We start from the raw sequence: 57671 nt of genomic DNA on the forward strand, positions 1-57671 counted from the left end.
TGGGAGGCGTTCCTGGCGCCGGTCGATTGCTGCTGGGCGGCGGTCCGCAATCTGAAGGAAGCGTTTGACGATCCGTTCACGGCGGAACGGGGCATGGTGTTCACCGACGCCGATGGCAACCGCCATGTGGGCCCGCCGATCCGCTTTGCGAAGGAGCCGCCGCAACCCAATCCGAAGCTGGCGAGCTTTGGCGAGCATTCGGTGGAGATTGCGCGCGAAGCGGGGCTGAGCGCGGAGGAGGCGGCAGCGCTGAAGGCGCGGGGGGTTATTTGATCTGGCGTCATCCCGGAAGCCGCGAAGCGGGTGTCCGGGATCCAGAAATCCAAGATTGCGCATGTCTCCCTGGGTCCCGGTCTTTGCCTGCGGCAAAACCGGGATGACGGGGGAGAGATGGTGGTTAAAATGAGTACCAGGCTTCGCATTCAAGCAGATTATCGCTCATCCTGAGCGAAGTCGAAGGATGGCAAAGTCAGGCTAAGCCAAGCCCGGCTCGTCCTTCGACTTCGCTCAGGATGAGCCGTTCGAGAGGTGGGTTAAATCCGCCTACGCATCGCTTCCCATTCTTCGGCCAGCATGGGCCTGTGTTGCGGGTCTGCAATCGCGATCAGCGCCTCGGCGCGCGCGTCGATGCTTTTGCCGCGGAGGCGGGCGGTGCCGTATTCGGTGATGACGACATCCATGTCCGTGCGCATGACGGTGACGGCATCGGGCGGGAGGCGGGGGACGATGCGGCTGATCTCGCCGCCTTTGGCGGTGGCCATTAAGGCGGTGATGGCGAGGCCGCCTTCGGAGAGGGCGGCGCCGCGCAGGAAATCGTTGAGGCCGCCTTGCCCCGCCACCTGACGGCCATTGATGAACTCGGCATTCGCCTGACCGAAGAGATCCACTTCGATCACGGAGTTTATCGCCCGCAGGCGCGGCACGGCGGCCAGCGCACTGGCGAAATGGGTTTTCGAGACGGGGTGGAAGTGGACGCGGGATTCCGTCGCCAACCGGTCGTAGAGGGCCTTCGTGCCGGTGGCGACGCCGGTATCGACGCGCAGGGTGGGGTCAGCGTCGAGCATTCCCAGAACGGGGTCTGACACCATGCCGGAATAGATGCGCAGGCCGCGGCGGCCTTTCAGCGCGGAAAGGATGGCCTGCTGCACATTGCCGACGCCGAACTGAAGCGCGTCGCCTTCATCAATGAGGGAGGCAATATGGCCCGCGATGGTTTCAAAGGCGGGCGGGAGCGGGCCGCCGGGAAGCACCAGAATTGGGTGGTCATCCTCCGCCAGCTGAGCAAATTTCGACAGCGGGACTTTGGGTGAATTGGGCGGGGCGGGCATTTGCGGATTGATGATGCCGAGGAGGGGCACGCCGCTGCGCGCAAGCATAAGGGGCGAGAAATCCGGGCTGACGCCGAGGGAGACGTTGCCGTCAGCATCGGGCGGAGAGACGAGCAGGACGGCGCCATCAAGCGGGGTTTGCGCCATCCAGTGCCATGCCTGGCTATAGGAGAGAGGCAGGAAGCGGGTTCGGCCAGCCTCGAAAGAAGGGCGCTGGGCGGGGGGCAGGAAGATGGTTTCAGCGCTGGCCTCATGATGGAAGCCGGCCCAGTCGGTTACGTTGATGCCCGCGATCCAGGCGCCGAGGAAGGTGAGGCCGCTGGTGAGCTCCGGGTCTGCCTTGAAGAGGCGGGCGAGGCCGAGGGGCTCTCCACTGGCGCCGCCGATGAAGAGGCGGGCGCGCGCCGGAAGACGGTGGCGGAATTGCTCGAAGGCATCGGCGAGGCTGGGGAAGGGCAAGGCGTGTCTCCGGGCGGCGCCCTGCCGTGTTAGCCTTTAAGGCGGCCCAACAGAAGAGCCGCCGCAAGGACAGGCCTAACCGGCCGTTTCCTTCAGGCGGGCGCGGAGGGATTTGCGATCAAGCTTTCCGACAGCGGTTTTCGGAATCGCATCCGTGAAGATGACCTTGTGGGGCTTCTTGTAGGAGGCGATCTGGCCGGCGACATGGGCGATGAGATCGGCTTCGCCTGCCTGCTGACCGGGGCGGAGGATGACGAAGGCGGTGACGGCTTCGACCCATTTCTCATCCGGCGCGCCGACGACGGCGGCTTCGAGAACAGCCGTGTGGGACATCAGGGCGTCTTCGACCTCGCGGGGGTAGACGTTGTAACCGCCGGAGATGATCATGTCAGACGTGCGGTCTCGCAGGTGGAGGAAGCCGCGCGCATCGAAAAGGCCGACATCGCGGGTGTGGACCCAGCCATCGGGATCGAAAGACTGGGCAGTGAGGTCTGGCGCGTTGAAATAGCCCGCGGCGGCAGAGGGTGTCCGTACAAGGATTTCACCGGCTTCGCCTTTGGGCACATCGTTGCCTTGATCGTCAACCAGGCGGATTTCAACGTCCAGCGCCGGGCGGCCACAGGCGCCGAGCAGGTCGCCTTCATGGTCTTCCGGACGCAGCACAGCCAGGCAGAGAGGAGCTTCGGTCTGGCCGAAATATTGCCAGAACTTTTCCTGGCCGAACTTTTCAATTGCGCGGGTGATGACGGCGCGGGGCATGGGGGAGGCGCCATAGATGATGTGGCGCAGGCTGGAGAGATCATGCGCGTCGAGGCCGGGGTTTTCCAGCAGCATGTGGAGCATGGTGGGCACGAGGTTGATCGCGGTGACCCGGTGCTGGGCAATGGCAGAGAGGAAGGCATCGGGCGTGAAGGCGGGGAGGACGACCGAGCGGGCCCCGCGCAGCCAGAAGGGCAGGACGAAGGTGCCGCTGGCATGGATCAGCGAGGCGGCGTGGAGCATTGCGTCGTCCTGGCTGACAGGGAAGAGATTGAGCAGGATGTTGCGGCAGATGGCCGCGTAGGAGGCTTGCGTATGCTGGGCCGCCTTCAGCACGCCGGTGGTGCCGGAGGTATACAGGGTAAGGATGATGTCGTCAGGTTTGGCAGCAAGCGGGGGCAGGGTGTCTGGCTGGATGGCGGCGAGGCGGGAGAGGTCATCGCTGAGGCCGTGGATGGCGAGGCCGGGGGCAGCCTGCGCGAGGGCGGCGGCGCGATCGGCAAGGTCTGGGCCGTAGATGAGGATGCGGGCGTCTGCCTCGGCCAGCATGCGGGCGTGTTCTTCGACGGACAGGCGTGCGTTCAGAGGTACACGGTTGATGCCTGCCTTGACGCAGGCAAAGTCCAGCGGGACGGAGAACGGACCGTTGTTGACCAGCAGGCCGACGCGCGCGCCATGCCCGGCGCCGAGGCTGCGCAGGGCATGGGCGAGGCGGTTTGCCTCCGCATTGATTTCCGCGAAGGTCCAGGCCTGGTCGCCGAAGACGATGGCGGTGCGGGCAGCGTTGGCGGCGGCGCCGCGTTCGATCAGGTCAATGCAGAGGGGGCCGGATGAGGGCATGAGCGGGGTCTCCGAGGGTCAGTCTTCGGGCTGGGTGAACTTGCCGTGACGGCCTGCGCCGCCCACAAAGCGCTTTGCCCCCGCGCGGCCTTCGGCGGCAACGATGGGGGCGCTGAGGCGGCCTTCCTGACGGAGGGCTTCGCCCAGCGGCATATCCCATTGGGCGTAGGCGGAGTAACGGTCTGCCAGCATGCATTGCTGAGGGAAGGCGGCAATCTCCCGGGCGAGCGCCTCGGCGGCGTGACGGGCGTGACCGGCGGGGACGACACGGTTGGCCAGGCCCATGGCGAGAGCTTCCTGCGCATCGACCGGGCGGCCGGTGAGGATCATGTCCATCGCGCGGCCCATGCCGACGATACGGGGAAGGCGGACGGTGCCGCCATCAATCAGCGGCACGCCCCAGCGGCGGCAGAAGACGCCAAAGGTGGCGGTTTCCTCCACCACACGCATATCCGCCAGCAGGGCAAGTTCAAGGCCGCCCGCGACGGCATAGCCGGCGACGGCGGCGACGAGGGGCTTGGAGATGGCGAGGCGCGTGGGGCCCATCGGGCCGGAGCCGCTGCCATCGGGGGTGAGTTCATGGGCGCGGGCGGGATCTTCCAGGGCGGTAAGGTCTGCCCCGGCGCAGAAGTTTCCGTGGGCGCCCCAGAGGACGGCAACGCGCTGGGTATCGTCTGACTCAAACGCCTGAATGGCATCGCGCAGGGCAAAGGCCATGGGCCTGTCCACCGCATTGCGGCGGTCTGGCCGGTCCATGATGAGGGTGGTGACAGCGCCGTCGATCTCGACGCGCACATGGGCTGGTTCGCTGGCGCCCGTCATGATGGGTTCCCCTGTTTCATATATTTCAATATTTGACGAATAATGCCATTTGATGAAACTTGCAATCTTGCCTTGACGAGAACAGCCGGAGCCCCATGACCACACCCCTGCCTGCTGCGACGGATCTGGTGCTGGACTTTCTTTCGACCGCGAGGGGCGGGCGGATGTCTGCGCAGGATCTCTGCCGGGCGGGCGTCATCATGGGGCTGGCCGAGCCGGTGGTGCGCGTGGCGCTGACCCGGCTGGCGCGGCAGGAGAAGATTCGCAAGACGGAGCGGGGCGTGTACGCCTTTCACCCGGCCTACCGGCCACTCTATGAGGATGTGGGTCATTGGCGCGAGCGGCTGGGCTGGATGGCGCCATGGAAGGGCGGCTGGATCGGCGTGCAGGATGCCGGGCTGAGCGGCGGCGAGCGGACGATTGCGCGGCGGCATCAGCGCGCCCTGGCGCTGCGCGGTTTCCGGACGTGGAAGCCGGGGCTTCAGCTGAGGCCGGATAATCTGAAAGGCGGGGTGGCCGCAATGCGCGCGCAGCTTGCCGAACTTGGCCTGAGGACCGAGGCGGACGTGTTTGCCGTTTCCGGGCTGGACCGGGCGCAGGCACAAGCTGTGCAGGGCCTGTGGAACGCTGCGGCGCTGAAGGCTGGCTATGCGGCCGAATTGAAGCGGCTGACGGCGAGTGAGCGCCGGCTGGCGCGGCTTGGCCCGGAAGCGGCAGCGCGGGAGGGCCTGCTGGTGGGCCGCCAGGTGATCGCGCAGATCGTGCGCGATCCTCTGTTGCCGGAGGAAATTCTGGGCGGCAATGAGCGCGGCCGGCTGGTCGCGGCCATGACCGCCTACCAGACGCGCAGCCTCAAGGTGTGGGCATCGGTTCTGGGATCGCGCGATCTGATCGGTTGAGGCTGGGTCCGGCCCAGGGCGTAACCATGACCTTGCATTGATGCGTGCGGCTGCGCAGCGCCTCGAAGGCAGCGGGCGCATCTGCCAGCGAGACCGTATCGGTGATCATGGCGCGGGGGGAAACATGGCCAGCGTCCAGCGCATCAATGCAGGCCTGGAACTCAGCCACATCATAAACGACGGAGAAGCGCAGATCGGCTTCCTTGGCGAGGCCGGTGAGCGGCAGGAAGGTATCCGGCTGGAGGCAGACGCCGAGCACGACGACGCGGCCGCCAGTGCGCACGCAGGCGAGGGCGCGCTGGATCATGCCGGTCTGGCCCACGCATTCGAGGACAACATCTGCCGCGCCGCCAAGGGCTTCTTCGGAGGCGGCCGCCAGGGCGGCGTCATCGCTGGCGGCGATGAAGGCGGTGGCCCCCATCGCCTCCGCCAGTGGTTGGCGGCGGGTGGAGGGCGCCGAAACGGCGACCCGGCTGGCGCCTGCGAGCCTGGCCCAATAGGCCGCGGCAAGACCGATGGGGCCAGCGCCGATCACCAGCACGCGGTCTCCGGGTTGAACGCCGCCGCGCTTGACGCCGTGCAGGCCGACAGCCAGCGGCTCTACCAGCGCGCCATCATCAAGGGAGAGCGCGGCGGGCAGCGGCAGGCAGCTGCCCGCGCCGACCTTCACATATTCCGCATAGCCACCGGCGATGTCCTCGGTGCCGGTATTGAGGCGGGTAGGACAGTAGTGCGGATTACCTGCCAGGCAGGCCCGGCATTTGCCACAGCCGATATAGGGCAGCGCGGTGATGCGCATGCCCGTCTTCAGCCCTCCACGCCCTTGCCCAGGGCGACGATCTCTCCGGCAAATTCATGGCCCAGGACCACCGGAGGGCGGCAGGTCCAGATATTGTGCTCTGTGCGGTGAAGATCGGTGCCGCAGATGCCGCACCGGCCAACCTTGAGAACCACCTCGCCTTCGCCGGGGGTGGGATCGTCCAGGGTCTCAAGCTGCAGTGGCTGGCCGGCGCCGCGAAAGACAAGTGCGCGCATGAAACCTCTCCGTCGAAAAGATAGCTATCACTACCTTTGAGCGGGACGCAGGGAATGTCAATGCAGCGCAGAGGCAACACCTTGTTGTCGAGGGGCGCGGAATGTTTGAATGTCGGGACCAGAGGGGATCTGGCGGAGAACATACAGGGCGAGTGAACGGATGAGAGTGCTTCTGGTTGAGGATCATGCCAGCCTGGGGGAAAGCCTGCAGGCGGCGCTGGAGAGTAGCCGGTATGTCGTCGATTGGGTGCGCTCGATTGCCGGGGCGGAGACGGCGCTTGCGGCTACCCGCTATGATCTGATGCTGCTGGACCTGGGCCTGCCCGATGGCGACGGGGTGGATTTCCTGAAGAAATGCCGGCGCAGCGCGGTGGCCATTCCCATTCTGGTGTTGACGGCGCGGGGCGGGCTGAACGACCGGGTGGACGGGCTGGACGGCGGGGCCGACGATTATCTGGTGAAGCCGTTTGACCTGTCCGAGATGCTGTCGCGTTGCCGGGCGCTGCTGCGGCGGCCGGGACATATGGAAAACGATGTGATCGAGCTGGCGGATGTGAAGCTGGATCTTGGCTCTGGCGGCGTGCTGGTGCGCGGGCGGCCGGTGACGCTGCCGCGCCGGGAGCATCAACTGCTGGCGGCGCTGATGCGCAAGGCGGGGCGGGTAAGCTCGCGGCCCTATCTGGAGAATGCGCTTTACGATCAGAACACGCAGGCCGGGCCCAATGCGCTGGAAGCGGCGGTGTCGCGCCTGCGCTCGGTGCTGAAGGAGCAGGGGTCGGAAGTATCGCTGCGCACCATCCGGGGCGTGGGATATGTGCTGAGCGAGGGCGATGTTGACGCCTAGTTCCAAATGGTCGCTGGAGGCGCGCCTGCGGCGGCGGCTGCTGGGGGTGATCCTCGGCGTCGGCACGCTGACGGCGGCAATCGTAACCTTTCACTATGGCAGCGACGTGACCGACCTGCGCCAGCGGCAGGTGCTGGAGATGGCCGAGAAGCTGGCGGGGGAATTTCAGGGCGCGATTCAGCCGGGTGTGCCATTTGATCCGGGTGCGGCGCATAAGGACAGTATCTACGAGAAGTATCCGGAGGCCTATGGTTGGGCCTTGTCCGGACCGGATGGGCAAGCGTTGGCACAGTCGGCATTCGACTGGTCGGGCATCGAACGCCGGTCTGTCGCCGGGATTGATGAGTGGACCCTGCAGGCGGGCGATGACATCTGGCTGGCGGGGAAGGAATTTGACTGTGGCGGGCCGATGGCCTGCCGTGTCGAGACGATTGTGGCGAGCGACCCGGCCTACCGGTTTTACCGCATGATCTTCGCTGAAGTGGCGGTGCACGTGCTTATCCCGCTGGTGCCCTTTGCCGTTCTCAGCATCTGGGCGGTGACGGGATTTGTGCGCCAGACCCTGCGGCCGCTGCGCGAGATTGCCGAGCAGGCGCGCAGCGTTTCGGAATTCCGCGACATCCGCCCCCTGATCGTCGAGAACCCGCCGGACGAGGTGGTGGACCTGGTGCGGGCGTTGAATGGAAGCCTCGACCGGCTGGCTGCCGCGATGGAGCGGGAGCGCGCGTTTATCCTCGACGCTTCCCACACGCTGCGGACGCCTCTGGCGGCGCTGAAAGCGCGGTTGCAGCAGGATGGTGGCCATGCCGACCTTGCCAAGCTGCGCCAGGATACCGATGCGCTGATCCGGCTGAGCATGCAACTGCTGGCGCATGCCAATGCCGACCGGCTGAGCGTGCTGCCGGGGCAGTCCATAGATGTCAGTGATCTGATCATGGATATTGTGGTGCGGATGGAACCGCTGGCGCGGCAGGCCGGGGTTGATCTGGGCTGTGAGGGCTGTGACACGCCGGTCAGGGCGGTGGCCGATCCCGACGCGCTGTCGATTGCGGTGATCAATTTGATCGAAAACGCCATCCAGCATTCGGCGGAGGGCGCCCCGATCACAGTGGCGCTGCAGCAGGGGCCGCTGAGCATTTCGGTGATCGATCAGGGCGCGGGCATTCCGGAAGGCAAGCTGGCGGAGGTAACCAAACGCTTTGCGCGCGGCAGCGACGGGCGCAGCCAGGGCGCGGGGCTGGGCCTGTCCATCGTGGAGCAGATCATGCGGGCGCATGGCGGGCGGCTGGAGCTGCGCCGCAATGCCGGCGCGGGGCTGACAGCAACGCTGCACTTTACAGCCGCGGCCTGACGCGGCGGGGCGTTTACATCTGCAGCCACGCCTGAAACACTCGGCCGGATATCAGCATTGGAGGAAAGCGGCATGTTTGAAGGCAAGGTATGGTGGATCACGGGGGCCTCCTCTGGCATCGGCGCGGCGCTGGCACAGGCGTTGTCCGGCGCGGGGGCGAAGCTGATCCTGTCTGGCCGCAATGTGGGCGCGCTGGAAGAGGTGAAGGCGCAGCTGAAGACCGATGCGCTGGTGCTGCCGTTCGAGGCGACCGATTATGCTGCCCTGCCGGGCGCGGTGGAGACGGCCTGGACCTGGGCCGGGCGCGTGGATGGCCTGGTCAACAATGCCGGCATCTCGCAGCGCTCGATGGCGGTGGATACGGTGTTTGATGTGTATCAGAAGATCATCGCCATCGACCTGCTGGCGCCGATTGCGCTGACGCAGGCGCTGCTGCCGAAGATGGTGGGCGCGGGCGGCGGGCAGATCGTGGCGATCTCCAGCGTGGCGGGTATTGCCGGGCCGCCGCTGCGCAGCGCTTACAGCGCGGCCAAGGCCGGCCTCATCGGATACAATGACAGCCTGCGGGCGGAGACGGCGCATCAGGGGATGAAGGTTCTGGTGGTGGCGCCGGGCTCTGTGAAGACGAATGTGTCGAAGAATGCGCTGGATGGGTCTGCCAATGCGCGCGGCTTCAGCGATACGGCCATCGACAATGGTATGCCTGCGGAGGAAGCGGCACGGCGGATTCTGGAGGCGCTGAAAGGCGGCGTGCGCGAACTGGTGCTGGCCGAGGGCATGGAGGCGGAAATCGCCCGCCTGCGCCGGGCTGACCCGGACAAGCTGTTCGACCTGATGGCCCAGATGGTGGCGCAGGGCTATGCGCAGCAGATGGGCGTGAAGGACAAGAGCTAGGCCCGCAGTTTCCCGCGCCTTTTAAAATTAGGTCAATTGTCCTATTGCGTGATTAGGGCGATTGTCCTAATCAAGGTCGGAGGCTGGGCTGCAGGGCCTGGCGAAAACTTCTGGCCTTGGGGGCGTATTTGGGCGCGCGGGAGACACGCGAAGAGATCGTGGCGGCGGCCGACGACCTGTTTTACCGGCAGGGCTTTGACCACACGTCCTTTGCCGACATTGCCGGGGCGGTGAAGCTCTCGCGCGGCAATTTCTATTACCATTTCCGCACCAAGGATGAGATCCTCGACGCGGTGATCGACCGGCGCCTTGAGGCGACGCGCGCGATGCTGGCGGGTTGGGCGGCGGAAGGCGCCTCGCCTGTGGCGCGCATAGAGTGCTTTGTCCGTATCCTGATCATGAACCAGATCAGGATCATGGCCTATGGCTGCCCTGTGGGGACGTTGTGCCAGGAGTTGGCAAAGCTGGACCATGCGGCCAGGGCACGGGCGGCGGATGTGTTCGCGCTGTTCCGGGACTGGCTGACGGCAGAGTTTGAAGCGCTGGGCGCAGGCGATGAGGCTGGCGCGCTGGCGCTGCATGTGCTGGGTTGGTCTCAGGGCACGGCGGCGCTGGCCAATGCATTCAAGGATGAGGTGTTTGTCAGGCGTGAGGTGGACGGCATGTGCGCCTGGCTGGCGGCGCAGGCAAGGCGCCTTGCCAGGGCGCGGCGCTGATTGTTTCAGGAGGGAGAGGCAGATGTATTTCGTTCAGCTTAAATTTGCGGCCAACAAGGCAGCGGCGCCCCAATTCATGGCGGCGCACAATGCCTGGATCGGCGAGGGGTTTGCCGATGGTGTGTTCCTGATGACGGGCAGCCTGGCGCCCGGCCTGGGCGGCGCCGTGCTGGCGTACAACACCACCCGCGAATCGCTGGAAGCGCGCGTGGCGGCCGACCCGTTCGTCGCGGAAGGCATTGTCAGTGCCGAGATCAGTGAAGTGAAGCCGGGGCGCGTGGATGCGCGGCTGGAATTTCTGAAAGCCTGAGGCGGCAGACAGGCGAAGGGCCCGCCTGCCGCTCTGGGCATCCTCAGGCGCTTCTGTATGTATTTTGACGGTCCAGCATCCAGCCGGGATATTCTTCCGGCAGGCGGGAAACGTCGTTCAGGCGGGCAAGGTCTTCCGGGCTGAGGCTGACCTTTGTGGCGCCGATATTGTCCGCAAGCTGGTCTGGCCGTTTGGCGCCGATGATGACGCTGGTGACGGCTTTCTGATGCAGCAGCCAGGCAAGCGCGATCTGGGCGACGCTGGCGCCCTTGGCGGCGGCGATTTCCCGCATCGCCTCAATGGCGGCGTAACCGCGATCCATGTTGACGGGAGGGAAATTGAAGGTGGCCCGGCGGCCATCATTGCCACGGCCTTCTCGGTCATACTTGCCGGAGAGATAGCCGCCGGCGAGCGGGCTCCAAACCATCAGGCCAACCTTCTCGGCCGTCAGCATTGGGATGACTTCGCGCTCAAGATCGCGCCCGGCGAGGGTGTAGTAAGCCTGCAGCGAGATGATGGGGGCAAGCTGGCGCAGCTGGGTGAGGCCGATGGCTTTCATCACCTGCCAGGCCGCCCAATTGGAGAGCCCCAGATACCGAACGGCGCCCTTTTGCACGAGGGAGTTCAGCGCTTCGAGGGTTTCTTCCAATGGCACGGCGGGATCGAAGCCGTGGATCTGGTAGAGGTCTATATGATCGAGACCGAGGCGTTTGAGGCTGGCTTCGGCCTGGTAGAGGATGTGGCCGCGTGAGGCGCCGCGATTGTTCTGGCCTTCTGCCATGGGGCCGAGGACTTTTGTGGCGATCACGACTTCGTGCCGGGGCACACCGAGATTGCGCAGCGACTGGCCGAGAATTTCCTCACTCCTGCCGAGGGCGTAGATATTGGCCGTGTCGATGAAATTGATGCCAGCGTCCAGCGAGGCTTTGACGAGGCCGTCGGCCTCTTCCTGCTGGAGCTGGCCGATCATGCCCCACATGCCTTCGCTGCCGCCGAAGGTCATGGTGCCAAGGCACAGTTCGGAAACGAAAAGGCCGGAATTGCCGAGTTGTCGCATACGCATGGGGAAGGCTCCGTTCTGAGGGATTGGAATGCCCCTGATTTAAGCCCTGCAGGCAGTGCTGTCCGGTGACGATCCTCTCAAAGTCTTGCCCATTTCTCTCAAATGCCTGTGAGGGGCATCGCCCCGCGCGGAAGAATGTGGTTCAGTCATTTCATGACCGATGATCTCAAGACCCTTGCGGACCTGCTGGACCGGCACGCCCGCCGTTATGGCCGGGAGACGCCGGTGGATGGTCTGAACCTTACCCGGACCGAAACGCCGATGGAGATCCGCTCGGTTTACCGGCCATCTTTCTGCGCCGTGCTGCAGGGGGGAAAGGTTTCGATGCTGGGCGAGCGGGCGTTCCGCTATGGCGCCGGGCAAGGGCTGCTGGCGTCAGTGGATGTGCCGGTGACGGCGCGGATCGTCGAGGCGTCGCCGGAGCGGCCCTACCTTGCTTTCGGTGTGGAGATTGATCCGGCAATGGTGGCCGAGATGCTGCCCGCACTGGCTGAAGACGCGGTAGCCGAGCCTGCCTTCACTGCTCTGCATACAGACAGGCTGGACGCCGCGATCATGGATCCGCTGGGCCGTCTGCTGAGCCTTCTGGACCAGCCGCGGGATATTCCGGTGATGGCGCCGCTGATCAAGCGGGAGATCACCTGGCGGCTGCTCAACGGATCGCTCGGCCCGATGCTGCGCCATATGGGCTTGCGGGACAGTCAGGCGGCGCGGATCGGCCGGGCGACGGCATGGATACGCGATCATTTCCGCGAGCCGCTGCGTGTGCCCGATCTGGCAGAGATGGCGGGAATGAGCCTTGCGTCCTTCCACCGCCATTTCAAGGCGGTGACGACGCTTTCGCCTGTGCAGTTCCAGAAGCTGGTGCGGCTGCAGGAGGCGCGTCGGATGCTGCTGGAGAATCATGAGGTTTCCGCCGTGGGGTATGCCATCGGGTATGAAAGTGCCTCGCACTTCAACCGGGACTACCGGCGCCAGTTTGGCGCGCCGCCGGGCCGGGACGTGGCCGCGATCCGCGCGCTGGTGGCGCGCGAAGTGGCGTGAGGGACTAGTCTTCCTCGGGCGGCTCTACCGCGTTCATCCAGGCGAAAAGCGGCTTCAAAGGCAGAATCCAGAGCACGCCCGCCAGGATATAGAACGGCATCTGAACCCAGCTGGGCAAGGTGCCGACCGGGCCGCTGAGCGAGCCGATGGCCACGATATAGATCACCAACCAGGTCAGCATCATCAGCATGGCGAGGGGCTTTCGCGGGTTCCGCATGGGCTTTGGACCTTCCGTGACGGGTGGCTGCGACTTCAGCGACCCTTGATCGTGGCGCGCGTCAAGTGATCTAGGCGTCATGACCGCAAGCGCAATTTCCCCCGTTGCCGCAGGCTGGATCCGCCGCTGGCTGATCCTTCTGGGCCTTATGGTATATGCCATCATTCTGGTGGGCGGGGCGACCCGTCTCACCGATTCCGGCCTGTCCATCACCGAATGGAACCCTGTCAGCGGCGCCCTGCCGCCGATGAGCGAGGCCGACTGGCTGATCGAGTTCGAGAAGTACCGCGCGACCACGCAATACCAGCTGACCAATGCCGGCATGTCGCTGTCGGAGTTCCAGTTCATATTCTGGTGGGAATGGGGCCACCGGCAGATTGGCCGGTTGATCGGGCTGGTGGCGGTGGCGGGCTTTGCCGTCTTTGCCTGGCGCCGCTGGCTGGGGCGGGGGCTCGGGCTGAAGCTGGTGGGTCTGATTGCGCTGGGCGGCCTGCAGGGCGCGATCGGCTGGTGGATGGTGTCCAGCGGCATTGGTGACACGGACCGCGTGGCCGTCGCGCCTTACCGGCTGATGACGCATTTCACGCTGGCGCTCATCATCCTCGCAGTGATCACCTGGCTGTGGCTCGATCTTGGACCGCAGAAGCGGGAGGGCGCGCCGAAGGGGGCTCGAGGCGCGGCGCTGACGCTGATGCTGCTGATCTTCGTGCAGATGGCGGCGGGCGCGCTGGTGGCGGGACTCGATGCGGGACGCACCTATACCGACTGGCCGCTGATGGCGGGGGAGGTGTTCCCGTCTCACTATCTGCACGCCGAGCTGGGCATCCGCAGCTTCTTCGAGGGGCGCGAGGCGACCCAGTTCAATCACCGCCTACTGGCCTACATCCTGTGGGCGGGCAGCCTGGCGGCGGCGTGGGCCTTCCGGAAGACAGCTGTGCGGCGGGAGTTTGCGTTCCTGGCAGTGCTGGTATCGGCGCAGGCGGCGTGGGGTATCCTGACGCTGCTGAATGCGGCCCCGATGGGGCTGGCCCTTGTCCACCAGGGGCTGGGCGTGGTGACCACGCTGTGGGCCGTCTACACGGTGTGGCGTGCAGGCGGCCCGGAAACGCGGCTTAGTCCTTCAGCGTAATTGCGCTGGGATCAACGAACACAACCTGATGAGTGCCCTCGCTGGTTTCGCCGGCGATGACGACCACGCCGCCCGGATAGCCACCGGCGGGCAGAGAGCCATTCGCGGTGACAGCGGTGGGGACGTCCGGTGCTGTCACGGTGATTCCATCGCGGACGGTGATGGAGCTCGTGGTCATCCCGAGATCTGTGGATATCTGCAGCGGGCCACCTTCCTCGATGGAGAGGAGGGCGGCGTTGTCCCCGCGGGTCAGCGAGGCGGAGGCCGCCGAGCGGGGCGAGGCGACCAGTGTGTCATATGCGAAGACGCAGGAGGTGATCGGGAAACCGGCCTCGGTTGCGTCTTCTTCTTCCCAGGTCAGCTCATCGCCTGACTGGCCGATGACGCCGGTGCGCAGCAGGCGATTGTTGGAGATCGTCCAGTAGGCGATGCGCATCAGGCCCTGCGAGCCGGCCTCTCCGCTGCAGAGGCCTTCCACAGCCCGCTGTTCTGGAATGGGCAGGTCAATCTGCGCCGGGGCGACCAGACCTTCGCCGAAGACATAGGCCTTCAGCCCGCCTTCTATGGTCACGCCCGGGAAGATGGTGAGCTGGGTGCTCTGGATGCTGGATGCGCGGCCATCGGCGATGTCTTTCAGATGGAATCGCGTCGGTTCGCCCAGACGGTCGCCTTCCATGTCGAAAAATTCGAGCCCGCCAGCGTCATATGCGACCGCCAGAATGGCTCCAGAGCCCGTAGAGAGGGCCACATCGCGAACTTTTCCCTGCAAGGGGCGGGTCGACCAGACGGCTGGGAGCTCTATTTCTCCTGATATTACAGGGTCTTGACTTGGGGTCTCAGTCGGGGTCTCTTGCCGTCCACAGGCTGTTGCCGCAAAAAGCAGGCTCAGCCCGGCGGCTGCGTTGACAAAGGGAAACGCGGCGCTTAAACGCCAGCCCTTAATTTGCATTCCTGGAACTCCGAAAGTAGAGGCTCTGAGCAGAGCGATGAAAACGTATAACGCACCCGTCGGGGTAGAGAACAAGTGGGTCGTGATCGACGCGACGGACGTCGTTGTCGGACGCCTTGCTTCTTACGTCGCCAAACGCCTTCGCGGCAAGCACCGCCCTGACTTTACTCCGCATGTGGATACCGGCGATCATATCGTCGTTATCAATGCTGAGAAGGCCGTGTTCACCGGCAACAAGCTGACCGACAAGGTCTATTACCGCCACACCGGTTATCCGGGCGGTATCAAGGAAACCACGGCTGGCAAGATCCTTTCCGGCCGCTTCCCGGAGCGCGCCATCGAGCTCGCCGTGAAGCGCATGATGCCGCGCGAGAGCGCGCTGTCGCGCAAACAGTTCGGCAAGCTGCGTATCTACGCTGGCGCTGAGCACCCGCACACTGCACAGGCGCCCGAAGTCGTCGACTTCAAGGCGATGAACCGCAAAAACTCGAAAACGGCCTGATAAACATGACCGACACCTCCAACTCGCTGCAAGACCTTGGCGCCATGACCGGCGCACCTTCCGCCCAGCCGGTGAAAGCCGCTGAGCCGAAGATCGATGCCCAGGGCCGTTCCTACGGAACCGGCCGCCGCAAGGAAGCTGTCGCCCGCGTCTGGATCAAGCGTGGCACTGGCAAGATCATCATCAATGGCCGTGACCAGGAGCAGTATTTTGCTCGTCCGGTTCTGCGCATGGTGATCGCCCAGCCGCTGATCGAAGCTGGCCGCGAAAGCGAGTTCGATGTGATCGCGACTGTCAAAGGTTCGGGCCTCATGGGTCAGGCCGGCGCTGTGCGCCATGGCATCTCCCGCGCGCTCGTGGCTTACGAGCCGGGCCTGCGCGCTGTTCTGAAGCCGTTCGGCTTCATGACCCGTGACCCGCGCGTTGTTGAGCGTAAGAAGTACGGCAAAGCAAAAGCTCGCCGCAGCTTCCAGTTCTCGAAGCGCTAATCGCAGCAGCACATATCCAATGTCTGGCGGGCGCTTCGGAAACGGAGCGCCCGTTTGTTTTTGCCCTCATTTTCGCGGAGGGGCGCCATGTTGCCCAAGGTTTTCATTGATGGCGAAGCCGGCACGACCGGCCTTCAGATTGCCGAGCGGCTGAAAGACCGCAAGGATCTGGAGCTGATCTCGATTCACGCTGACAAGCGCAAGGATGTCGATGAGCGCGCGCGCCTGATCAACAAGGCGGACGTGGTGATCCTCTGCCTGCCCGATGAGGCGGCGCGTCTGGCGGTCAGCCTGGTGAGCAACCCCAACACGGTGATCATCGACGCCTCCACCGCCCACCGGGTTTCGCCGGGCTGGGTGTATGGCTTTGCGGAACTGGACAAGGGCCAGCGCGCGGCCATTGCCGCGGCCAAGCGCATTTCCAATCCGGGCTGCTACCCCACCGGGTTTATCGCGCTGGTGCGCCCCCTGGTGACGGCGGGGATCATTCCGCATGACTGGCCGATGACGGTGAACGCCGTCTCGGGCTATTCGGGCGGCGGCAAGCCGATGATTGCCGAGTTCGAGGAGCGCCAGACGCAGGACAATTTCCGCATCTACGCCCTTGGACAGCAGCACAAGCACCCGCCGGAAATGAAGAAGTTCACCGGCCTTTCCCATCTGCCGATGTTCACGCCGGCCGTGGGCCGCTACGCGCAGGGCATGATTGTGGAAGTGCCGCTGCCGCTATGGGCGCTGCCGGGCAAGCCCAAGCGCAAGGACATCCACAAGGCGTTGAGCATGGCCTATGCGGGCGAGGCCTTTGTGAAGGTTATTCCGCTGGCGGAGGGAGATGCGATCAAGTCGCTCGACGCAGAAGGCTGCAACGATACCAACCGGCTGGAGATCTATGTCTTCGGCACCGATGAGCAGGCCCGCCTCGTGGCGCGGCTCGACAATCTCGGGAAGGGCGCTTCGGGCGCGGCGGTGCAGAACCTCAACATCGCGCTGGGGCTGGACGAGGGCGCGGGGCTGGTGGCTTAAGCCCTTGCCCCCCGCGCACATTGCGCGGGGGCTTACAATGGCGGCAGCCGGATGTCTTCCAGGCGCACCTTTACATAGCTGCCCGGCGCGGCGCCGAGGCCCATGTCCTTGGGCTCCACCGCCTTGACCTTGCGGCCGGATTTCGGCTTCAGCCAGGCCCACCAGGTGGGCCACCAGCTGCCCGGTGTTTCGGTGGCGGTCTGCAGCCATTCATTGGCCGAGCCAGCCTCAAGGCTGGTATTGGTCCAGTGCTGGTATTTCTTTGCATCCGGATGGTTCACCACGCCGGCAATATGTCCCGACCCGGACAGAATGAAGGTGGGATCCCCGCCAAAACGTTTGGCTGAGCGGAAGACGCTTTCGAAGGGGACGATGTGATCGTCCTTCGAGGCCTGCAGCATCACGGGGATCTGGATGTTCCCCATGTCCACGGTCTCTCCGAGCACGGTATATTCGCCGCGGGCGAGGCGATTTTCCGCATAACATTCAGAGAGGTAGCGCTTGTGCACAGGGCCGGGAATGTTGGTCTGATCGGCATTCCAGTAGAGCAGGTCAAACGGGCGCGGGTCCTTGCCCAGCATGTACTGGTCGATCACATAGCGCCAGACCAGATCAATCGGACGCAGCCAGTTGAACGTCTCGTACATGTCCTTGCCGGGCATGATGCCGCCATGGTTGTCGATGATGCCATAGACATAGTTCCTGCCCGGACCATCGGTGAAGACCTTCAGATCTCCGGCGAGTTCAAAGTCTGACTGTGAAGCGAAGAAGGTGGCCGAGTCGATCTTGTCATAGCCGGTGGCTGCCATATGGCCGAGGGCGGAGGTGAGCAGGGTGCCGCCAATACAATAGCCCACGGCATTCAGGCTCTTGGCGCCGGCAGCCTGCAGCGCGGCCTCGACGCCGGCGTAGATGCCTTTCTTGACGTAATCGTCCCAGGTGTAGTCTTTGGTCACGCCATCGGCCGAGCGCCAGGAGACGACAAACACCGTCAGTCCACGGTCTACCAGCCAGCGGATCATCGAGTTCTTTTCCTGCAGGTCCAGGATGTAGAACTTGTTGATCCAGGGCGGGAAGATGATCAGGGGTTTGGAATAAACCGTTTCCTGCGTTGGGGCGAACTGGAGAAGTTCGATCAGGTCGTTGCGGAAGACGACCTGGCCCGGCGCCGTGGCGATGTTCTCGCCGAGCTTGAAGGGCGTTTCATCGGTCTGGGTGATGTGCAGTTTGCCCCCGCCCTTGCGCACATCTTCGCGCGCCATGCGGATGCCCGCCAGCACGCTTTCCCCGCCGCTCTCGATGAAGGTTTTCAGCGCCTGGGGATTGGTGCCGAGGAAATTTGTGGGCGAGAGGCTGTCGGTGAGCAGCTGCATGAAGAATTTGGCCCGCAGATGGATCGGCTCTTCGATGTCAGGGGCGCGGTCTGCCAAGCTCATCATCCAGCGGGCGTTGAGATCATAGGCCTTGCGGATGAATTTGAAGGTAGGGTTTGCCTGCCATTCGGGATCGGAAAAGCGCTTGTCCTTTTCCGGCTTGGGCTCGGCGGTCAGGCTCTCGGTCACCATCTCCTGCCAGAGACCCATCCAGCCCTGCATCAGGTCCATGTTCGCCTGCATCAGCGCCATCGGATTGCGCGCAAGGCTCATGCCGACCTGGCCGAACGCGTCGCCCGCGCCCATGGGATCACCTTGCGTAACGGTGCCCAGCGGGCCCGACCCGGTCAGAACTTCGCTGAGAAGGGCCTGAGATTCTGTATTTGCTAGCGCCAGAGTGGTCATCAGCACTTGCAGACGTGCCGGGTCCTGCGCCATCAGCAGGGATGCGATGGAAGGTGTGTCGGCCGCTGGTGTTTTGTTTCCGCCCATATGTCGTAGTTTCGCCCGCTTCTTTGGGCTTATCTATCCTTTAGAATGTTTGTCATTTAATGAGCTTAACCATGAAAAACACGGCGATTCCCCTCCTGATTGTGCCGGTCCTGCTTATTGCGGGATGTTCATCTTCCTTTGCGAAGGTGCGGGAGACGGTGAATAACGCGCCGGAATGGTATGGCGAGCGCCGCGCGGAGATACGCGGGGAAGGGTATCCTGACCTTTCTACCCTGCCAAAGGTTGATCCGCAGAATGTGCCCGGAAAGACGCTGGAAGCCCAGTTAAACCGCGGCAACGAGCTGGCGAAAGAGTTTGCAGGCGCCCGAGCGGAAGTGGCGGTGGGCGGAGCTGAGGAAATCCGCGCCATCGCCGCGAGCATGATTGGGGGTTTTGGCGATATCCCGCCGGAATCCGATTTCCTTACCGAAGCCGAAATCGCTGCCATCCGCAGCCAGTTCAACGTTCCCCGCGTCACACAAGACGAATTTTGAGACCTCTGAAAATGAACACCGACTTTCACAAGATCCGGCGCCTTCCGCCTTACGTGTTTGAACAGGTGAACCGCACAAAAGCGGCGCTGCGCGCCAAGGGCGCTGACATCATCGACCTGGGCATGGGCAATCCGGACCTGCCGACGCCGAAACATATCGTCGACAAGCTGGTCGAAACCGCCCGCAAGCCGGATGTGAACGGCTACTCCGCCTCACGCGGCATTCCCGGCCTGCGCCGCGCGCTGACCGACTATTACAAGCGCCGCTTCGGCGTCAGTCTGGACAAGGACCGGGAGGTGATCGTCACCCTCGGCTCCAAGGAGGGCTTCGCCAACCTCGCCCAGGCCATCTCTGCGCCGGGAGACGTGATCCTCGCGCCGGACCCGTCCTATCCGCTGCACCATTTCGGCTTCATAATTGCCGGGGCCTCGATCCGCGGCGTGCCGGCGCATACGCCGGAGCAGTATCTGTCAAACCTTGGCCGGGCGGTGAAATATTCCGTGCCCCCGCCGACCGCGATGGTGCTGTGCTTCCCGTCCAACCCGACGGCGGCTGTCTGCGATCTCGACTTCTACAAGGAAGCCGTGAAGTTCGCGAAGAAGCACGACCTCTGGGTGCTGTCGGATCTCGCCTATAACGAAATCTATTTCGACGAGCCCACGCCCTCGATCCTTCAGGTGGACGGCGCGAAGGACATCGCGGTGGAATTCACCACCATGTCCAAGACCTATTCCATGGCTGGCTGGCGGATGGGCTTTGTGGCGGGCAATGAAAAGCTCGTCGGCGCGCTCGCCCGCGTGAAATCTTACCTCGACTACGGCGCCTACACGCCGATCCAGGTGGCCGCCGTGGCCGCGCTTGATGGGCCGCAGCAATGCGTGGACGAGACCCGCGCGATCTACAAGGCGCGCCGCGACGTGCTGGTAGACAGCTTCACCCGCGCGGGATGGCCGGTGCCGAGCCCGAAAGCCTCGATGTTTGCCTGGGCGCCGATCCCCGAACAGCTCCGCCATCTGGGCAGCCTTGAGTTTGCCCTGCAGCTGATCAACGAGGCGCATGTGGCCGTCGCGCCGGGCGCAGGCTTTGGCGAGCATGGGGATGATTATGTCCGCATCGCGCTCGTGGAAAATGAGCAGCGCATCCGCCAGGCTGGCAGGAATATCCGCAAGTTCCTCGCCTCGCGCGGCGTCAAGGAGATCAAGCCGGCGGTGGCGGCTGAATAGTGATCTGTGGGGTGCAGTGAGCAAAGCGCAATGCACCCCACGGGCACCATCCCGCCTCTTCCCCCGCGCGCCCAAAAAGGGTAGGCAGCAGCCCGAAGCGTAAGAGATGAAAAGGGGCGCCTTGTGGGGCCTTTGAGAATTGGAATTGCCGGCCTCGGCCATGTGGGCTGCGGGCTGATCGAGTTGGTGCAGCGTCAGGATCGCCTTCGTCTGCCGGGCAGGGTGGAGATTGCGGGCGTCAGCGCGCGCTCCCAGAGCCGCAACCGGCCGGTGAACACCGATGGCTATACCTGGTTTGACGATGCCGCGACGCTGGCCGAAGACCCGAATGTGGACGTGTTCGTCGAACTTGTCGGCGGATCGGACGGCCCGGCCAAGTTTGCCGTGGAATCGGCCCTGCGCGCGGGAAAACACGTGGTCACCGCCAACAAGGCGCTGATCGCCAAGCATGGCAACATGCTGGCCGCGCTGGCCGCTGAAAAGCAGGTGGACCTGCTGTTTGAGGCCGCTGTGGCCGGCGGCATCCCCGTGGTGCGCGTGCTGCGCGACAGCCTGGCGGGCACCGAAGTGACGCGCGTTTCGGGCATTCTCAACGGCACTTGCAATTTCATCACCTCCACCATGCTGGACACCGGACGCTCCTATGAGGATGTGCTGGAGGAAGCCCAGAAGCGCGGCTACGCCGAAGCTGACCCGACGCTGGACGTTTCGGGCATGGACGCGGCCCACAAGGCGGCGATCCTTTCGGCCATCGCTTTTTCCGCCGATCTGGATTTCTCCAAGGTTTCCGTGCGCGGCATCGAGCAGATCGGTCTTCTGGACCTGCGCCTGGCCGACCGGCTGGGTTTCCGTATCAAACTGATCGCCGAGGGCGTGCTGACGCCGGCGGGTGTTGTGTGCCGGGTTGAGCCGATGGCGCTGACGGCGGGGCACGCGCTGGCGCGGATTGATGGCTCGCTGAACTCTGTCCGCGTGGAAGGGGATCCCCTCGGCGCGGTGGTGCTGACCGGGCCCGGCGCCGGCTCCGGCCCGACGGCGAGCGCGGTGATGGGGGATGTGGCCAAGCTCTTCCGCCCGGCGATCCGCAACGCCTTTGGCCGCGCCGAGCACCATGTGGCCCAGCCCTTCGTTAACAGCGGCCAGGAGGAGATTTCGCCCTTCTTCCTGCGCGTGCGCCTGACTGACAAGCCCGGCACGCTCGCCGCGTTAACCGAAGCGCTGGCCGAAGAGGGCGTTTCGGTGGACAAGCTGTTGCAGGATTCGGCCGACGAAACGGGCGCCAGCCCCGTGGCCGTGGTAACCCATCGTTGCCCCCGGCGGCAGATTCTCTCTGCCATTGCCCGAATCGAGGCGCTTGGAGTGACCGTTGAAGCGCCCAGACTGATCAGAATAGAGACGGCAAGCTAATTGCTTAGGCCGGTCCAATCCCTACGAACGATGACCGATTTCGGAGAAAAACATGGATAACAGCGTACTGACCTCGAGCCTTGCAGACGCCATGGTGCGCGTGACCGAGCTTTCGGCCATCGCAGCCGCCCGCCTTGCCGGGCGTGGCGACGAGAAGAAGGCCGATGCCGCCGCGGTGGACGCGATGCGGTCTGCTTTCAATGCCGTGGATTTCAAAGGCCGCGTTGTGATTGGCGAGGGCGAGCGGGACGAAGCCCCGATGCTGTATATCGGCGAGGAAGTCGGCACCGGCAAAGGCCCGGAGATCGACATTGCGCTTGACCCGCTGGAAGGCACGACGCTGACGGCCAAGGCGATGGCAGATGCCTGCGCTGTGCTGGCGATTGCCCCGCGCGGCGGCCTGCTGCATGCGCCTGACACCTATATGGACAAGCTGGCCATCGGCCCTGGCTATCCGGAAGGCATCATCAGCCTGGATGCTTCGCCTGCGGACAATATCATGGCGCTGGCCAAACATACCGGCCGCAAGGTGGAGGATATGACCGTCTGCGTTCTGGACCGCCCGCGCCATCAGGAGATCATCGACTCGCTGCGCTCGGCCGGGGCGAGAGTTTCCCTGATCACCGATGGCGATGTGGCTGGTGTGATTGCGACGACCAATCCGCTGACGGGCATCGACATGTATGTTGGCCAGGGCGGGGCGCCCGAGGGCGTTCTGGCGGCGGCAGCGCTTAAGTGCGTGGGCGGACAGATGTTCGGTCGTCTCGTTTTCCGCAATGACGACGAGAAGAAGCGCGCAAGCCGCGTTGGCATCACCGATTTCGGCAAAACCTACAGCCTCAACGAACTGGCTTCGGGCGAGACCGTTTTCTGCGCCACCGGCGTGACCAAGGGCAACCTGCTGGACGGCGTTCTGCACCGCGATGGCCGCGTGCATACGCACACGCTGGTGATGACCTCCACGGACGGCATGGTGCGCTATGTGCGCAGCTCGCGGAAGATCTGAGGCAGGCTTCTTTTCCTGATCTTTGAAGACACCGGCGGGGCAGGGCTCCACCGGTGTTTTTGTTTTGGGCAGCAGCAAGGGCCGGAACGCGCGAGGGGCGCTGCAGACAGAAGTCTGGCCAGAAGACTGACAGTACGTGGGCATACAGACGAGCGATCTGAGGCGACATGCCTTGCAGTATACGTCCGCCTGCGGAGGGGGTGGGGAAATAAAGTTTTTTCCGCGTGTTTGCTGCAGGTTCGAGCCGATTTTTGTTGGATAGGGCTGCGGCGTTGGAGTTTTTGGCGGAAAGCTCCAAAAAAAACTCTAGCGGGTCTCCAACGGCGTGGGCGTTCAGCCGGGTCGGTTGAGGGGGAGGTCTGCGAGGCCGAAGAGGGCGTATTGGAGGCTCTGGGCGATGCGGTTTGCGCGTTCGAGGAAGAAGGCGGCGGCTTCCGGGGTGGCGGCGGTGTCGCGCAGGGTTTGCTCGAAGAGGGCGAGCCAGAGGTTGAAGTGAACTTGCTGGATGTGGCGGTGCCGGGCGTGGGCAGGCACGGGGCGGCCGGAATAGCGGCCAGTCCCCAGGGCGACCGAGGACCAGAAGTTCTTCATGGTTTCAAGATGGGGACCCCAATCAGAAATGGCCACATCGAAGACCGGGCCAAGAACGGGATGGCCGCGGACGCGGGTATAGAAGGTCTCCACCAGGGTGGAGATATAGGCTTCATCAATGCCGAAGGCGGCGGCCTGATCCCGCAATTCTTCGCGGCGTTCCTGAGCGCTGCGGACACGATAACCGGTCATGTCAGGCCTCCTTTTTTGACATTACCGGACAGAACCGGACAAATCGGGACACTAGCGGGACAGCGCGAGGCGCTTCGATACGTAGTTTTCCGGAGGGTCCCTTCAGAGCGGTTTGGCCAGCACGATATCGTCATAGATTTTGTCGCCGACCTGAAACTGGCGCGTGCCGGCGAGCGCGAAGCCGGCCTTGCGGTAGAAAGCGATGGCGCGGTGATTATCTTCATAGGTGCCGAGTAGCAGGCGGGGGGCGCCGCGCTGGCGGGCGTCCTCGATCGCTGCCTCCATCAGGCGCTGGCCGGCGCCGGTGCCGTGGAAGCGGGAGAGGACGTAAATGCGCTTCAGCTCCACGTCTCCGGGCTGAAGCGGGATGGGCAGGTCTGGCGAGCAGTTGACGGCGTAGCCGATGGGGGCGCGGGTCGCGGCGTATTCGGCGAGCCAGACCGAGCAGGCCGGATCGGCAAGGTATCTGGCATAAACCTCGCGCGAATGCTGGCGCGTGCAATGGGCGATGATGGCGTCGCCCTCGATATCGTAGACATAGCTGTCGATGAAGGTGGCCACGCCGATATGGGCGAGACGCTCGGCATCTTCAGGCCGGGCGCGGCGTAGGGTGATGTCGTTCATGCCGTCGGCGCGCTTTCGCAGCGGGCGAGGAGGGCATCAGTGGCAGCGACGGCCTGTTCGACGCGGCCTTCCCAAGGGCCGGTAATGAGTGTGTACGGAACACCCGCGTGCTCGATCAGCTCGACGAAGCGATCATGCATCCAGCCGCGGATCTTCTCGCCATCGCGCACACCATCCTGCACGAAGGGAACTTCGGGGGTCGGGATCAGGTAGAGGTCTACCTTGTCGGCATTACCGATGGCGTCGACCTCCGGATGGCGCTTGCCGGCATAGCGTTCATACCAGGTGGCAGTGGCGAAGGCGTTGGTGTCGGCAAAGAGGACGGCGTTCGCGCGGCCGGCGGCTTCGTTCTCGCGGCGCTGCTGTTCCTTGGCGATGTGGATGAAATCCTCATCGGTCCATTCGGGAATGTCGCCGCCTTTCAGAGACTGGGCGGCGAGTTTTTCTTCCCAGAGCTCGCGGCCATATTCGGCGACCCAGATGGTCTTGTAATGCCGGGCGAGCTCGATGCAGAGCGTGGTTTTGCCGGTGGACTCAGCGCCGATCAGGACGACGCGCAGGGGAGTGTTGCAGGTCATGCGGTGGCCGCCTTGCGCCATTCGAGAAGCCCCATGATCGCAAGGGCCAGGAAGACGCCATAGAGCAGGGCTGTCAGGTAAAGGCCATTATAGAGGCAGAAGGGGATGTAGAGGATGTCGGCCACGATCCACAGCCACCAGCATTCCAGGACCTTACGGCTCTGCCCCCATTGGGCGGCGAGGCTGATCGAGGTGATGAGGGCATCCCAGAAGGTGGTGGCGCCGCCGGCTTCGTTCAGCAGGCGGTAGAGCAAAGCCGTTCCGCCCGTGATGCCGAGGGCGGTGAGTGCCCATTCGAGACGCGGGGCGCGACGGACTTTCAGCCGGCTGCGGTTTGCCCCGCCATAGAGCCAGAGATACCAGCCGATAAGATTGAGCGCGAAGAAGACAAGCTGGAGGCCGGCGGTGGCGAAGAGCTGCGACTGGTAGAAGACGTAGGCGTAGATGCCGACCGTGATGAGGCCGAGGGGGAAGTTCCAGATGTTCTGGCGGGTGACCAGCCAGACGCAGAACACGCCCGTGACGAAGGCGATGGCCTCAAGCGGATGGGCCGCGCCGGTGCGCCAGGCGGCGAAGGCAATGGCGGATGTGAGTAGGACGAGACCGGCCAAGAGCGCCGTGCCGGGACGGCGGGAAGGGGCTGCATCGGTCAATTGTTCAGCCTTCCCGGTGTAAAGGGTGGCGAGGCCCCTCCTTTGGAGAGGGGCCCCCGCCTTAATTCAATCAGGCTTTACCCATCTCGATTTCGAGGTTCTGGGCGACCTTTTCGATGAAGCCTTCGGTCGTCAGGTAGCCCTGGTCGGGGCCGACGAGGAGGGCGAGGTCCTTGGTCATGAAGCCAGCTTCGACGGTCTTGATGATGGTCTTCTCGAGCGTCTGGGCGAACTTGCGCACTTCGGGGGTGTCGTCCATGCGGCCGCGATGGTCGAGGCCCTGCGTCCAGGCGTAGATCGAGGCGATCGAGTTGGTCGAGGTCGCTTCGCCCTTCTGGTGGGCGCGGTAGTGGCGGGTGACGGTGCCGTGAGCGGCTTCGGCTTCGACGGTCTTGCCATCGGGGCTGAGCAGAACCGACGTCATCAGCCCGAGCGAGCCGTAACCTTGGGCCACGGTGTCAGACTGAACGTCGCCGTCATAGTTCTTACAGGCCCAGACATAACCGCCCGACCATTTCATGGCAGCGGCGACCATGTCGTCGATGAGGCGGTGCTCGTAGGTGCCTTTGAATTCGGCGAACTTGTCCTTGAATTCCTTGTCCCACAGCTCCTGGAAGATGTCCTTGAAGCGGCCGTCATAAGCTTTGAGGATGGTGTTCTTGGTGGAGAGGTAGACCGGCAGCTTGCGCTGGAGGCCGTAGTTGAACGAGGCGCGGGCGAAATCGCGGATCGACTCGTCGATGTTGTACATGCCCATCGCGATGCCCGAGCCGGGGAAGTCGTAGACTTCCTTCTCGATCACCTGGCCGTCTTCGCCTTCGAATTTCATCGTCAGCTTGCCCTTGCCGGGGACGAGGAAGTCAGTGGCGCGGTACTGGTCGCCGAAAGCGTGGCGGCCGATGATGACCGGCTTGGTCCAGCCCGGCACGAGGCGCGGGATGTTGGAGATGACGATCGGCTCGCGGAAGACGACGCCGCCGAGGATGTTGCGGATGGTGCCGTTGGGCGACTTCCACATCTTCTTGAGGCCAAATTCCTCAACCCGGGCTTCGTCCGGCGTGATCGTGGCGCATTTGACGGCGACGCCGTATTTCTTGGTGGCTTCGGCCGCGTCGATAGTGATCTGGTCGTCGGTTTCGTCGCGTTTCTGGATCGAAAGATCGTAATATTTCAGGTCGATATCGAGGTAGGGGTGGATCAGCTTATCCTTGATGATCTGCCAGATGATCCGGGTCATCTCATCGCCGTCCATCTCGACTACGGGGTTTTTGACCTTGATCTTCGCCATTTTTTAGAATCCTTGCGCTGCGTACGGTTTGCGGGGGCTATAGCAGACCCACAGGCCGCGTCAAAACCCGGAAAGATAGCCAGTTATGCAAGGCAATCCTGCAATTATCCTCCATGCCCCCCAATTGGGCGAAAACATCGGCGCAGCGGCCCGTGTGATGCTGAATTTCGGGCTCACGGACCTGCGGCTGGTGAGCCCCCGGGACGGATGGCCGAGCGCAGCGGCCGAGGCGATGTCGGCCGGGGCGCTGGGCCAGGGCGTGAGTGTGACGGTGTTTGATACGCTGGAAGCGGCGATGACGGGGTTGACCTACACGGTTGCCACCACGGCGCGGCCGCGGGGCATGGAGAAAGAAGTGTTCGGGGCGGCCGAAGCGGTCGGTGCGCTGAAAGCCCGGCAAGGACAGGTGGCGGTGCTGTTTGGCGGGGAGAAATCCGGCCTGCCGAACGAGGCGGTGGCCCTCTGCGACGCGATCCTCACTTATCCGGTGAACCCGGCTTTCTCCTCGCTGAACCTGGCGCAGGCGGTCGGCGTGTTCTGCCACCAATGGGGGGCGAGCGCGGGCCTGGAGGGGAAATTCGGCGGCAAGGGCGAGGGTGTGGACGCGCCGGCGACACGCGAAAACCTGATCGGCATGTTCGAGCATTTCGAGGCGGAGCTGGAGCGGGCAGGTTATTTCTATCCGCCGGAAAAAACGCCGGTGATGATTACCAACCTGCGCAACGCGCTCGTGCGCGCTCAGTGGACGGAGCAGGAGGTGCGCACTTTTCGCGGGGCGATCAAGGCGCTGAGCCTGGGGCGCGGGAAGGCGCGGGTGGTAAGGGAGGAGTGAGGGGGCGGGCGTCGGATTTCGGCCTGCGGCCTCTATCCGACCTACGAGTCGACCCCGAACAGTTAGCGAGTTCTTAAGAAACTCGTGGGAATTTTTCCTTCAATCATGAAGCAAAGAATTTGCGGAAGCGGGCGGTCTGGTGGGGCGCGTCTGGCTGTTTCTGTTTGTGGTGCTTCGTGGTGCCGGTGCCCTTGCGAACTATTATGGAGATGACCCGTGTCGCAAACTGCCTATCTGGTTTCCTGCGAAATTCTGTGCGGCGAGGGGAGCGATGGCGCCCTTGAAGGCATGGACAGCGCGTATGTGATCGTTGGCGTCTATGCCGCCAATGACGAAGAAGCGATGACCAAGGTTGAAGCCTCGCTCGAGGAAGAAGGCTATGGCCTGGTGGAGGCCGACTGGATCGCTCCGGCCGCCGACATGGAATGGGAAGACGAAGAAGCCGCCGTTGAAGCCGCCGATCTGGTGGCGCGCCTGGCGACCATTCCGGACGAGGTGGTCTATGGGCCGCTCTACCCCACGGTGGAGGAAGACGAGGACGAAGAAGTCGAAGAGGCCGCCTGACCGCGCGCCTTGGTTGGTTAGACTGGGAAAAGGGAAGCGGCCACTCCGGGGAGTGGCCGTTTTTTTGTCCGATAATTAGTGGGCGTTCGTTTCGGGACGGCGTTGCGCGCCCTCACCCCCAACCCCCTCTCCCTAAAGGGCGAGGGGGCTTTTTAGGTTACTTGCCCTTCCAGACCGGGGCGCGTTTTTCGATGAAGGCGCGGGGGCCTTCTTTATAGTCTTCGGTGGTGACGAGGCTGGCGAAGGCCTTGCCGGAGTCTTTCCAGAGTTCCTCGTCAGACTTGGTGAAAGCGTCGAGGGCGACCGTGCGGCTGGCGAAGACGGCGAGCGGGGCGTTGGCGGTGATGCGGGCGGCGAGCTTTTCGGCTTCGGCCATCACTTCGGCTTCCGGAACGACCTTGTTGACCATGCCGAGTTCATAGGCGCGCTGGGAAGAGAGCGGGTCGCCGGTCAGGATGGCTTCCAGGGCGGCGGCCTTACCGATCTGGCGGGGCAGGCGGAAGAGACCGCCGGCGCCGGCGACGAGGGAACGCTTGACTTCCGGCAGGCCGAAATTGGTGTCGTCAGCGGCGACGATCAGGTCGCAGGAGAGGGCGATCTCGGTGCCACCGGCGAGGGCCGAGCCGGTGATGGCGGCGATCAGCGGCTTGGTGCGCTCACGCCTCGCGATGCCGGCGAAACCGCCTTTCTTGGTGGAGAGGGCGCCGCCATTGCCGGCGGAGATTTCTTTGAGGTCAGCGCCCGCGCAGAAGGCCTTGCCGACGGCAGTGAGGATGCCAACCCAGACTTCGGGATCTGCTTCCATCTGGTCGAGCGCAGCTTCCATGGTGGCGGCCATTTCGCCGTTGATGGCGTTGCGGGCTTCCGGGCGGTTCATCGTGATGATCGCGACGTTGCCTTTTTTGACGTATTCGACGGGCATTCTGGTGTCTCCCTGATATTGAGTGGCGCTCAGCTAAGGGCCTTTCCCCAACGTCGCGCAAGAACCCCTCTTGCGCGACGTTGGGGCAAGCCGCCACAGAGTTGCGTCATGAAGCTGACACTCGACCCTCAATATGAAGCCTTTCGCAAAGAGGTCTCCCAGACCCTCGCGAAGAACGCCCACCTTGCGCCCATGGCAGACGACAAGGGGTACAAGAACCCCAAGCGCCTCGCCTGGCAGAAATTCCTGATCGAGAATGGCCTCGCGGCCCGCACGATCCCGAAGGAATATGGCGGATACGGCGCTGAGCCGGACATCCTCAAAGCGCGCATCATCGCCGAGGAGTTTGCCCGCACGCGCCTGCCGGGGCCGATGGCGGGGCAGGGTATTTCGATGTTCGTGCCGACGCTGCTGGAGCTGGGCACAGAGGCGCAGAAACAGGCCTATATCCGCCCGACGATCCATGGCGAGATGATCTGGTGCCAGGGCTACTCTGAGCCGGGGGCGGGATCGGACCTCGCCGCGCTGCGCACCAGCGCTGTGGAAGACGGCGATCACTATATCATCAACGGATCGAAGATCTGGACCTCGACGGCGAAACAGGCCGACATGATCTTCTGCCTTGTACGGACTGACCCGAACGCCAAGAAGCATGAGGGCATCACCTACATCACCTTCCCGATGAGTACGCCGGGCATCGAGGTGCGCCCGCTGGTCGATATGACGGGTACGGCGAACTTCAACGAGGTGTTTTTCACCGATGTGCGCGTGCCGAAAAGCGGCGTGATCTTTGCGCCGAACAAAGGCTGGCAGGTGGCAAATGCCACGCTGACGCATGAGCGTGGCATGTTGGGCGACCCGAACGCGACCAAGGCGCGGCTGCTGGAACTCATTGCGCTGATGAAGGCCGAGACGGTGAACGGTGAGCGCCTGATCGATAATCCGATGCTGCGCGACCGGCTGATGAAGCTGCAGGGCGAAGTGTATGCGATGCAGGCCAATGGCCTGCGCATCACGACGAGCCGTCTGCAGGGGCAGCCGGCGGGGCTCGCGGGGCTGGTGGTTAAGCTGCAGGGGTGCGATCTCAATCACGAGATTGCGCGCCTGGCCATCGACGCGCTCGGGGAACTGGGCATCCTTTATGAGGAGGGCGAGCATCTGCGCAGCGGGGGCACCTGGCAGTGGCGCTATATGTACGACCTCGGACTGATCATCGGTGGCGGCACCGCCCAGATCCAGAAGAACATCATTGCGGAACGCGGCCTCGACATGCCGCGTGAGCCGAAGCTCGCAAAGGCGTAAGGCACATGGAATTTGCACTTTCCGAAGACCAGCGCATGCTGCAGGACAGCCTGAAGGGCGTCCTCAATGATGCTGCTTCCCTTGACCGTATCCGGAAGATCGCTGTGGGCGATGCCGGGGAGAGCGCCGTTCTGGACGGGGCGCTGACGGAGTTTGGCCTGGCGGCGCTGATGGTGCCGGAGGCGGCCGGCGGGCTGGGGCTGGGCGCGCTGGACGCCTGCCTCGTGCAGGAGGCGCTGGGCTATAATGTGGCGCCCTCGCGGTTCCTGGCGACTGCCGTGGCCGCGCAGGCGCTGGCCGGGCATGCGGATGTGCTGGGCGCCATTGCGGCGGGCGAGGCGAAGTTTGCTCTGGCGCTGACGGAGGTTTCCTCGCGGCGCGATGGCGCGGGCGTGGAGCTGAAGGGCGGCAAGCTCAGCGGCAAATCCCTGCTGGCGCAATCGGTGGACGGGGCAACGCATATCCTGGTGGCTGATACCGCCGGGGCGTGGCATTCGGTTTCTGCGGCAGATGCGGGCGTGACCGGGATGCAGACGATTGACCGGACACGGACGTTCCATGAGGTTACCCTGGATGGGGCCAGGCCGCTGGTCAGCGTGACGCCGGGCGTGGAAGTGCTGGCGCTGGCGCGGCTGCTGGTGGCAGCAGATACCCTTGGCGCGGCGCAGGCGATGATCGACAAGGCGGTCGCCTATGCCAAGGAGCGCCAGCAGTTTGGCCGGGTGATCGGTTCGTTCCAGGCGGTCAAGCATATGTGCGCCGAGATGGCCGCGAAGCTGGAGCCGGCGCGGGCGCTGATCTGGCATGCGGCCCATGCGCTGGATATCGCCGATGAGGAAGGCCCGATGATGGCCAACCTCGCAAAGGCGCATCTGGCCGAGGTGGGCACGTTCGTGGCGCGCACATCGACCGAGGTGCATGGCGGCATGGGCTTCACTGATCTGGTTGGCCTCCATTACTGGTACAAGCGCATCGGCGTGAACCGGCAATTGCTGGGCAGCCCGGAGCAGGCGCGCCAGACAGCGGCCGAACTACAAGGACTGGTTGCATAATCTGAGGCAGTCTTAAAAATTGCACAACCTGGTCGCGAGTTTCGGCTTGCGATTAACCATGGGTTGTGTATTCACTTCTCCAGAATACACGCACTGGTCGTATTCTGGAGAGGGTGATTTATGTCTGAGATCTTGATCGACTATGCGCGGCTGGCAAAGCGCGCGGACGAGTTTGGTTTTCGCCGGGGAGAGTTCCTGGAGCTGAAGGCAGGCCTACGCCTGGCCGAAGAGCTGACCGGGCAGACCATGGCGACGCCGGAATCGATCACCTGGATCGACAGCCTGACGGGTATGACGGGCTGGGTGACGGGCGATCCGGTGGACGGGATTTTCATTTCCGTGCCGCTGTCGGCGGCGGGCGTTGTGGCGGTGCGCGATGGCAGCTTCGTGCCCGCCTGGCCGTCGCTGGGCCATATCTGCTGTGAGGGCGAGCTCTGCGGCGGCATCTATATCGGCGTCTATGCCGGGGCGAACAAGGACGCGCGCCGCCGGGTGATGATGGCCGCAGGGGTGATCCGCGTGGATGGCTTTGCGGCCGTGCCCTGTTTTGCCCGCGGGGCGACGGAGGATGGCAAGCGCTCCATGGCGTCGCTGGGGTTCCAGCCGATTGAAGGCGGGCTGAGCGATCTCTGGGGGCAGGAGCCGCTGCCGCAATCGCGGGAGGATGCCGCTTGAGCCGCTATCCATCGATTGGTGAGCTTGTGCTGGCGCGGCCCCTGCCGGAGGGGGCACTGGAGGCCTTCTCGGCCCGCCCCGCGCGAACACTGGAAGAGTATCAGCAGGCGATGGCCATCCGCGCGGCGGTGTATATGGCCGAGCAGGATTGCCCGTATGACGAAGAGTATGACGGCAATGATTTCACGGCCACGCATATGGTGGTCTATGCCGGGGCACGCCCGATCGGGACCATCCGTGTGCGGTGGTTCGCGGGCTTTGCGAAGGTGGAGCGGACCTCGATCCTGCCGGCTTTCCGGGGGACACCAGCGCTGAAGGTGCTGCTGGCGGAGACGTTCGAGATTATCGCGCGGAAGGGGTACCGGATGGCGCTGGCGCAGATACAGGCGCGGCTGTGGCCTACCTGGAGCCGGGTGTTCCGGTGCCGGCTGGTGACCGGGCGGCAGGGATTTGCCTTTTCGGGATATGAGTATGCCGAAATGGAAATTCCCGTGCCGCGCCATCCGGAGACATTGAGCGTGCGGGCTGATCCGCTGCAGGTGATCCGGCCGGAAGGCGCCTGGGACGAGCCGGGCGTGCTGGACAAATCCGCCGGACGGCCGACTGATGGGGCGCAGGCAGCGTAGCGCGGGTTGAGTGGTCCCGCAGTGCGTCATGACACCGGGGGCATTTTGCGGGATGGGTGCTTGTCATCGTGGGCGACACGGGCCACAACAACGTTGACAGCGGCGCGCCGGTGGACGGCGTGGCTTGATCATCGACTGACTGCCGGGACGTGACGCATGACTGACGCCATCCAGAAACTTGATGCCGCCGCCCGAAAAGCGCCGGTTGTGCCGGTGCTGGTGGTGGATTCGGCTGCTTCGGCAGCGCCCCTGGCGATGGCGCTGGCGGAAGCGGGCGTGATGATTGCGGAAGTGACGCTGCGAACCGCAGACGGGCTGAAGGTGATCGAGGCGATGCGCAAGGCGGCGCCGGGGCTGATCGTCGGGGCGGGTACGGTGCTCACCGGGCGGGATGTTGAGGCGGCGCTGAATGCAGGTGCGGAGTTCCTCGTGTCGCCGGGCATGTCGCCGGGTTTGCGGGCGGCGCTGGGCGGGCGGGAGCATCTGATGATCCCCGGCGTGGCGACGGCGAGCGAAGCCATGGCGCGGTCTGAGGAAGGATTTCAGCGGCTGAAACTGTTCCCGGCAGCGATTGCCGGCGGGGTGCCCGCGCTGAAGGCGCTGGCCGGGCCGCTGCCGCATCTGAAATTCATGCCGACGGGCGGCATCACGGAAGGCGAGGTGTCGTCTTATCTGGCGCAGCCGAACGTGTTTGCGGTGGGCGGTTCGTGGATCGCGGGCCAGGCGGATATCGCGGCGGGCAATTGGGCGAAGATCACAGCCACGGCGCAGCGCCTGCTGACACCGGCCTGAGGCGCGGGCTGCTTCAGCGGATGCCGAAGCGCGCGAGTTTCGGCTTGATTTTCTCTGCCGCGTTCAGCGCTGACCGCTCGATTCCTTCGGGGCGGCCGCTCACGATCCAGAACAAGGTATGGGCGGCGGCATAGGCCAGTGCGCCTGCAAGCGCGAGAATGCCGACCGTCAACACATTGCCGAAGAAGGTATCGGAGAATTCGGCAAGCGGGCGGACAAAGAGGACCACGCCGATCATCACGGCAGTGGAGAGGATCGACCGGCTGAAATTCTTTAGCTGATCGACGATGCTGATCTGGATCAGCCCCTTGAGGAAGTAGAGATTGATGACGGTGGCGATAAAGGTGGAGACCGCATAGGCGGCAAGGAAGCCAATGAAGTCATACAGCCAAGTGCCGAGCAGCAGGCAGCTGACCTGGATAATGAGCACGACCACATCCCGCTTCAGCATCAGATTTGTGCGGCTGAGCGCCATGGCGACCGAGCGGATCGGGCCGGTGGCCAGTAGCAGGCCGGTGCAGGGCGCGTAGAACTGGACAATCACGATAGCGAGTTCCCAGCCGGGGCCCAGCAGCAGCGGGATCAGCGGATCGGCGACGAGGGCAAGGCCAAACCCGACCGGCATGGCGAGCGCGACGGTCGCCGACTGCGCCTTCAGATAGGCGTGGCGGAAGCGATAGATATCGTCGGAGAGCCGGCTGAAGGCTGAGAACAGCGACCGCATGATCGGCACGAGAATGAGGTAGGAGATGTCGGAAGACAGCTTGTTGCCGATATGGACCTGGCCGAGGGCGCCCTGGCCAAACCGGCGGCCGGCGATCAGATTTACACTTTCTGCTGTCAGGCGGCTGACGATCATGCTGAGGCCAAGCCAGATCGAATAATCGAACAGGCGCTTGGGCGAGCGGAGCGACAGGCGGGGCAGCTTGCGATAGGTGAGGTAGGTCAGGATCATCGCCGCCAGAGTGCCGGCGATGAGGCCGATGACGAAGGCCCAGTAGGATTTCCACATCAGCGCAACCGAAACGCTGACAATCACCTGAACCGTCTTGGAGATGATTTCGGTGATGACATCCCAGGTGAAGTTCAATGAGCGGGCGAAATTCTCGAAATACGGATTTCTCAGCCCAAAGAGCATCACGTTCAGTGTGAGGGCGATGATGACGCCGGACACTTCCGGCATCTTGAATATCATCGCCATGGGCTGGGCGATGGCCAGAAGCAGCAGCGATACCAGAATGGAACGGATGATCGAGATAGTCCAGGCGGTGTCGAACTCGTCATCGGTGGGCGACTGGAGGGCAATCAGCGCCTGAGTGACCGGCAGATCGAGCAGGCCCGCCAGAATGCCCATGATCGCCATGGCGAGCGCGATGACGCCGAAATCTTCGGGCACCAGAATGCGCGCCAGGATGATTGTGCCCGCAAAACCAAGGCCGTAGCTGGATATTTTGGCAAGCCCAAGCCAGGCCGCTGCCCGCAGAACCTGCCGGGAGGACACCTCTTGGTCTTGGGCCGGGGCCGCCGGGCTCTGATCACTGGTCATGCGCGTATCTTTGTGTGTTTCAGTTCGAAACGTAATCCGGAAGGCAGGGTCAGTATGAGATTCTTGTGCCAAGACGCATGCCTTTGGCCAGTGCGGCTGAGTAGAAGCGAGCCAAGTGTTTCGGAAGTCTGAAGATTTTGAGACTGCCAGCGGTATGGCGGCACAGGGAGCAGCCCCTCCACAGCCTCTGGTTTAAATCCTGCAGGGCGTTAACTGCGCCGGCTGGGGAGGGGGGCGCAGGGAGGAATTTGGCGGTATGCGCAATAATCCGGAGTGCATGCAGGCAGAAAGCGTGAAGGGGATATCATTGCCCGTTCACCTCCGGCGCGACAGGCCGGACCAGCGGGGCAAGCAGCGATCAGACGAAGGGAAACCGTCTGCTGGGAGGAAAGCGAGAGGCCCATTCGGCCTGTTTCGAACGAATTTCAGCTTATAATTTTTACCAAAGCTGATCGAATGTGACCTAGTGACAAAGGCCGCTGGCTTGATCGATCCTTAACGTCGAGGTAGCGTGCTGGTGGGGAAATTTGGTAGTAAAAACACGTATAGTGGGTGGTTCGTGAACAATATTCGTGCGCTTTTCGTAGGCGATGGTCCGCTATTGCTGCAATGTCTTGATGCTTATTTGGCGTCGGGTGGCCAGGTGGCGGCGATTGTTACTCAGGACGGGGCCATTGCCAGCCATGGGGAAGCAGTCGGCCTGCGTGTGCTGAACAAGAGTTCGGTCAACACGGGCGAGCTTGACGCGCTCGACTTCGATTATCTTCTCAGTATTGCCAATCTCGACATGTTGCCCGAGGCGCTGCTGAAGCGCGCCCGCAAGATGGCGATCAACTTTCATGACGGCCCTCTGCCGCGCTATGCAGGCCTGAACGCCACCTCCTGGGCTATTCTCGGCGGCGAGGCCAGCCATGGCGTAACCTGGCATGAGATGACCGCCGAGGCGGATATGGGCGGCATCGTTGAGGCTGCGCCCGTCGCGATGGATCCGAACGACACCGCTTTCAGCCTCAACGCCAAATGTTTCGAGGCGGGCCTTGCCGCCTTCAAGGCGATGATCCCCGCGCTTTTGGCAGGGAATGTTTCCCTGCAGGCGCAGGAAGGCGAGCGGACTTACTTTGGCCGGTACAAGCGGCCCGAGGCGGCGGCGACACTGCGCTTTGATGTGCCGGTGGATCAGACGTTGGCCCTTTCGCGGGCGATGTCGTTCGGTCCGTACACCAACACGCTGTCTTTCCTGAAGCTGTGGACCGGGCAGCGCGTGCTGCTGGTGGGCGATGTTGAGGCGGCAGGAGATGCCGTTTCACCTGTGCCACACGGTACCATTACGGCGCAGGAGGACGATGGCATCGTTGTGGCCGCGGAGGGCGGCAAGCTGCTGCGTGTCAAAGGGCTGACCTGCGCGCGGGGCGTGATGGTCATTCCGGCGCAGGCGGACGATCTGCGCATCGGCGCGCGCCTGCCAGACCTGTTGGCGGACGAGATTGCCGAACTGGGGCGCCACACGGTGGCAGCGGCGAAGGCGGAGACGTTCTGGATGGCGCACAGCACCCGCGCTGTGGCCAGCGAGGCGGCGCCCTATCCCCGCGCCATGAAGCCTGCCGGGGGCGAACATAAATTCGTTCTGGACGCGCGTGGTGATGTGGCGCTTGGCGTGGCGGCTCTGGCGGCATGGTCTGCGCATGTGGGCAGCGGCACTTCGGCGGCGATTGCATTCCATGACAGCGCGCAATGGGCCGGCCTGGGCCGGCTCGCCGCGTGGTTTACGCCCTGGCGGCCGCTGGTGCTGGATGTCGCGGGGGCGACCAAGGGCGGAGATCTGGTGACGCAGACGCGCGCGCTGGCAGATGCCGCGAAGGACAAGGCGCCGCTGGCATGTGATGCCTATATGCGCCGGTCGCGGTCTGAGCGCGCGCAAGGCCGCGCCGATGATTTTGCGCTGGCTGTGGCGGTTGGCAATGAGGTGCCGAAACATCCGAATGCGGATATTGTTTTGCGCGCCGGTGATGATGGGCTGACGCTGCATGTGTCTGCGGCTGCATATGATGCCGATGTGGCGGAGGCACTGGCCGGGCATATCGGGACAGCGCTGGCTGCCCTCAGAGACCTGCCGGAGCAGACGCTGACGCAGATGGACGTGCGCCCGGCGGCAGAGCGCGAGGTGCTGGCCGGATTTGAGGCGGGGCAGGCGGTGGCTGTGCCCTTTGTTTCGATGCATCAGGGGGTGACCAATCAGGCCGCCCGCACGCCGGACAGGATTGCTCTACGCACCCGCGACGCTTCGATGACGTATGCGGAGCTTGATGCGGTTTCAAACCTCGTTGCCGAACAACTGATGTCGCGCGGTGTACGCCCTGGCGAAACAGTGGGCGTGTGCATGAACCGCTCGATCGACATGGTCGTCGCACTTCTGGCTGTGCTCAAGACGGGCTGCGCTTATGTGCCGCTGGACCCGGCCTACCCGGCGGACCGGCTGGACTTCATGCTGGAAGACAGCCAATCGCGATTTGTGATCATTGATGCGTCCGGCGCGCAGCACGGCGTGCGCGCCCAGCAGCTGGCGTTTGGTGATCTGCGCGGCGCTTCCGCTGGCACTTGGCGCCCTGTGGATGTCGGTCCGCAGGATCTGGCTTATCTCATCTATACTTCCGGCTCCACCGGCCGCCCGAAAGGCGTGAAGGTTCAGCATGGCGCGCTGGCGAATTTCTTCGCGGCGATGGATGTGCGCCTTCCGTACAAGGATGGCGATACCTGGCTGGCTGTGACCAGCCCCAACTTCGACATCTCCGTGCTGGAGCTGTTCTGGACGCTGTCGCGCGGCCTGATTGTGGCGTTGCATGGCGCCGAGGCGCGCAAGGCGAAGCCGTTCAGCCTGTTCTATTTTGCTGCGTCCTCCTCGGCCAATGACGATCAGTACAAGCTGTTGTTTGCTGGCGCGCGGTTTGCCGACGAGAATGGTTTTGAAGCCATCTGGACACCGGAGCGCCACTTTCATGATTTTGGCGGCTCCTACCCCAACCCGGCCGTGACGAGCGCAGCGCTGGCCTCGATCACCAAGCGGGTACAAATCCGCGCGGGCAGTTGCGTGTTGCCGCTGCACCATCCAGTCCGCGTGGCCGAAGACTGGTCGGTTGTGGACAATATCTCGGGCGGGCGTGTTGGGCTGGCCATCGCCACGGGCTGGCAGCCGAACGATTTCGTTCTGGCCCCGGATAATTTCGCCAAGCGCAAGGAAACCCTGAACGAGCGGATTGATATCCTGAAACGGCTGTGGCGCGGGGAGGCGGTTCCTTTCGTCAATCCCAATGGCGTTGAGGTGCCCACCCGCACCCAGCCGCGCCCGGTTCAGAAAGAGCTGCCGATCTGGCTGACGATTGCCAAGGCGCCGGAAGCGTTCGAGAGCGCCGGCCGCCAGGGATATAATGTGCTGACACACCTTCTGGGCATGTCGGTCGCAGAGCTTGGCGGCAACATCGCCAAGTATCGCGAGGCATGGAAGCAGGCTGGGCATCCAGGCGAAGGCCGGGTGACGCTGATGCTGCACTCATTCGTGGGCGACACGGACGAGGGGGTTCGCGAGGTCGTCCGTGAGCCGATGAAGAACTATCTGCGCACAGCCGTTGATCTTGTGCGCGATGCTGCCTGGACCTTCCCGACCCTGGTGCAGCGCGGACAGGCAACGGGCCGCACCGCGCAGGAAGTGATGGATGCCGAGCCGCTCACACCTGAGGAAATGGACGCGCTGCTTGACCATGCGTTCGAGCGTTACTTCCAGACGAGCGGTCTTTTCGGCTCAGTGGAAACCTGCGCCGAGATGGCGCGCCGCGTCCACGGCATTGGCGTGGACGAGATCGGCTGTCTGGTTGATTTCGGTGTGGATCAGGATCTGGCCATCGAGCATCTGCCCTATCTGCGCCGCGTGATGGACCGGGCCGGCGCAATGCCGTCGCATGAGGGGCGCCATACGGTGGCCGAGGATATCGAATTCTTTGGTGCATCGCATCTTCAGTGTACCCCTTCCATGGCGATGATGCTGGGCGGGGAGCGTGACCGGCTGGCGGGGCTGCAGGTGATCTGCGTGGGCGGTGAAGCGCTGCCGATGGAGCTGGCCAAGTCTCTTCGGGCAAATGCTCCGCAAGCGAAACTGTTCAATATGTATGGCCCGACCGAGACGACGATCTGGTCGACCATGTGTCATATCGACGAGGTGGGGGATTTCATTCCGCTGGGCGAAGCGCTGCTCAACACCACGCTGCGCATTGACTCCGCTTCCGGGCATTCGCAACCGGCGCTGGCGGCGGGCGAGTTGCTGATTGGCGGGGACGGCGTAACGCTGGGTTATTGGAACCGCCCGGAACTGACGGCGGAGCGGTTTGTGACACTGACAGACCGGCCCGGCGAGCTGATGTATCGCACGGGCGATCTTGTGCGCCGCCATGTTGATGGCAAACTGGAATTCCTTGGACGGATCGACCATCAGGTGAAGCTGCGGGGCCACCGGATCGAGCTTGGCGAGATCGAGGCGGCGCTGGTGGCCCAGGAGGGCATCAACCAGTCCGTGGTGGTGGCGCTGGGCGATACCAGCGAGAGCAAGCGCCTGGTGGCCTACTGCGTGGTGAAGCCCGGCGCGGAGCTGGACACGAAAGCGCTGCGTGCGGAACTTTCACGCAGCCTGCCGGAAATCATGGTGCCGGCGCACATTGTTGTTCTCAGCGGTCTGCCGCTGACGCCGAATGGCAAGATCGACCGGAAGGCGCTGCCGTCGCCGGAAGCCGTGGTGCAGGGCACCGTGGAGACGCCGACCGACGAAGTGGAGCAGAAGCTGGCAGCCCTCTGGGGCGAGCTGCTGGGCCTTTCGGCAGTGGATGTGAACGCCAACTTCTTTGATCTGGGCGGGCATTCCCTGCTGGCATTCCAGATGCTGCGCCGTGTGCAGAGCGAATTTTCCGGCGCTGTGACGATCACGGATGTCTTCCGTTTCCCGACGGTTCGCACGCTTGCGGCCCGCATCCGGGGCGGCGGCAGCGATGACAAGGATAAGCCGAACACAGGCATCGGCCGGGCGCAGGCGCGCCTTGCCGCGCGCCGCCGCGATCCTGCGGGGGCTTGATGGTATGGCAGATGAGAACAGCATCGCCATCGTTGGCATGGCCGGACATTTTCCCGGCGCCCGGTCAGTTCGTGAATACTGGTCCATGCTGGAAGCGGGCCGGGACGCGACCCGCTGGCTGACGCCGGAGGAGCTGCTGGCAGCGGGGGAGTCGTTTGCCGCCATCCAGGATCCACGATACATCCGGGCGACGATGGCTCTGCCGGACATGGAAATGTTCGATGCAGGTTTCTTCGGCTTCAGCCCCAGGGAAGCGGCGATCCTGGATCCGCAGCACAGGCATTTCCTCGAATGCTGCTGGGAGGCGCTGGAAGATGCGGGCCATATGCCTGCGGATGAATTTGACGGCGCTGTCGGCGTGTTTGGCGGATGCGGGATGCAGGCTTATCTTGCGTTCAATCTGCTCTCCAATCCTGAACTGGTTGAGAGCGAGGGCATGTTCCTCCTGCGCCACACCGGCAATGACAAGGACTTCCTGACCACGCGGGTGTCTTACCTGCTGAACCTGCACGGCCCGAGCGTTGGCATCCAGACGGCGTGTTCCACATCTCTGGTGGCGATCCACATGGCGGTGCAGAGCCTTCTGGCGCGCGAATGCGATATGGCGCTGGCGGGCGGAGCGAGTATCGATCTGCCGCATGGCCGTGGTTATCGGTATGCGGAAGGTGAAATCCTGTCCTCGACGGGGCGTTGCCGCGCCTTTGACGACGAAGCAGACGGCACGCTGTTTGGCAGCGGCGCGGCCGTGGTGGCGCTGCGCCGTCTCGATGATGCGCTGCGCGATGGCGACAATATCCATGCGGTGATCCTTGGTTCGGCCATCAACAATGATGGCGCGCGCAAGGCCGGCTATCTGGCGCCGAGCATTGACGGGCAGGCAATGGCCGCGGCCGAAGCGCTGGCGATTGCCGGTGTGAATCCAGGGAGCGTGGACTATATTGAAGCGCACGGCACGGGCACGCTGGTGGGCGATCCGATCGAGCTGTCGGCGCTTCAGCAGGCTTATGGCGATGCTGCGCCAGGCTCCATCGGGATCGGCTCGGTAAAAACGAATATCGGCCACCTGGATACAGCGGCGGGCATTGCCTCGCTGATCAAGGTTGTGCTGGCGATGCGCGGCGAAAAGCTGCCTGCAACGCTCAATTTCTCCAAGCCCAACAGCCGGTTTGATTTTGCGCGCAGTCCGTTTCGGGTGGTTGGTGAGCAGAAGGAATGGCGCCGCAACGCCAGGCCGCGCCGGGCAAGCATCAACTCTCTTGGGGTTGGCGGAACGAACGCGCATGTCGTGATAGAGGAGCCGCCCGTGCGCGCGCCGGTGATGGCGTCCGGGCCGCAGATAGTCACCCTGTCTGCGAAAACTCGGGTGTCGCTCGAGGGGCTTGTCGCCAAATGGCGCGATTTTGCCGAAACGCCGGCGCCGGGCTTCTGTATCGCTAATTCCGCGTTCACCACCCAGACAGGCCGGAAGCATTTTGCGCACCGGGCAACCGTGGTTGCCGCCAATGTGCAGGAGTTGGCCGAGCAGCTTTCGCCGAATGGCCCCTGGCGGCGCACGGCGTCCGTTGCGAAGGATGCCAAGCCGCGCATCGTTTTCATGTTTCCCGGTGGCGGCGCACAATACCCCAACGCGGCCCGCTCGCTCTACGAGAACAATACGGTTTTCCGCGGCGCTGTTGAGGACTGTTTCAAGATCCTTGAGGCGGGCCTTGCCAGAGACATCCGCAGGCTGATGTTTGAGTCCTCTGAGTTCAAACAAGATTCTGTCGCGCTGGAACGGCCGACCTATTCTTTGCTGGCGGTGTTCATTGTCGAGTATGCGCTTTCCAAACTCTGGCAAAGCTGGGGGGTGACGCCAGACGCCGTGATTGGTCATAGCGCAGGCGAGTATGCTGCCGCTGTGCTGGCAGGTATCATGTCGCTCGAAGATGCGATTGGCATAGTTCTCGTGCGCGGCGAAGTTTTCGAGACGGTGCCTGCGGGCGGTATGATCAGTGTTCAGGATGATGAAGCGCGCGTGCGCGCGCTCATCGGTGAGGATCTGGATATCGCAGTACTGAACTCGCCGCAGGTGACGGTCGTATCCGGCGCGGACGCGCCGCTGGCGGCGTTTTCAAAACGTCTCGAGGCGGAAGGCATCAAGCATGCGCCGGTTCGCATCAAGGTGGCGGCGCATTCGCGAATGTTGGACAGCGGTCTTGGCCGTTTCCGCGCGCGGCTTGACAAGGCGAAGCTCTCACCGCCGAAGATCGAGTTCATCAATAATCTTGTCGGCGCGCCGGCCACTCCGCAGGAATTGGCGACATCGGATTATTGGGTGAACCATCTGCGCGGCTGTGTGCGGTTTGCTGACGGTCTGTCAGCGGCACTGTCTAAGCCTGAGACAATTCTGGTGGAGATCGGGCCGGGACAGGCGCTGTGCGCCCTGGCCGGTCTGGCGCAGGCCGAGCATTCCCCGCGCGGCGTGGTGGCGAGCCTGCCAACGGCAGTCGAGCAGCTTGATGCGCAATCCTTTGCGCTGTCGGCGTTCGGTCATCTCTGGTCGCTGGGCATGCCTGTTGATTTTGCGCGTGTGCGGAAGGGTGAAGGACACCGGAAGGTTTCGGTGCCAACTTATGCTTTCGAGCGTCAGCGGCACTGGATCGAGCCTGGAAAAGGCAAGGCGGCTGCCGAAACGGATGAGCCCCAGATATTCCGGGCTTCGGATGTAAAAGACTGGTTCGAGGCGCGGGTGTTCGATGCCGCGCCGGTGGACGCCGCCGTGCATGGCGCCCGCACGCATATCGTGTTCAGTGACGGCAGTGATTTTGCCGCTGAGGCTATCAGCCGGCTGCGCGCGCGCGGCGATACATGTGTTCTCGTGCGTCATGATCCTGATGCAGCGGCGCCCCGGCAGACGGACGGCGACTTTGTATTCAATGTGGGCGCGCAGGATTATTCGGGACTGATTGAAGAGCTTTCCAAGGCTGTCGAGGAGCCGGATTCTGTCATATTCCTTTGGCCGCTGATTTTTGCCGGCGGGGAGGGCCCCCTCGGCGCGTTTGAGGCGAGCTTTGCGCTGGCAAAGGCGCTGCAGCTTTCCGGTTGGGCAGAACAGGCGCTTTTCCTTGCCGCGACACAGAATGCCCTCGCCGCTGAAGAGGGCAATGCGTGTGACGCGATGCAGGCAGGCGTTCTCGGGCCGTGGCGGATGTTGAGCGCCGAGCAATCGGGTGTGCGGGCGCGTGTGGTGGATTTTGATGCTGCTGACGAGCCTGCGCTGCGCGCCAGTGCAATCATCAGTGAGCTGGATTCTACGGGGGATGCCGCCGTAACCGCCTGGCGCCATGGCCAGCGCCTTGCGCCCGCCCTGAAGCGGGGGGCGGCGGCGCAGCTGCGCCCGGCGCTGCGCGAAAAGGGCGTTTATCTGATCACGGGCGGTCTGGGCGGCATTGGTCTCGAACTGGCGCGGTATCTTGCCGGGGCGGTGAAAGCGCGGCTGGTGTTGACCGGACGGACGCAGGCGCCGCCGCGTGAAAGCTGGAGCCAACTGGCGGCGGGATGGGGCGGGCCCGCCGATGTGGCGCGGGCGCGCGATCTGCTGGCGCTGGAAGACCTTGGCGGCGAAGTGCTGGTGGTGGCAGCGGACGTGGCCGACCAGGCGGCGATGGACGGCGCGCTGGCACAGGCGCGCGAACGGTTCGGCGCCGTAAATGGCGTTTTCCATGCAGCCGGCATGATTGATGACACGCCCATGGCGATGAAATCTCTGGATGAGGCGCGCCGGGTGCTTTCGGCCAAGGCAGAAGGCGCCCGTGTTCTGGACCGTCTGTTGCCGGACGGTACCCTGGATGTTTTCGCGGTATTCTCCTCCACCAGCGTGCTGATCACGCCGCCGGGACAGAGCGATTATGTGGCGGGCAATGCGATTGCCGAAGCTGTGGCGGCTTCGCGCAAGGATGGCATGGTTATCACCTGGGGTGTCTGGGCCGATATCGGCATGGCCAAACGCGCCGCCGATGCCGGCGCTGTTGGCAATGCCGGCTCCCTGCATCCGCTGCTGGGCGCCCGGCAGGAAACGAAGGACGGCACGCTGCAATTTGCGGAAACCTATTCGGAGGCGACCCTCTGGACACTGAGCGAGCACAGGATCGGCGATATTGCTGTGCTGCCCGGCGCAGCTTACGTAGAGATTGCGAGCGCGGCCGCGTTGAGCGCGGGCCTTGGGGATGCCATCGAGATCAGCCAGATAAGCTATGTTGCACCGCTGGCGATCCGGCCTCGCCAGTCCCGCCAGGTGCGCACAACGCTTACGCCGCTGGAGGAGGATGGCTTCCGCATTGAGGTGGAGAGCCGGGCGCATGCCGGGGAGAGCTGGCTGCTGCATTTCGATGCGCAGGTGGCAAAGCGGACATCCGCGCAAAGTCCGGTAGCCACAGCTTCCTGCAACACGGGGCTCGATGCCGGACGCCTGACGCTGGCCGAGCGCGGTGTCGGCTTTGGACCGCGCTGGAGCAATGTTGCGCGCGCGGCCACGGGCGACGGCGCCGTCAGCGCCGCATTTGCTCTGCCTAAAGAATTTTCAGCCGATCTGAAAACCTACCGTATCCATCCGGCGCTGTTCGACACCAGCTTTGCAGCGGGGCTCTTCCTGCTGGAGAATGATGTAAAACGCGGGGTGTTTGCGCCGGTATCGATTGAATCGGTCCGTGTTTTCCGGGCGCTGACCGGAGAATTCTTGGCGGAAAGCCGGCTGACATCGCAGAGCGATGACGCTGCCACCTTTGATGTGGACCTTGTGGACAAGAACGGCGGAGTGCTGCTTGAAATCCGGGGGGCGTCGTTCAAGCGCGTGACTTTCGGAGGGGAAATCCCCGCTGTGCCAGATATGTCGGCCCCCATACGGGACCGTCTGTTGGCGGAAGGGATCCGCGCGGCTGAGGCGCAGGCGGTGTTTGAGCAGCTTTTCGCGCAGGGCGGGCGCTCATTCGTTGTATCGCCCGTCTCTGTGGCGCAGATCCTGCGGGCTACCAACGGGCCTGCCATGACCGCAAAGTCCGCATCGTCCGAAAACAGGGTGATGACCGGTGGCGATCCGGTGGAGCAGCGCCTTGCGCAGATGTGTTCGGAAATCCTGGGCGTTGAGACGCTGGGTCTTGATGAGGAGTTCCTGTCTTATGGCGGGGGATCTCTGACGGGCGTGCGTCTGTTTGCGCGTATCCGGCGCGAGATGGGCGTGGAACTGGCGCTCAGCGCGCTGCTGCAGGCTCCGACGATCCGCACACTGGCTTTGCTGGTTCGAGAGAAAATGCCTGACCAGCCCGAAGACACAGCCGCAAAAGAAGAGCCTGCGGCGGCGCCCGCCGCACATCCGCCGGAGCCAAAGAAGAAATCTGAAACGTCTAAACCACGCGCAGCGAAACCGCCGGCCAAGAGCCGCTGGACGCCTCTGGTGCGGATGGCGCCCGGAGCGCCGGGCGTGAAGCCGGTCTTTCTCATTCATGGGGCAGGCGGGAACATACTCTGGTTCAAACCGCTCGCGGATCGTCTGCGCGGCGACACACCGATCTACGGAATTGAAGCGCAGGGGATCGACGGGACGTTACCCTTCCTCGAGACGGTTGAAGAGATGGCGGAACTTTATATTCGCCACATGTTGACGGTCGATCCGCACGGGCCTTACCGGCTGGTTGGCTATTCCGGCGGCGGCGTGATTGCTGTGGAGATGGCACACCAGCTGCGGCGGAGTGGCCGCGAGGTTGAGCTTCTTGCAATGCTGGACACGCTTGCCCCGCAGGAAGCCTCCATGCCGCTCAGTCTCGCTGATAAGATTGGTATGCTGACGAAGCTTGATGGTGCTTATATTGCGCGGCGGATTACCCATCACGGCGGGCGTCTCAAGGAAAAGATCCAGGCCAAGCTGACCGGTAATGGCGAGCATCAGGGGAAGTCCCAGATTGAGATGCTGTCGGAGCAATGCGAAACTGTGTATCTTGAGGCACAGGGGCGCTATTTCCCCGAGCCCTATGATGGCGATGTTCTTCTGTTCAGAGCGGAGCGCACCAGCGCGATGTTTGCCAGGTCGGGCGAGATGCTCGGCTGGCAGGGGTTGATTACCGGGAAGCTGGATATCGTCACACTAGATGCCTACCATGACACCTTGCTGGCCGATGGCAGTATCGGGGTTATCGTCGAGGAGCTTCAGCGGCGGCTGGCGGTGCTGAATGCCCGGAATATTGAACAGTTCGAGGACGCGTGAAGCATGAACGGTTGGTCGTTGGGCGGTATTGGCGCCGCAGTGTTGGTGGCAATTATAGTCCTGCTTCTGGCCAGCTTCGTTGCGGTCTGGCTGGAGTCCAGGTCGCTGACCAGCCCGCAAGGCTATCATCAGCCTGATCCCAAAACGTTCACCTTCGCGCAGACCCCCAAGACCGAGGCAGGCCTCGATTTCGAGGATATCAGCTTTCCGGCGCGCAATGGGCAGACGGTGCGCGGCTGGCTCGTGCCCTCAGATCAGCCTGCGGATCTAGCCATTGTGACCCTGCATGGAGCCGGCGGCAATCGTCAGAGCTATTTTGACCAGCTGTCGATGCTGCATGGGCTGGGCGCAGACGTTCTGATGTTTGATGCCCGCGAAAACGGGTTGAGCGATGGTCGCGGCCGGGGCATCGGCCTGGCGGTGCGAGAAGCGGAGGACGCCGTGGCTGCAGTGGAGGAAATGCGCCGGCGCGGCCACAAGACAGTGGTTGCTTATGGATGTTCCCTGGGTGGGTCTGCCGCCATTATTGCGGCTGCGCGGGACAGCTCCATCGACGGGATCATCGTGGAGGCGTCCCTCTCCAGTTTTGAAGATTTCGTCGCTGACAAGGCAAACCGGCGGCTTGGCAAGCTTGGCCTGAAAGCCAACTGGGCAACCAGCATCTGGGGGCGCGCGGTTGTGGCCATGTCGCGCTGGCGGATGGGGCTGGAGGACTATGAGCGGCCGGAGGACGTTATCGATCAGATTGCGCCCCGTCCCCTCCTGCTGATCCATGGCGGGCAGGATCCCTGGGTGATCGAAGCCCATGCTGACCGGCTGGTTGAGCGCAGCAATCAGACAGCGGATTATTGGCTGATTGAAGAGGCCGGCCATTGCGATGGGTACAACATCCGCGAGGCAGAGTATCGCGCGCGCGTGGATGGGTTTATCGAAGCGCTGAGGGCGGCTGACTGATCCGGCGTTTCCTTCGCTACAGATCAATCGTTGCCGGAAAGCAGCCCGGGGGAGGCTTCCGTGACCTTTGTGATGCCGGTCAGGGCCATCGAGACGGTGAGCTCGCCCTTCATTGCGGCCAGCAGATGGGTGAGCCCCTTTTCGCCGCCGCCTGCGAGGGCGTAGACCCAGGGGCGGCCCATCATGGTGAGGTCTGCGCCGCTGGCGAGGGCCTTGAGCATGTCCTGGCCTGAGCGGATGCCGCCATCCATCAGGATCAGCGTCTTGCCCGAAACCGCTTCGGCAATCGGGGGCAGGGCGCGTATGGAGGAGGCCACCCCGTCCAGCTGGCGGCCCCCATGGTTTGACACGACAATTCCGTCAGCGCCGCAATTGACGGCTTCCAGCGCGTCTTCGCGGTCCAGGATGCCCTTGATGATCAGCGGTCCGCCCCATTGGGACTTGATCCATTCGATATCTTTCCAGCTGACCGAGGGATCGAGCGAGGAATTGGCCCAGGCGGAGAAGTCTGCCGGGGTAGACGCGTTTTTGACGTAAGGGGCGACGTTGGCGAGGATATGAGGCCCGCCCCGGACGCCGACATCCAGCGACCAACTGGGGTGCATCATGTAGGATAGGAGGCCCCGGCGCACGCGCGCCCACGCGCCGCCACCACCGCTCATGGTGTTGCGCACGTCGCGGTAGCGCGTACCGACGACCGGCAGATCGACGGTCAGGACCAGAGCCGCAGCTCCCGCAGACCGGGCGCGGGCGATCAGGTCTGCCACCGAGCCGCGGTCGCGGATCATGTAGAGCTGGAACCAGAGCGGGCCTTTGGTGGCTGCGGCGACTTCCTCGACCGAGCAAATGGACAGGGTGGAGAGGCAATAGGGGAGGCCGAACTCCCCGGCGACCTTCGCGGCGCTGGCTTCACCCCGGCGGGCCATCATGCCCGACAGGCCAACAGGGGAAAGTGCCAGCGGCATCGTTAATGTGGCGCCCAGGAAACGCTTCTCCGTGGTCAATGCGGAGACATCTCTCAAGATGCGCTGGCGCAGCTCCAGAGCCTCGAAGTCAGCCACATTGCGCCGGAGGGTCAGTTCGGCATACGCGCCCCCGTCGAGATAGTCGAAGAGGAAGCGCGGGAGGCGCTTTTCTGCTCGGAGTCTGTAGTCGGCAGCACAGGCGGGGGCGAGGGACAATGTCGGCATCGGCCGCTTGTAGAGGATACCGGCGGCGCCTGGCAAAGCCAAATTGATCGGAAATTGCTCGCTTTTTGAAACCCCGCCACAGCCCAACATTTCAATTTTGATAAAATTCCAAAGCAGCCCTTTAGACCTTGTTAAGGTTAACGGCGTGCGCCATCAGGGCGAGATCAGTGGTGCAAACTTGTCCTGACAGGAGAAATCTACGGGATCGTGATATTCATTTGTAATCCATTTCCGCGTACACAGGGGGCAGGAAATCCGTTGATATCAAGTCGTTCAGGACCGCCAGGCGGGGTGGCGTTGAACTTGCAGGGGACCGCCAACAGACCGGGCCTAACCGGCCTCTCAGTCAAAGTGAGAATGGTAAATAGCATGACAGATCTGAAACGCCTGAGCCTGTCCAGCGTCGCCGTATGTGCAGTCGCTGCATCAGTGGCCAACGCACAGGGCGCAGACTATTACAGCCGTGAAAAGTACACTGCGGTACTTGATCGTGCGCAGCCCGAATTCGATCCCGAACCGGTCCGTCTTGGCACATTCTCGGTTCGCTCTGCCGCCGAACTGGGTGTTACGTATTCCGACAACATCTATGTCGTGTCGCAAAACACGGATTCCGGCGCTATCGGCCGCGCTGGCCTGACCGCCGCCGGTGATACGACCTGGAGCGTTCACAATGTCGGTTTCGATGTTTCCGCTCGCCGCAACGAATATTTCGACCAGGGCGACGAGTCCCACAATGATCTTCGCGCGCGCCTGCGGGGCCGCCTTGATGTGACCCGCAGCTTCTCGCTCGGCGGGGCGGTGTATGTGGAAGACCGGGTTGAACCGCGCACGGATATCACCAACGTCTTCAGCCCGGACAAGCCGATCGGTGTTTCCGTCCAGGGCGCCAATGTTGAGGCCAACTTTCTGAATGACCGGGTGCGCTGGACCAACGGCCTGGGCATTCGCAATGAAGATTACGAAAACGGCCGCCAGATCGGCACTGGTCTCCCGATTGACCAGAGCTACCGCGACCGCACAGTTCTCGATGGCCGCACGCGTCTGTCCTATGCTGTTTCGCCCAACTTTGCCGTGTTCGGACAGGCGACCTATGAGCAGCGCGATTATGATGTGCTACAGGTTTTCGGTGGTCTGCCGCGTTCGCGCGATTCCAAAGGCTACACTGTGGCCGGCGGTGTCGACTTCGAACTCAACACGCTGGTCCGCGGCGACTTGGCCGTGGGCTATCTGAATGAAACCAAGGATGACAGCTTCTTTGAAGAAGTCAGTGGTCTGTCCTTCGATGGCCGTCTCCAGTGGTTCCCCACTCAGCTGACGACGCTTACCTTCAATGGTAACCGCCGCGTCACCGATACTGGCCTGTTTGATGCGCCGACGGCCGTTGAGAGCCGGGCCGGTGTCCGTGTCGATCACGAACTGCGCCGCAACATCGTGGTCTCTGCTTCTGCCAATTATCTGCAGTACGAATTCGAAGAGATCGACCGCAAGGACGAAGGCACCGATTTCGAACTTGCCGCGACCTACAAGATGAACCGCCGCGTTCATTTCGACACCTTTATCAATCGAGCTGACCGCGATGTGTCGGGCGTCGATGTGTTTGGCGATCCGTCCTACGGCGTGACGACGGTTGGTGTCGGCGTCCGTCTGTTCCCGTAATACCCCTACTCCTGGAGGCCTGCATCCTGCGGGCCTCCCATTAAGTTCCAGAGCGTTGCCTTGACCAAGTCATATACGATCGAAATCCCCACAAGCTCCGGTCCTTCCGGAAACACTGGTGGCGTAGACATGAGTTCCTTCGACCTCAAGTCGTTGATGAGCATGATTTACCGGCGCTTCTGGCTGATCTTTGCCGGCTTCGTCACGGTCATGAGCCTGGTCATCTTCGTGACCTTTACTCAGACGCCGACCTACAGGGCGCAATCTGTCCTTCAGCTCGACACTAACCAGATCAACGTTATTGACCTGGGCGCGCTCTTCTCCGGCGCCGGCGGCGCAACGACATCCGTGATCGATACGGAAGTTCGCGTTATCGGGTCGAAGACGCTTCTGGCGCGCGTGGCCGAGAAGCAAAGGCTCATCGAAGATCCGGAGTTCAACTGGACCCTGCGTCCGAAGAAAGAGAGCCTTGTTTCATCGGCGCAAAAGGCTGTCGTCGGACTTCTTGGCGGAGATACTTCCGAAAAGGATCCCTTCGCGGGCATGACTGCCGAGCAGAAAGAAGCGGAAATCTTCGAAAGTGTCGTTGGTACGCTGATGACCAAGGTGCGGGTTGGCCGCGTGGGGGCGACTTATCTCCTGACCGTTGATGTTACCAGCACGTCTCCAGAAACGGCTGCGCGCCTGGCTAACGAGGTTGCGGACCAATACCGTGTCCAGCAGCTCGAGAAGAAATATGATGCGACCCGCAAGGCCACCGAATGGCTGCAGGAGCGTGTCTCGGGTCTGCGCGACGAGGTCGAGGAAAAAGAACAACGTGTCGAGAGCTTCCGTGCCGAAACAGGCCTTCTGGAAGCTCAGGGCACGACGCTGACTGAACAGCAGATCGGCTACCTGACTTCGCAGCGCGGCCAGGCTCAGATCGAAGTGGATCGTGCGCGCGCCCGTTATGAAAGCATGCGTCGCCAGATCGATAGCGGCGCCGGCGTTGAGGGCGTGTCGGAAGTCATCAACTCGCCGCTGATCAACGATCTCAAGACGCAGCGCTCGATAATCATGCGCCGTGTGGCAGAACTTGAAACCCGTGTTGGCGACCGCCACCCTGACCTTATCAGTGCGCGCAACGAAGTTGCCGATATCGACCGGCAGATGAGTGCCGAGATGAACCGCATCGCGGCTAATCTCGAGAGTGAACTGCGCGTGGCTCAGGCCCAGCTTTCATCCATTCAGGGCGAGATCGGCCGTTCGACCTCGCAGCTGCGTGGCAACAACGTGAATCTGGTGCGTCTGCGCGAGCTTGAGCGCGATGCCCAGACCAGCCGCGTCATGCTCGAGGAATTTCTTGCCCGCTCGAAACAGACGCGCGAGCAGGATGCGCTCATCACCGCAGACTCCAGCATTCTGTCGACCGCCTCGGTGCCGTATTCTCCCGCATCTCCGCGCAAGGCCTTCAACCTGGTAATCGGCGCGCTTCTCGGCCTGATCATCGGTGGCTTCCTGGCAATTATTGCGGAACTGTTCGACTCCAACATCAGTTCTTCGGAAGATGTCGAGAACAAGCTCGGCTCCAACCCGATCGGGTCTGTGCCGCTTATCCGTACCGCGGGACTTCTCGGCCTCGGCCAGACCAGTCCGGCGGACTTCCTCGTGGAAAATCCGCTCTCGGCCTATGCGGAAAGCATCCGCTATCTGCGTGCGGCCATCGCCTTCTCCGATCTCGACAGCGAGACCAAGACTGTGGCGATCACGTCCTCGCTACCCGATGAAGGCAAAACCAGTCTTGCGCTCAGCCTCGGCCGCATGTCGGCCATGTCCGGCTCGCGCACCCTCGTGATCGATGGCGACTTCCGCCGCCGTCAGCTCACCGAGATGGCAGGTCTCAAACCGGAAATCGGCCTTGTGGAGCATCTGTTCGGCGCAGGCCAACTGTCTGATGCTATCGTCAAGGATCACAAGACGATGCTCGATATCCTGCCGCTGTCGCTGAACGGCCATACGCCGCATGACGTGTTCGGCACGCGTGCGTTTGACGAGCTGCTGTCGCGGCTGCGCGCGATGTATGATCTCATCCTGATCGATACTGGCCCGCTGCTGCTCATGGCTGAGGCCCGCGTGGTTGCCGGCAAGGTGGACAAGGCGATCCTCGTGGTCCGCTGGCGTCAGACGACCCGTTCGGCCGCCCGCCAGTCGCTCACGCTGCTGCGTAACTTCAAGGCCGATGTTCTGGGCGTCACGCTCAACATGGTCGACCTCAACCGCCGCCGCCATCACCGCGATCCGGGCGCGACCTACAAGGCCTATCGCAAATACTATCAGATGGAAGCCAAGCCAGGTCTGTTCGGCTGGTCGAAGCCGAAGAAACCGAAGGCCAGCAAGCAGGGGCCGAAGTCGGCGATCGCCATCCAGGTACCCCCGTCCAAGGCAAGCGGCCGCAAGCAGGATCCTGTCGACCGTATCTCGGCCGAATAGACCGCCGCAGGTTCGGGCACAGGTGACAAGGAGCAGGGGACGCACATGCTCTACCAACCTGCACGGCAGGGAACGGACATGACGCGCATTGCCTTCTTCGGCCATGATGTGGCGGACGCGGCCGTGCGCCGGCGCGCGCGCGGTTTCCAGGACGACGGTTTCCAGGTCACGGGCTTCATGATGCGCCGGCGCGAGCCTTTGGCGCTGGAATGGGACAATGTGGATCTCGGCCAGACGCGGGATGGCGCCTTTCTTCAGCGTATCCGCCAGGTTTTTCGGGGCGCGCGGATCGCCGCCGCGTCTGGCGACAAGTTGCGCTCTGCCGATGTGATCTACGCCCGTAACCTCGACATGCTGGCCTGCGCCTTCCTGGCAAAGCGCCATGCGAAGCTCGGCACACCAGTCATCTACGAGTGCCTTGATATTCATCGGCTGCTCTGTCGGCAGGATGTGATCGGGAAGGGGCTGCGCGCCCTTGAGGGCTGGCTGCTCAAGCGCTCGGCCGCGCTGGTCGTCTCCTCGCCGGCCTATCTCACCCAGCATTTCGAGCGCCATTATCCGGGCAAGTTCGAGGCTTATCTCATCGAGAACCGGCTTTCGGGCCACGCCAATTATGGCGCGCGGGTTTCTGCAACCAAAGCAAAGCCCCCCGGCCAGCTTCGTCTCGGCTGGGTCGGGAACCTTCGGTGCCGCCGCTCGCTCGACCTCTTGTGCCAGATTGCAGACCGTTTCGGCGATCAGGTGGAGGTGAGGCTTCACGGCGTACCTGCGCTGACGGAGATACCGGACTTTGAAGCGAAGATTGCTGCAAGACCGAACATGTCCTTTTACGGACGATACAAGTCGCCGGAAGACCTGCCCGGCATCTATTCCGCGCTGGATGTGGTCTGGTCCGGCGATTTCATGGAGGCAGGCCTGAACTCTACCTGGTTGCTGCCCAACCGTATCTATGAAGGCGGATATTACTGCGTGCCGCCCATCGCGCCCGCAGAGACGGAAACCGGCCGCTGGGTTGTCCGGCATGAGTGCGGTTTTGTGCTGGATGAACCGCTCGAAACGACCCTGCCGGGCCTGATCGAAGATCTTCTTCACGACGCGCCCCGGATCACTGCCTGCAGCAATGCCCTTGCCGGGTTGCCCGAGGAGACGTTTGTTCAGCCGCACGGTTTCCTGCGGCAGCTCATCGAAACGGCCGTGAAACCGAAAGTGGCTTCATGATCTGTCCAGCTTTTCCCTGTATGGAGACTGCAGCCGGGCGCTCGAGGGACGCCCTCGCGGAGGTATCCTGTGTCTGACTACGCTACCCCCCGGACCAGCGCAACGGTGCAGCCTGCGTATGTAAACGTCTACTCGGTGGACAAAGGGGCAGGGCGCTGGGAACAGGCCTTTGTCTGTCTTTGGATGTTCATCATCTATCTGCCGATCGAAGCGTTCTCGCCTTTGCGGTACCTTTGCATCCTCGGCTTTCTGGCAATCGCGGCCTACGACTACAAGCGGATCGTGCCGCTTTTGGTCAGGTGCTGGCCGCTGTTTACGCTGGCAATCCTCGGCCTCGCATCTGTGGGCTGGGCGCCTTACCCGGCAGAGGCGTTTCGCCAGGGCGTGCTGTTTTTCCTGTCTGCTTTTGTTGCCGTCGTTATCGCGGTCCATCTGACACCCCAGCAGATATTGCGGATCATCATGTTTGCCGGCATGGCGACGACCATAGCCTCCATTCCCTTCTGGGGCACTTTCGCGGGCGGGGGCCCGTATGCCAGCAAGAACTACTTTGCTGTCCACATGCTGTTCTGCATGCTGCTCAGTCTCATCACGGTACTGAACGAGAAAGAGCCGCTGTTCCTGCGCCTTCTCGCGCTGCCATTCGTGCCGACGTGCCTGCTCTTCATTTTCATGGCAGATTCGGCAACTTCGCTGGTTTTTGCAGTCCTCGGGGGCGCAGGGCTGATCGCTATCAAATTCTTCTGGGCGCCGGCTACCAAGGTGCGTGGCCTTTCGATGCTCGTCATCCTGTTTGCGCTGGTGGTGGTGCTGGTTGGGGCGCTGGCGGTGTTCAACATGCCCCAGAACACGTTTGTGGAGCGGTTTCTGGACATCGTCGGCAAGGACGCCACGCTGACCGGCCGCACCGCCCTGTGGGAAGGCGCGCGCCTGGCAGCAGAGGAAAAGCCCTGGTTCGGGCTCGGCCTTGAGGGGTTCTGGTATTACGATTCCGGCGCCGCCCAGACGCTCAACGAGAATGATTTCAAGGCTTTTGGGACCAAGCTGACCTTCCATAATGCCTATTGGGAAGTGCGGGTTCACCTCGGCTATGTGGGGCTGGCGCTGTTCCTCTTTTTCCTCGGCTGGACGTCGCTGAGATTGCTGTACCTCTGGTTCCAGGATGGCTCGCTGGTCAACTCAGCGCTGGTCCTGTTGGTTGCCGTGAACCTGACCATGACCTTCACGGAGTCGCTGCTGTGGGGCATGTTCACTACTCCGGTCCTTCTGCAGTCGCTTGCGGGCATCGTGCCGTTTAAGCTTCACGCCCCCAAGCTGGAAGGCCGCGCGCGGATTGTTCCGGCTTCGTAACATTACAATGCAGACATCCTTGTCAATTCTGGCGGCCTGAGGTGGGCCCTCAGGGCCATGGGCCCGAATGATGCCAGAATTTAACGATAATTTCTCATAATACAGCGATAAGATCTGGTGACTTTAAACCAGTGTTAAGTCTTCGCTGTTCTAACTGAAGTTATGTCGCGTTCGAGCCAAGTGATGCCGATGAAATCAGGCGCCTTTTCAGACCCCGTTACGGGAGCACTCGAGAGTGATCGTTCTCTCATGAACGAATTTAGCGGTGAAAAGCTGCCGGTATGGTTGCGACTGCTGACCATTATTGGTCTGAGCGCTGGTCTTTGGGGCGCGATTATCTGGGCTTTTGTCCTTCTGTTTGGTTGATCCGCGCGGGCGTTTGGCGCCCTGAAACGCGGTTGGGTTCTTGCATATCTCTGGCATGTGGAGGTCCCGCTGTCATGCGGCGGGACAGTCTATGGAACTAAAGGGGCCAGGAATGCCGGGAAAAGTGCTGGTTTTGGGTGGAGCGGGCTATGTGGGTAGCCATTGCTGCCGGGCCTTTGCCGAAGCGGGCTGGGACGTTACCGTTTTCGACAATCTATCTACCGGCTGGCGGGATATGGTACGTTGGGGCGGGCTGATTGAGGGCGACCTCAACAATCCGGCCGACATCGAGGCGGCGTTCAACACGGTGAAGCCGGATGCAGTGGCCCATTTTGCGGCTTCATCTCTGGTGGGCGAGTCGGTCACCGATCCGGGCAAATACTTCCGCAACAATACCCTGGCGACGCTCAACCTGCTTGAGGCAATGAAGCGCCACGGCACGCAGTCGATCATCTTCTCTTCGACCTGCGCCATCTTCGGTCATGCGCAGACGGATTATCTCGCTGAAGATCATCCGCGAAACCCCATCAATCCCTATGGAATGTCAAAGCTGATGGTCGAGCAGATGCTCGCCGCTTTCGATCACGCCCATGGGATAAGGTCTGTCTGCCTGCGTTACTTCAATGCTGCTGGCGCAGACCGGGATGCCCTGATCGGCGAGCGCCATGCCTGCGAAACGCATCTCATTCCCTTGGCGCTCAAGGGCGCCTACGATCCTGATTATGCCTTCACCATCAATGGCACGGATTTCGACACGCCGGATGGCACGGCGCTGCGGGACTATATCCATGTCGAGGATCTGGCCGAGGCCCACCTTCTTGCCCTGCAGACACTGAAGGCGGGTGCCCCCTCTGACGCGTTCAATCTGGGTACCGGCCAGGGTACGAGCGTGGCGGAAATCGTGGGCGCAGTTGAGCGCGCCACCGGCCGCCACCTTCCGCGCAAGATTGGCCCCCGCCGGCCCGGAGACGCTGTTCGCCTCGTCGCGGCGCCGGACAAGGCGCAGGGTGTGCTTGGCTGGAAGGCAACCCGTTCTGACGTGGACAACATCATTACTTCAGCCCTCGCTTGGCACCAGAAGGACTGGACAATCCAGACCCCGGAAAAGGTCCAGGGTTGAAAGAGCGCGATGACATTTGAAATGTTCGTAGGCTGAGGGGGCGTCATCATGGAAAAGGTCACGGTCATCATTCCGTGCTATAATGGGGAAGCCTTCATCGAGAAGGCCGTGCGCAGCGCGCTCGGCCAAACGATCCCCACGCGGGTGATTGTCGTGGATGATTGTTCGAAGGATAACAGCTTTGCGCTGTTGCAGGCGATCGCGGCGAACGAGCCGCGCCTGACAGCTATACGCCAGCCTCAGAATGGCGGGCCTTCGGCAGCGCGAAACGCGGCCCTGCGTCTCGTCGAGACGCCCTGGGTCGCCAATCTTGATGCGGATGACTACCTGCTTTCCGACCGGCTGAGGCGCCTGGTGGAGCATGGCGAGGCGAAGGGGCTGGATTTCGTCGCCGATGATGTGATCCGTGTGGAACCCGGCCAGTCCCCCGCCGATGGGGTCCGCGTCTGGAAGGACGAGCTGTTTGGATCTGTCCCTATGGGGCTTGCGCGCTTTGTTCGGGAGAATATGGCAAAGTATGCCGGCCCGCGCCGCGAGATCGGTTATCTGAAGCCGCTGATGCGGGTGACGTTCCTGCGCGAAAAAGACCTGTTCTTCCGTGAAGATATGCGTCTGGCGGAAGATTATGAGTTCTATGCCCGCTCGTTGACACTTGGCGCGCGCTGGGAGGTGATTGATCCGTGTGGGTACATCGCGGTCAGCATGCCGGACTCGCTTTCTAAGGCGTACCCTACTGCTGCAATCGAGAAGATGGTTCAGGCGGACCGGGCCTTCCTGAAAACCCCTGGCCTTTCAGCAGAGGAGCGCGCCGCGATTGGCGAGCATCTTCACCAGACGGCCACCGACTATGCCTGGCGCACGATGATCGATGGCGTGAGAACCAAGAGCCCCGCGCTGATGCTGCGCGCCCTGATGCAGCCGCCGGCAGTGTCCGGCAAAGTGATGCTGCGCATGGTGAAACACCTCCTGCGGCTGCCTATTCTTCCCGAAATTCCAGAACTGCCCCGCAAACCGGCCCGCGAGTCGGCAGGGCTTGGCCTTACCTGACGTCGAATTTGTCGGCCTTTCTTTCGCCAAGCAGCATACGTTGCTCCAGCCG

48 protein-coding genes and 2 pseudogenes (1 of these 50 running past the window's edge) are annotated in these 57671 nt (G+C 63.0%); 32 read left to right on the top strand and 18 right to left on the bottom strand.

Annotated features, from left to right (window positions below; translation table 11 throughout):
- Window positions 1-273, top strand: a pseudogene (locus HPO_RS20740) (CoA transferase); the annotation flags it as partial.
- A 260-nt stretch (window positions 274-533) separates the two neighbouring features.
- Here HPO_RS20740 and HPO_RS15650 read toward each other — a convergent pair.
- The 3 genes from HPO_RS15650 to HPO_RS15660 all read right to left on the bottom strand — a co-directional run bounded on the left by HPO_RS15650 (window position 534) and on the right by HPO_RS15660 (window position 4208).
- Window positions 534-1787: an acetyl-CoA hydrolase/transferase family protein gene (locus HPO_RS15650; RefSeq protein ID WP_051612679.1), complete on the bottom strand. Its 1254-nt coding sequence runs from the start codon at window positions 1785-1787 to the stop codon at window positions 534-536.
- A 75-nt stretch (window positions 1788-1862) separates the two neighbouring features.
- Window positions 1863-3386 carry a class I adenylate-forming enzyme family protein gene (locus tag HPO_RS15655; RefSeq protein WP_035600805.1) on the bottom strand — a complete coding sequence of 508 codons (1524 nt, stop codon included), beginning with the start codon at window positions 3384-3386 and terminating at the stop codon, window positions 1863-1865.
- A gap of 18 nt (window positions 3387-3404) precedes the next feature.
- Window positions 3405-4208 (bottom strand): crotonase/enoyl-CoA hydratase family protein, encoded by an 804-nt coding sequence (locus tag HPO_RS15660; RefSeq protein ID WP_035600808.1) that lies wholly within the window; start codon window positions 4206-4208, stop codon window positions 3405-3407.
- Between the two features lie 95 nt (window positions 4209-4303).
- Here HPO_RS15660 and HPO_RS15665 point away from each other — a divergent pair, with 95 nt between their 5' ends.
- The gene (locus tag HPO_RS15665; protein ID WP_035600810.1) at window positions 4304-5107 is read left to right on the top strand and encodes a hypothetical protein; all 804 of its coding nucleotides are present in this window, start codon (window positions 4304-4306) and stop codon (window positions 5105-5107) included.
- Here the strand turns inward: HPO_RS15665 and HPO_RS15670 are convergent.
- Both HPO_RS15670 and HPO_RS20885 read right to left on the bottom strand, forming a co-directional pair.
- Window positions 5061-5777: a zinc-binding dehydrogenase gene (locus HPO_RS15670; protein ID WP_422120101.1), complete on the bottom strand. Its 717-nt coding sequence runs from the start codon at window positions 5775-5777 to the stop codon at window positions 5061-5063. The genes HPO_RS15665 and HPO_RS15670 overlap by 47 nt on opposite strands.
- 24 nt (window positions 5778-5801) lie before the next feature.
- Window positions 5802-6142 (bottom strand): annotated as a pseudogene (locus HPO_RS20885) (alcohol dehydrogenase catalytic domain-containing protein); the annotation flags it as partial.
- 160 nt (window positions 6143-6302) lie between these two features.
- Here HPO_RS20885 and HPO_RS15675 point away from each other — a divergent pair.
- The 5 genes from HPO_RS15675 (at window position 6303) to HPO_RS15695 (ending at window position 10257) form a co-directional block, all read left to right on the top strand.
- Window positions 6303-6986 (top strand): response regulator, encoded by a 684-nt coding sequence (locus tag HPO_RS15675; RefSeq protein ID WP_035600813.1) that lies wholly within the window; start codon window positions 6303-6305, stop codon window positions 6984-6986.
- Complete coding sequence (locus tag HPO_RS15680; RefSeq protein WP_084324369.1) at window positions 6973-8337, top strand: sensor histidine kinase; 1365 nt, start codon at window positions 6973-6975, stop codon at window positions 8335-8337. The genes HPO_RS15675 and HPO_RS15680 overlap by 14 nt, the downstream gene beginning before the upstream one ends.
- 72 nt (window positions 8338-8409) lie before the next feature.
- Window positions 8410-9231, top strand: a complete 822-nt coding sequence (locus HPO_RS15685; RefSeq protein WP_035600818.1) for an SDR family NAD(P)-dependent oxidoreductase — start codon at window positions 8410-8412, stop codon at window positions 9229-9231.
- A gap of 128 nt (window positions 9232-9359) precedes the next feature.
- Complete coding sequence (locus tag HPO_RS15690; protein ID WP_035600820.1) at window positions 9360-9947, top strand: TetR/AcrR family transcriptional regulator; 588 nt, start codon at window positions 9360-9362, stop codon at window positions 9945-9947.
- A 22-nt stretch (window positions 9948-9969) separates the two neighbouring features.
- Window positions 9970-10257 (top strand): YciI family protein, encoded by a 288-nt coding sequence (locus HPO_RS15695; RefSeq protein WP_035600821.1) that lies wholly within the window; start codon window positions 9970-9972, stop codon window positions 10255-10257.
- 43 nt (window positions 10258-10300) lie between these two features.
- Here the strand turns inward: HPO_RS15695 and HPO_RS15700 are convergent, their stop codons facing one another.
- A complete protein-coding gene (locus HPO_RS15700) occupies window positions 10301-11320 on the bottom strand; it encodes an aldo/keto reductase (protein WP_035600823.1) in 1020 nt (339 codons plus the stop codon).
- Window positions 11321-11473: 153 nt separating this feature from the next.
- Between HPO_RS15700 and HPO_RS15705 the strand changes: the two genes are divergently transcribed.
- Complete coding sequence (locus HPO_RS15705; protein ID WP_035600912.1) at window positions 11474-12364, top strand: AraC family transcriptional regulator; 891 nt, start codon at window positions 11474-11476, stop codon at window positions 12362-12364.
- A 4-nt stretch (window positions 12365-12368) separates the two neighbouring features.
- On the opposite strand, the gene HPO_RS15710 is transcribed toward HPO_RS15705, so the two are convergent.
- Entirely contained in the window at window positions 12369-12581 is a 213-nt protein-coding gene (locus HPO_RS15710; RefSeq protein ID WP_035600826.1) for a DUF2842 domain-containing protein, read from the bottom strand.
- Between the two features lie 79 nt (window positions 12582-12660).
- Here HPO_RS15710 and HPO_RS15715 point away from each other — a divergent pair, with 79 nt between their 5' ends.
- The gene (locus HPO_RS15715; protein ID WP_035600828.1) at window positions 12661-13710 is read left to right on the top strand and encodes a COX15/CtaA family protein; all 1050 of its coding nucleotides are present in this window, start codon (window positions 12661-12663) and stop codon (window positions 13708-13710) included.
- Here HPO_RS15715 and HPO_RS15720 read toward each other — a convergent pair.
- Window positions 13694-14458, bottom strand: a complete 765-nt coding sequence (locus HPO_RS15720) for a hypothetical protein (protein WP_157532885.1) — start codon at window positions 14456-14458, stop codon at window positions 13694-13696. The genes HPO_RS15715 and HPO_RS15720 overlap by 17 nt on opposite strands.
- A gap of 238 nt (window positions 14459-14696) precedes the next feature.
- On the opposite strand from HPO_RS15720, the gene rplM reads away from it, so the two are divergent.
- The 3 genes from rplM (at window position 14697) to argC (ending at window position 16672) form a co-directional block, all read left to right on the top strand.
- Window positions 14697-15161, top strand: coding sequence for a 50S ribosomal protein L13 (rplM, locus tag HPO_RS15725; RefSeq protein WP_035600832.1), 465 nt, complete (start codon window positions 14697-14699; stop codon window positions 15159-15161).
- Between the two features lie 44 nt (window positions 15162-15205).
- On the top strand, window positions 15206-15649 hold the full coding sequence (rpsI, locus tag HPO_RS15730) for a 30S ribosomal protein S9 (protein WP_199285923.1): 444 nt from the start codon (window positions 15206-15208) through the stop codon (window positions 15647-15649).
- An 87-nt stretch (window positions 15650-15736) separates the two neighbouring features.
- Complete coding sequence (gene argC, locus HPO_RS15735) at window positions 15737-16672, top strand: N-acetyl-gamma-glutamyl-phosphate reductase (RefSeq protein ID WP_035600839.1); 936 nt, start codon at window positions 15737-15739, stop codon at window positions 16670-16672.
- A gap of 32 nt (window positions 16673-16704) precedes the next feature.
- Here argC and HPO_RS15740 read toward each other — a convergent pair whose 3' ends face one another.
- On the bottom strand, window positions 16705-18537 hold the full coding sequence (locus HPO_RS15740; RefSeq protein WP_035600842.1) for a PHA/PHB synthase family protein: 1833 nt from the start codon (window positions 18535-18537) through the stop codon (window positions 16705-16707).
- Between the two features lie 71 nt (window positions 18538-18608).
- Between HPO_RS15740 and HPO_RS15745 the strand changes: the two genes are divergently transcribed.
- From HPO_RS15745 to glpX, 4 genes are all read left to right on the top strand, one after another.
- A complete protein-coding gene (locus HPO_RS15745; protein WP_035600844.1) occupies window positions 18609-19031 on the top strand; it encodes a hypothetical protein in 423 nt (140 codons plus the stop codon).
- Between the two features lie 11 nt (window positions 19032-19042).
- Window positions 19043-20254 carry an LL-diaminopimelate aminotransferase gene (locus HPO_RS15750; protein WP_035600847.1) on the top strand — a complete coding sequence of 404 codons (1212 nt, stop codon included), beginning with the start codon at window positions 19043-19045 and terminating at the stop codon, window positions 20252-20254.
- A 123-nt stretch (window positions 20255-20377) separates the two neighbouring features.
- Complete coding sequence (locus HPO_RS15755; protein WP_035600849.1) at window positions 20378-21661, top strand: homoserine dehydrogenase; 1284 nt, start codon at window positions 20378-20380, stop codon at window positions 21659-21661.
- 52 nt (window positions 21662-21713) lie between these two features.
- Entirely contained in the window at window positions 21714-22667 is a 954-nt protein-coding gene (gene glpX, locus HPO_RS15760) for a class II fructose-bisphosphatase (protein ID WP_035600852.1), read from the top strand.
- Window positions 22668-23000: 333 nt separating this feature from the next.
- Here glpX and HPO_RS15765 read toward each other — a convergent pair whose 3' ends face one another.
- The 5 genes from HPO_RS15765 to HPO_RS15785 all read right to left on the bottom strand — a co-directional run bounded on the left by HPO_RS15765 (window position 23001) and on the right by HPO_RS15785 (window position 26593).
- Complete coding sequence (locus HPO_RS15765; RefSeq protein ID WP_035600854.1) at window positions 23001-23450, bottom strand: group III truncated hemoglobin; 450 nt, start codon at window positions 23448-23450, stop codon at window positions 23001-23003.
- Window positions 23451-23552: 102 nt separating this feature from the next.
- Entirely contained in the window at window positions 23553-24074 is a 522-nt protein-coding gene (locus tag HPO_RS15770) for a GNAT family N-acetyltransferase (protein ID WP_035600857.1), read from the bottom strand.
- The gene (locus HPO_RS15775; protein WP_051612680.1) at window positions 24071-24652 is read right to left on the bottom strand and encodes an AAA family ATPase; all 582 of its coding nucleotides are present in this window, start codon (window positions 24650-24652) and stop codon (window positions 24071-24073) included. Before HPO_RS15775 ends, HPO_RS15770 begins: the two co-directional genes overlap by 4 nt.
- A complete protein-coding gene (gene pnuC / locus HPO_RS15780; RefSeq protein WP_051612681.1) occupies window positions 24649-25305 on the bottom strand; it encodes a nicotinamide riboside transporter PnuC in 657 nt (218 codons plus the stop codon). Before pnuC ends, HPO_RS15775 begins: the two co-directional genes overlap by 4 nt.
- 70 nt (window positions 25306-25375) lie before the next feature.
- On the bottom strand, window positions 25376-26593 hold the full coding sequence (locus tag HPO_RS15785) for an NADP-dependent isocitrate dehydrogenase (protein WP_035600860.1): 1218 nt from the start codon (window positions 26591-26593) through the stop codon (window positions 25376-25378).
- A gap of 85 nt (window positions 26594-26678) precedes the next feature.
- Here HPO_RS15785 and HPO_RS15790 point away from each other — a divergent pair, with 85 nt between their 5' ends.
- Together HPO_RS15790 and HPO_RS15795 are read left to right on the top strand one after the other, a co-directional pair.
- Window positions 26679-27425, top strand: a complete 747-nt coding sequence (locus HPO_RS15790; protein WP_035600863.1) for an RNA methyltransferase — start codon at window positions 26679-26681, stop codon at window positions 27423-27425.
- 216 nt (window positions 27426-27641) lie between these two features.
- Window positions 27642-27989, top strand: a complete 348-nt coding sequence (locus tag HPO_RS15795) for a hypothetical protein (RefSeq protein ID WP_035600867.1) — start codon at window positions 27642-27644, stop codon at window positions 27987-27989.
- A 157-nt stretch (window positions 27990-28146) separates the two neighbouring features.
- Here the strand turns inward: HPO_RS15795 and HPO_RS15800 are convergent, their stop codons facing one another.
- A complete protein-coding gene (locus tag HPO_RS15800; RefSeq protein WP_035600870.1) occupies window positions 28147-28911 on the bottom strand; it encodes a crotonase/enoyl-CoA hydratase family protein in 765 nt (254 codons plus the stop codon).
- 108 nt (window positions 28912-29019) lie between these two features.
- Here HPO_RS15800 and HPO_RS15805 point away from each other — a divergent pair, with 108 nt between their 5' ends.
- The 5 genes from HPO_RS15805 (at window position 29020) to eda (ending at window position 33358) form a co-directional block, all read left to right on the top strand.
- Window positions 29020-30213 (top strand): acyl-CoA dehydrogenase family protein, encoded by a 1194-nt coding sequence (locus HPO_RS15805; RefSeq protein ID WP_035600873.1) that lies wholly within the window; start codon window positions 29020-29022, stop codon window positions 30211-30213.
- Between the two features lie 5 nt (window positions 30214-30218).
- Window positions 30219-31265, top strand: a complete 1047-nt coding sequence (locus HPO_RS15810; protein ID WP_035600876.1) for an acyl-CoA dehydrogenase family protein — start codon at window positions 30219-30221, stop codon at window positions 31263-31265.
- 120 nt (window positions 31266-31385) lie between these two features.
- A complete protein-coding gene (locus tag HPO_RS15815) occupies window positions 31386-31940 on the top strand; it encodes a hypothetical protein (RefSeq protein WP_035600879.1) in 555 nt (184 codons plus the stop codon).
- Window positions 31937-32566, top strand: a complete 630-nt coding sequence (locus HPO_RS15820) for a GNAT family N-acetyltransferase (RefSeq protein WP_241767943.1) — start codon at window positions 31937-31939, stop codon at window positions 32564-32566. The genes HPO_RS15815 and HPO_RS15820 overlap by 4 nt, the downstream gene beginning before the upstream one ends.
- 156 nt (window positions 32567-32722) lie before the next feature.
- The gene (gene eda, locus HPO_RS15825; RefSeq protein ID WP_035600881.1) at window positions 32723-33358 is read left to right on the top strand and encodes a bifunctional 4-hydroxy-2-oxoglutarate aldolase/2-dehydro-3-deoxy-phosphogluconate aldolase; all 636 of its coding nucleotides are present in this window, start codon (window positions 32723-32725) and stop codon (window positions 33356-33358) included.
- Between the two features lie 13 nt (window positions 33359-33371).
- On the opposite strand, the gene HPO_RS15830 is transcribed toward eda, so the two are convergent.
- Window positions 33372-34904: a lipopolysaccharide biosynthesis protein gene (locus tag HPO_RS15830; RefSeq protein ID WP_035600884.1), complete on the bottom strand. Its 1533-nt coding sequence runs from the start codon at window positions 34902-34904 to the stop codon at window positions 33372-33374.
- A 559-nt stretch (window positions 34905-35463) separates the two neighbouring features.
- Here HPO_RS15830 and HPO_RS15835 point away from each other — a divergent pair.
- Genes HPO_RS15835 through HPO_RS15845 form a run of 3 tightly spaced genes read left to right on the top strand, consistent with a single transcriptional unit; the run spans window position 35464 to window position 47203 of the window.
- Entirely contained in the window at window positions 35464-40014 is a 4551-nt protein-coding gene (locus tag HPO_RS15835) for a MupA/Atu3671 family FMN-dependent luciferase-like monooxygenase (RefSeq protein ID WP_035600887.1), read from the top strand.
- A 4-nt stretch (window positions 40015-40018) separates the two neighbouring features.
- Window positions 40019-46249 carry a type I polyketide synthase gene (locus tag HPO_RS15840; RefSeq protein ID WP_162174057.1) on the top strand — a complete coding sequence of 2077 codons (6231 nt, stop codon included), beginning with the start codon at window positions 40019-40021 and terminating at the stop codon, window positions 46247-46249.
- 3 nt (window positions 46250-46252) lie between these two features.
- Window positions 46253-47203 (top strand): alpha/beta hydrolase, encoded by a 951-nt coding sequence (locus tag HPO_RS15845; RefSeq protein ID WP_084324373.1) that lies wholly within the window; start codon window positions 46253-46255, stop codon window positions 47201-47203.
- A 23-nt stretch (window positions 47204-47226) separates the two neighbouring features.
- Here HPO_RS15845 and HPO_RS15850 read toward each other — a convergent pair whose 3' ends face one another.
- Window positions 47227-48393, bottom strand: coding sequence for an L-lactate dehydrogenase (locus HPO_RS15850; RefSeq protein WP_035600926.1), 1167 nt, complete (start codon window positions 48391-48393; stop codon window positions 47227-47229).
- 369 nt (window positions 48394-48762) lie between these two features.
- Here HPO_RS15850 and HPO_RS15855 point away from each other — a divergent pair, with 369 nt between their 5' ends.
- The 6 genes from HPO_RS15855 to HPO_RS15880 all read left to right on the top strand — a co-directional run bounded on the left by HPO_RS15855 (window position 48763) and on the right by HPO_RS15880 (window position 57619).
- Complete coding sequence (locus HPO_RS15855) at window positions 48763-50049, top strand: outer membrane beta-barrel protein (RefSeq protein WP_035600893.1); 1287 nt, start codon at window positions 48763-48765, stop codon at window positions 50047-50049.
- A gap of 60 nt (window positions 50050-50109) precedes the next feature.
- The gene (locus HPO_RS15860) at window positions 50110-52518 is read left to right on the top strand and encodes a GumC family protein (RefSeq protein WP_162174058.1); all 2409 of its coding nucleotides are present in this window, start codon (window positions 50110-50112) and stop codon (window positions 52516-52518) included.
- 45 nt (window positions 52519-52563) lie between these two features.
- Window positions 52564-53736 (top strand): glycosyltransferase family protein, encoded by a 1173-nt coding sequence (locus HPO_RS15865; protein ID WP_157532887.1) that lies wholly within the window; start codon window positions 52564-52566, stop codon window positions 53734-53736.
- 69 nt (window positions 53737-53805) lie between these two features.
- Window positions 53806-55086 (top strand): O-antigen ligase family protein, encoded by a 1281-nt coding sequence (locus HPO_RS15870; RefSeq protein WP_157532889.1) that lies wholly within the window; start codon window positions 53806-53808, stop codon window positions 55084-55086.
- A gap of 478 nt (window positions 55087-55564) precedes the next feature.
- Window positions 55565-56572 carry a UDP-glucose 4-epimerase GalE gene (galE, locus tag HPO_RS15875; protein ID WP_035600900.1) on the top strand — a complete coding sequence of 336 codons (1008 nt, stop codon included), beginning with the start codon at window positions 55565-55567 and terminating at the stop codon, window positions 56570-56572.
- A gap of 48 nt (window positions 56573-56620) precedes the next feature.
- The gene (locus HPO_RS15880; protein WP_051612686.1) at window positions 56621-57619 is read left to right on the top strand and encodes a glycosyltransferase family 2 protein; all 999 of its coding nucleotides are present in this window, start codon (window positions 56621-56623) and stop codon (window positions 57617-57619) included.
- Here HPO_RS15880 and HPO_RS15885 read toward each other — a convergent pair.
- Window positions 57612-57671, bottom strand: the end of a protein-coding gene (locus tag HPO_RS15885) for an RDD family protein (protein ID WP_233349101.1). It continues 885 nt past the right edge of the window; only the last 60 of its 945 coding nucleotides appear in the window; its start codon lies off the right edge, out of view; the stop codon is at window positions 57612-57614. The two genes, HPO_RS15880 and HPO_RS15885, sit on opposite strands and share 8 nt — an antisense overlap.

The sequence above is a fragment of the Hyphomonas polymorpha PS728 genome (assembly GCF_000685315.1).
In the GTDB taxonomy this organism is placed as follows: Bacteria; Pseudomonadota; Alphaproteobacteria; order Caulobacterales; family Hyphomonadaceae; genus Hyphomonas; species Hyphomonas polymorpha.

Excerpts from the sequence above, each read along its gene's own strand:
- HPO_RS15845 (WP_084324373.1), top strand. The coding sequence starts at position 46,253 with ATGAACGGTTGGTCGTTGGGCGGTATTGGCGCCGCAGTGTTGGTGGCA.
- HPO_RS15855 (WP_035600893.1), top strand. The coding sequence starts at position 48,763 with ATGACAGATCTGAAACGCCTGAGCCTGTCCAGCGTCGCCGTATGTGCA.
- rpsI (WP_199285923.1), top strand. The coding sequence starts at position 15,206 with ATGACCGGCGCACCTTCCGCCCAGCCGGTGAAAGCCGCTGAGCCGAAG.
- HPO_RS15675 (WP_035600813.1), top strand. The coding sequence starts at position 6,303 with ATGAGAGTGCTTCTGGTTGAGGATCATGCCAGCCTGGGGGAAAGCCTG.
- HPO_RS15770 (WP_035600857.1), bottom strand. The coding sequence starts at position 24,074 with ATGAACGACATCACCCTACGCCGCGCCCGGCCTGAAGATGCCGAGCGT.
- galE (WP_035600900.1), top strand. The coding sequence starts at position 55,565 with ATGCCGGGAAAAGTGCTGGTTTTGGGTGGAGCGGGCTATGTGGGTAGC.
- HPO_RS15745 (WP_035600844.1), top strand. The coding sequence starts at position 18,609 with ATGAAAAACACGGCGATTCCCCTCCTGATTGTGCCGGTCCTGCTTATT.
- HPO_RS15740 (WP_035600842.1), bottom strand. The coding sequence starts at position 18,537 with ATGGGCGGAAACAAAACACCAGCGGCCGACACACCTTCCATCGCATCC.
- HPO_RS15655 (WP_035600805.1), bottom strand. The coding sequence starts at position 3,386 with ATGCCCTCATCCGGCCCCCTCTGCATTGACCTGATCGAACGCGGCGCC.
- HPO_RS15750 (WP_035600847.1), top strand. The coding sequence starts at position 19,043 with ATGAACACCGACTTTCACAAGATCCGGCGCCTTCCGCCTTACGTGTTT.
- HPO_RS15710 (WP_035600826.1), bottom strand. The coding sequence starts at position 12,581 with ATGCGGAACCCGCGAAAGCCCCTCGCCATGCTGATGATGCTGACCTGG.
- HPO_RS15765 (WP_035600854.1), bottom strand. The coding sequence starts at position 23,450 with ATGACCGGTTATCGTGTCCGCAGCGCTCAGGAACGCCGCGAAGAATTG.
- argC (WP_035600839.1), top strand. The coding sequence starts at position 15,737 with ATGTTGCCCAAGGTTTTCATTGATGGCGAAGCCGGCACGACCGGCCTT.
- HPO_RS15785 (WP_035600860.1), bottom strand. The coding sequence starts at position 26,593 with ATGGCGAAGATCAAGGTCAAAAACCCCGTAGTCGAGATGGACGGCGAT.
- HPO_RS15705 (WP_035600912.1), top strand. The coding sequence starts at position 11,474 with ATGACCGATGATCTCAAGACCCTTGCGGACCTGCTGGACCGGCACGCC.
- HPO_RS15815 (WP_035600879.1), top strand. The coding sequence starts at position 31,386 with ATGTCTGAGATCTTGATCGACTATGCGCGGCTGGCAAAGCGCGCGGAC.
- HPO_RS15830 (WP_035600884.1), bottom strand. The coding sequence starts at position 34,904 with ATGACCAGTGATCAGAGCCCGGCGGCCCCGGCCCAAGACCAAGAGGTG.
- HPO_RS15775 (WP_051612680.1), bottom strand. The coding sequence starts at position 24,652 with ATGACCTGCAACACTCCCCTGCGCGTCGTCCTGATCGGCGCTGAGTCC.
- HPO_RS15700 (WP_035600823.1), bottom strand. The coding sequence starts at position 11,320 with ATGCGTATGCGACAACTCGGCAATTCCGGCCTTTTCGTTTCCGAACTG.
- HPO_RS15680 (WP_084324369.1), top strand. The coding sequence starts at position 6,973 with ATGTTGACGCCTAGTTCCAAATGGTCGCTGGAGGCGCGCCTGCGGCGG.
- HPO_RS15695 (WP_035600821.1), top strand. The coding sequence starts at position 9,970 with ATGTATTTCGTTCAGCTTAAATTTGCGGCCAACAAGGCAGCGGCGCCC.
- HPO_RS15840 (WP_162174057.1), top strand. The coding sequence starts at position 40,019 with ATGGCAGATGAGAACAGCATCGCCATCGTTGGCATGGCCGGACATTTT.
- HPO_RS15715 (WP_035600828.1), top strand. The coding sequence starts at position 12,661 with ATGACCGCAAGCGCAATTTCCCCCGTTGCCGCAGGCTGGATCCGCCGC.
- HPO_RS15805 (WP_035600873.1), top strand. The coding sequence starts at position 29,020 with ATGAAGCTGACACTCGACCCTCAATATGAAGCCTTTCGCAAAGAGGTC.
- HPO_RS15665 (WP_035600810.1), top strand. The coding sequence starts at position 4,304 with ATGACCACACCCCTGCCTGCTGCGACGGATCTGGTGCTGGACTTTCTT.
- HPO_RS15850 (WP_035600926.1), bottom strand. The coding sequence starts at position 48,393 with ATGCCGACATTGTCCCTCGCCCCCGCCTGTGCTGCCGACTACAGACTC.
- HPO_RS15800 (WP_035600870.1), bottom strand. The coding sequence starts at position 28,911 with ATGCCCGTCGAATACGTCAAAAAAGGCAACGTCGCGATCATCACGATG.
- HPO_RS15660 (WP_035600808.1), bottom strand. The coding sequence starts at position 4,208 with ATGACGGGCGCCAGCGAACCAGCCCATGTGCGCGTCGAGATCGACGGC.
- eda (WP_035600881.1), top strand. The coding sequence starts at position 32,723 with ATGACTGACGCCATCCAGAAACTTGATGCCGCCGCCCGAAAAGCGCCG.
- HPO_RS15810 (WP_035600876.1), top strand. The coding sequence starts at position 30,219 with ATGGAATTTGCACTTTCCGAAGACCAGCGCATGCTGCAGGACAGCCTG.
- HPO_RS15880 (WP_051612686.1), top strand. The coding sequence starts at position 56,621 with ATGGAAAAGGTCACGGTCATCATTCCGTGCTATAATGGGGAAGCCTTC.
- HPO_RS15685 (WP_035600818.1), top strand. The coding sequence starts at position 8,410 with ATGTTTGAAGGCAAGGTATGGTGGATCACGGGGGCCTCCTCTGGCATC.
- rplM (WP_035600832.1), top strand. The coding sequence starts at position 14,697 with ATGAAAACGTATAACGCACCCGTCGGGGTAGAGAACAAGTGGGTCGTG.
- glpX (WP_035600852.1), top strand. The coding sequence starts at position 21,714 with ATGGATAACAGCGTACTGACCTCGAGCCTTGCAGACGCCATGGTGCGC.
- HPO_RS15790 (WP_035600863.1), top strand. The coding sequence starts at position 26,679 with ATGCAAGGCAATCCTGCAATTATCCTCCATGCCCCCCAATTGGGCGAA.
- HPO_RS15865 (WP_157532887.1), top strand. The coding sequence starts at position 52,564 with ATGCTCTACCAACCTGCACGGCAGGGAACGGACATGACGCGCATTGCC.